This window comes from Flavobacterium oreochromis, from assembly GCF_019565455.1.
Lineage (GTDB): Bacteria > Bacteroidota > Bacteroidia > Flavobacteriales > Flavobacteriaceae > Flavobacterium > Flavobacterium oreochromis.
This window is the reverse complement of sequence record NZ_CP067377.1, coordinates 1,680,001-1,737,671: the sequence shown is the minus strand read 5'-3', so window position 1 is coordinate 1,737,671 and position 57,671 is coordinate 1,680,001. Positions and strand designations below refer to the sequence as shown.

The following is a 57,671-nucleotide window of genomic DNA, read 5'->3' as shown; positions in this document are numbered from 1 at the left end:
GCTACCATCTTTATCATTTATTTCAAAATAGCGTTTGTAAAAAACTATTCTTATTTAATCGAGGAATTATTTGTTCTTTTTATAAATTCTTCTTTAGTAGAAATTCTAATTCTTTTATTTTGTGGCAATGTTTCCGTTGCAAAACCACTCTTATATTCTTCAAATAAAATCTCTCCAGTATTTCCATTTATTACAATTGCTTTTGCTCCGCCTCCATCTTGTATGTAAAGATTTACTTCATAAATGTAAGGTGCAAATCCAGGGTAAAATTCAATTTTACTTCTATTAACGTAATATTGAATGCCTCTTTCAATATTTGAGTTAGATGGAACCATTAAATCAATATCATAATCTGTCTTTATAAGTCTGCAAAGATCTTCAATACTGAATTTATAATTCTTCTCATAATCAGTTTCTTTGATTAGATTACCTGATTGATCAAATTCTTTTTGAATATTAGATGGTATATTATAGAAAAGACTACCTATTGCCTTAATTCTACTGTTACCATAATAGACAAAGTAATCAATGAATGGTGAATTTTTTTTATGAATATCTAAAATAGTTTCTTTTGTAGGTTCTATAAATTCATTGATTACGACATGATCTCCATTAGGTAATACTTTCATATTTACGCTCGGATCAATTTTTAAATTGGCGTAATACTCTTTATTGAAATATTCCATACTATCTTTTTTTATAATTAATTTTTCTTTTTTATCTTGTGATTTACATGATATTATACTAAAAAATAATATTCCTAATATTAATACTCGTGTCATAAATGTTTTTTTAACTGTTGCCATTTCCAAGTTGCACGACGCAAATCTGAATAGTCTATAATATTTTCAGTCAATTTGTATTTGAAAGTAAATTTACCATTTTTATCAAAGGAATGATATAAACCTAAACTATGCAAAAGTTAGTGAACAAGACAGGTAGAACATGAACAACAAATATCTACCCATTTTTATTTTCTATTTTTTTCAAACTCTTCTTTCGAAAGAATTTTAATTCTTTTATTTTTTGGCAATGCTTCAATTCCAAATCCACCTCTTTGGGTTTCAAAAAGAATTTCACCTGTATTGCCATCTATAACTAACATTTTATCTCCGCCACCATCTTGGATGTAAAATTGTACTGTGTAACAATTTGCTACAAAACCTTTAGCAAACTCTGATTTACCTCTGCCTACATTATATTGTACAGCCCTTGAATCATTTGAATTAGGTTTAATCATTAAATCAATATCATATTCTGATTTTATAAGTTTGCACAAATCTTCAATACTGAATTTAAAATCTTTGTCATAATCAATTTCTTTAATCAATTTACCTGATTCGTCGTATTCCTTTAAAATTCCTATTGGAAAACCATAAAAATCTTGGCTTTCAATATGAATAGTTTTAGTCTTAATATAATAAATCTTAACATAAGTTACTGGGAATATTTTATCTTTTATCCTAAAAATATAATTTATTTTATCACCAGCATCAAAATATTGTGCATTATTGCCATTTGATAACGTAACAAAATCTCCAGTTTGCTTTCCTATTAAATCTCTTAAAATTCTCTCATCATTAATTTCCATATTATTAGCTTTTATAATTTGTAATTGCTTCTTTTCTTGACTTTTACAACCAATTGCATTAATTAATAGTACTATTACTAAATATCGTATCATACATGTTTTTTTAATATTTCCCATTGCCATTTCCAAGTTGTTTTTCTCAATGAGCCATTATAACTCATAAAATTATCTGTGCCATGTGCAGAATCGTACCATGCATGCTTATACACATATTTTTGTGTTTTTGGATGATCATAATTGCAATAATGAACTGATAACACATAACGACCAGTGGGTACATTGTAATTCCAAGTGGAATTATCTGTACCTACATACAAATTGTTTTTATTATTTTTTAATGCATTGTTGTTTACAGTTGCACGTCTATTATCTTTATCAAAAATGGTTGCTGTATTAGGGTCAGTAGTATCTATATATACATGAGTTAAATCCCTGTGAGTATGATACAATCCGAGACCATGCATTCCTTCATGTGGAAGTGTTTTTGAGTTTCTAGCATTAAACAAAGCCACCGCTTTTTTCTCTATATCTTCGGCAAAACCATTAAGATTATCACAAGGTTCGTCAAAAGAAAATACCATAAAATCATTTTGATAGGCGTTTGAGGTTGCCGTATTTAACAAAGTTCGCAATACTGGTATTAGAGTATTACTGTATTTTAATTCATCTACACTACTTTTTATAAATGTAGAACCTAGTCGAGCACCCGAACTGTTGTATTGTTGCTTAAACCGAGTATCAGCAGTCACATCCAAAATAATATCTGTAATTGTCCCTGCACTGTTGGTTCTTTGATCAGTAATATTAGCTTTAATCAAGCTTTGATATAAACCATTAACTAAATCTTTTTTCTCGCCTGACGCATTTGTAGTTCCAGTATCGAATGCACCAGTTCTTATATTTGATAATCCACCTAAAATATTTGTCCTTACTTTTACCAAAACAACATTCAATTCCTTAATATTCTTCACTGCATTTTGCCCGGTTGTATTTTTATTAGGTAGTACAATAATCTTTCCAGCAAGTTTACGTTCCATAAGTGTTCGGCTATTGATTTTGCCAAAGACCCCTTAGGATAGACATATACATTAATTTCTTGTTTGTTTTCAAATTCGCTTATGCATTTTATTTTAGTTGATTTATAATTGATTGTAATGTCAAACTACTTTTAAAAATAAGACTTTATTTGTTTTTTATTTTTAAATATTGATCCAATAAACTTCCTTGTTTACCTTCAATAAATCGTTCTCCTTCATAAATGGTTTCGCCTGTTGTTCCGTTTATTATATAACAAGTCAATTTTAATGGATTTGTTTTATGATAACTCCACACTTCATATAAAGGAATTTTTAAATGTTTTTTTTCTTCATATCGTCTTATTGAATGAATTTGTTTTATATTATAAATATCAATTTGATATTGGTTATTCATTTTTGTAGCTAAATCTTCTATTGTGTATTTATATGGTAAATCGTAATTTGTTTCTTTTATCAAATTTCCTAGTTCGTCATATTCTTTAGCTATTCCAAAATGTATATTATGTAAAAAATTTACTGTTTTTTTAATACTCTTATTACTTGCGAAAAATTCCTTATATGTGCTAAGATTTGTATTGTTTTTAGTAATTCTTTCTGAATAATAATCTTTTCCACTTTCTACTCGAATTTTATCCCCGTTTTCTAAAATATAATTTCCATATCCAGAAACATTCATATCTTTTTTTAAGTTCTTGTATTTTTCAATATTAAATATTTCCATAGTATCTTTTTTTATGTTTGAAATGTCTTGTTTCTTTATTTGTGATTTACAATTTAATGCTAATAACAAAAGAAATGATGTAGCTATTTTTTTCATATTACAAATTTTTTCTAATGATGTTCCATTGCCATTTCCAAGTTGATTTCCTTAAAGATCCATTGTAACTCATAATATTATCAGTAGCATGTGTAGGATCTACGCGAGCGTCTTTATAAACAAATTTTCTATTAGGCTCCGTTATTACACCATCTCTGTGCGCATGATATAAGCTTAAGCCATGTAAGCCTTCATGACTTAGAGTTAAATCATTTCTACTATTAAATAAAACTAAATTTTTAACTCCAATATCTTGTATTTGCCCAGCTGCACTATCATAGACATTTTCTGCAATTACAAATACTGTGAAATAATCATTATACTTATTATTTCCTGGTAGTGCTAAAAATTTACTACGCATATCTTTAAAAAAATGCGGTACTTTATCTGTTGCATTAATCCTATAATCTTCATTAAAAACTCCTCCAGAATCAAATTTACCACCAATACTGAAATCAACGTCTGAAGACAAATCTAAATAGTTAATATCATTGCCTAATAAATCTTTTAAAATATTACCACTTACATCTTTTGCAATATAATCTTCTATTTTTGGTAACACTAATGATTGGTATAAAGATCCAAATAAACGTTTTTTTTCAGAATTTGTAAATGCCCCAGTTACAGAAGTACCCGTTAAATTGGTTCTAACATTTACAAAAACCATTTTCAACTCTTTAATATTTTTCACCGCGTGTTGCCCAGTTGTATTTTTATTAGGTAAAACAATTATTCTACCAGCAAGTTTACGTTCCATAAGTTGCTCGGCTATAGATTTTGCTAAAGAACCCTTAGGATAGACATACACATTAATTTCTTGTTTGTTTTCAAATTCTGCTATACATTTTATCTTTAGGGTGTCTGCTGTAGCTTCACGTTTTACTCCTATGGCTTTATCGCTTATCAATACTGGATTAGCATCACTACCATCTTTGCCATTAATCTCAAAATAGTTTTTGTTAAAAACTACCCGTATTTGATCGGGTGCATCTGTACCACCCACCTCTACAAGTGTACGAAGCTCTGCTTCAAAAGGAGGTTTAGGCATTCCCGTAGGCACAACTGCTGCATCACTATAAGGCTTAGGGAATAAGGCTAAATAAGGCACAAAATAATCTTTCGTGAATGGTGCAACAGCAGGTTTTGGAACAATATCAACCTTTATTTTAGGATACTCTTTCTTTAAGGCTTTAAATGCCTCATCTTTAGATTCGTATTCGGTATTAGCGTCTCTGCGAGGTGCTTTACCGTTTGGTGCTTCATACCCATTTTCAATACAATCTTCATATTTAGCTTCGGTGGTTAATCCATTATCATCTACACGTAGCCAGTCAAATCCAAATTGTCCTGTGTAAGTTCCATCCTGTTTGGTGCGAAATTCTACAACACACTCGGTAGTCATTTTATCTAGCGTTGGTGGTTTTTTAGGATTTCCATAAGTAACACCATTTTCATTACCGTTTATGCTAATATGTTTTTGCGAATTTATTTCAATGTTTTCAGCGGAGTATATTTTATAATCACCTCCTACAATCTCAGTGATTTTACCGCCAACAATTCGTGTCCTACTCATATTAGTGGTTTTTAGTTTTTTCGGCACTATTAACGTTGACTCCTTTTTTAGCATTCTTATCAATACTTCCTTCAGAATTTATAACAATACCTTTTTCAGAATTAACTATATTTTTACCTCCTTTTGTTTCACTATGCACATCGCCTCCTATATATTCATCCAATTTACCTGTAATATGAGTAAGCATACTCAATCCTACCGTCAAGCTTTTTGCGCCTGTTACAGTTTCGCTTGATGTAGCCCCTACAGAAATGGTTTGATTCATTCCTACATTAGTCGATTTGTTTACTCCCACAGTAGTAGTGTAATTATTAGATACATTTACTTCCATATCTGTACAATTTACTGAAAAAGTTTTAGGCGCATTTACATTGATATTCCCTTGCCCGTCCATTGTCCAGGTATTGCCGCTTGGGTCTTCTATAAAAACGGAACCTTGGGCATCGTTTAGGATTATTTTTGTGCCAGATCGGGTATGAATGACTTTTTGATCATTTCCTGGGGTATGGTACCCGCTGGTTTCGCTTCCGTTGTAATGAGTCCCTAATACAAACGGTTTTTCGGCATTGCCGTTTTCAAATCCTACAAGGACTTCTTCGCCTATTTCAGGGATGAAATGAAAGCCTTTGCCAGCTCCTGAGTGGGGTTGTATCAAGCGAATCCACGGGGTTTTTTGATTCTTTTTTTCTTGCCAAGGAAATTGTACGCGTACTCTACCCATTCCCATAGGGTCGTTGTTATCTACTACGCGTGCGGTTTGTTCTTCGCAGTTAGAATGGATGTTGTCGTCAAAATAAGGTGGGGTCCACATATCAGGGATTCCTACAAATTCGTTGTAATAATCCTTTCCGTTATGAAAATGGTTGATTTCTATGATGCGGTAGGTTTCCATGGGTCTGTCGTTAATGTCAATCAGCTTGGTTAGAACGCCTTGTTTAAGTTCGGGATCTTTGCTTTTGCCTTTTACGATCATCAGGTTTTCTCTGTGTTCTTTTTGTTTTCGTACGGCCTCTTGTAGTTCTCTGTCTGTTTTATTATTAATACCCGTTGAGTTGTAGTGTTTATTGGGTTTTTTATGGAATACGTCTTTTGAGGCGTTTATTGCGGTTACTTGGTAGGGGTTGAATTTGTTTTGTAATTGGGCTGAGGCGCTATCTCTTTGTAGGGTGCTGCCTGATTCTACATCGTAGGAGGTGTAGGTAAATTGCTGGGGTTTTACAGATATTTCAAAGGATGCGTGTACTAGGTCTGCGCCTTCTTCTAGTTGGATGATTTTAGGACCTACTTTGTTGCCTAATACTAGGCTTTGTCCGTTGTAATAGAGGTATTCGCCATAGCGTATGGCCAGTTGTTTTAAAAATTGGTAATCTGTTTGATTGTATTGTACGGTGTAGGGCAACACGTGTTGGGTGTTGTTATTTTGGGTAATGAGGTTGAGTGTCTTGGGGTAATCTGTTGCTATTTGTTGGGCTATTTCTCCTAGGGTTTTGTTTTCAAAGCTTTGGGATTCAAGGCCTTGTTCTAGCATAATCGTTGGGGCGTGTCCTGTTATGTAAAGTCTGCCGTAACCGTCTTTTTTTAAGAGGTTTAGGTGGGTTATAATCCCTGTAAAGGTTTGTTTTATTTCCCCAAATCGGTGTAAGTGGATCTGTAGGGTTTTGCCTAGATAGCTTTTAGAATTTTCCATGATGTACGCCTCTTCGTTGTCTAGAGAATCGGCACGGGTATCTAGGGTAAAGCTGTCGTGGTCGTTAGTCTTTTGATGGAATGCTAGGTTAAAATGGGATTTTTCTAAAAAGTCTTTGCCTTCTATACTTAGGGTGCAGTACACTAAGAAATCAGATTTGTCTGTTAGGTAGTCTTTAAAGGTGCGTAATTTAGCGTATTTGGCTAGGTCATCTGGGTGGTTGAGCCTTCCATAATCACTATTGTAGTTTTCCATAGTTTGTTTATTTTTTTAGTTCTTTTTTTTTATTTAAAAATAGCATTTATTATAACAAAACGCATTGTTTTATTTTACGATGACTTAAAAATACAATATTTTGTATTAAAACCAAGATTAGTTAATGGGTTTGTTTAGGGGTTTAATAAAATTAATTCAAAACGTTAAACCTCACATATAAGTGTTGGAAATTTATTATTGTTAAAAGGGCTTTGAATCGAAAAAAAACACTCCATTTTTTGTCTTCAATGGAGTAAAACTAGAACTACGGGAAAAATTGCAGTTCATATTCCTCTTTTGTTCTGCATTGCAAAGTCTGTTGTCTAATTTGGGTTCAGTCTATTGATGAGGCAATGTTTTTGTATGCTTACTGAATTTTTTTTGTGTGGAAATTTTTTTCACAAAAAAAAACTACACAAAGTTGTGTGGAAAAAAATTTTTTAAAAAAAACTACACAACTTTGTGCGGAAAAAATATTTTAAAAAAAATCCACACAGATTATACGGAGTGTTAATCTATTTAATTATAAAGATTGTGTCTTGTATTTTCCAAGAGGGGGATTATGAAAAGGGATAGGAAAATAATGTGAGCTCCTGCTTTTCTTGTTTGTGTTTTTAAAATGAGGGCTAAGGGGTTGACAAGAGTTGATTTAAAAAAAGTGTGTCCCAAAAGTAAAAAATCAAGGTTGTATGAGTGTATTTAATAATCAGTATTATGTGATTTTTATCTCTCAATAGGATTGTTTGTAGTCTTTTGGGACACACTTTTATAAAAAATTAAAGTCAAAGCTCAGTTTTGAGCTATTTTTTTATCCTATAAGTTGGGTAAAAAGGTCATTATTTTCATTTAAATACCTATATTGAAAATGATTAATTTCCATTTTATTTTTAATAGCGTCTATGTCTTCTGGTTTTTTTAGTTCTAATCCTACAATTACGGGTCCTGTTTCTCTATTATTTTTTTTAGTAAATTGAAAATAGGTTATATCATCTTCATTTCCTAATATTTCATTTACAAACTCTTTTAAGGCACCTGGACGTTGTGGAAATTGAATCATAAAATAATGTTTAAACCCTTCGTATAATAAGGAGCGTTCTTTTATTTCTTCTGTTCTTTCTATATCATTATTACTACCGCTTATGATGCAAACTACATTTTTATTTTTTATTTTTTGGCTATAAAAATCTAAGGCTGCAATAGATAATGCTCCAGCAGGCTCTACCACTAGTGCTTCTTCATTATAAAGTCTTAATATTGTGGTACAAACTTTTCCTTCGGGAACTAATACGATATCATCTAATGTGTCTTTACAAATTTGATAAGTAAGATTTCCTACTTGTTTAACGGCAGCTCCATCTACAAATTTATCAATTGATTCTAACATAACGTTACTTCCTTTCTCAAGTGCAACTTTCATAGAAGGAGCTCCTAAAGGTTCTACTCCTATTATTTTTGTTTCAGGACTGAGTTTTTTAAAAACGTTTATAATTCCTGAAGCAAATCCTCCTCCTCCTATAGGAACAAAAACATAATCTATTTTTGTTGTTGATTGTTCTAAAATTTCTAGGGCAACGGTTCCTTGACCTGCTATAACTTTTAAATCATCAAAGGGATGAACAAAGGTCTTATTGTTTTTGTTAGCATCTTCAATTGCTTTTTGGTAAGCATCATCAAAAGTATCGCCTATGAGTTGAATTTCTACATATGATTTACCAAATAATTGTACTTGTTTTACTTTTTGTTTTGGCGTTGTTTTAGGCATGTATATTTTGCCATAAATCTTTAGGTGATTACAAGAAAAAGCAACTCCTTGTGCATGATTACCAGCACTTGCACAGACAATTCCTTTTTGACGTTCTTCTGTATTTAATGAACTTATTTTATTATAAGCTCCTCTTATTTTAAAAGAACGAACAACTTGTAAATCTTCTCTTTTTAAAAAGATGTTTGCTTTATATTGTTCTGATATATTTACATTTTGAAATAATGGAGTAGTATTTACTACTCCACTTAATTGATTCTTAGCTAAGATTGTTTCTTCATATAAGTTCATATTGAAGTTCTTTTTTGAATTAGAATTATCAGTTACTATCGTTTTCATCTCGGTCATAGCAGAGCGTAATTTAGCTCCACAAATTTCAATAGAATGATTTCTAATTGCTGCATTGATGGTAACTAATTCAAAATTATCTATACTTTTACTCGTTTGATTGTTATATTTTTCGCCTATTAAATAGGATTCTATTTTTTCCATAAAATTAGCTAACAGGGGCTTACAAGCATGATCAAATAAATAACAGCCATATTCTGCTGTATCAGAAATTACTCGATTCATTTCAAATAATTTTTTTCTAGCAATGGTATTAGCTATTAACGGTGCTTCATGTAAGGATTCGTAATAAGCGGATTCTTCTTTTATTCCTGCTGCTACCATAGTTTCGTATGCTAACTCTACTCCTGCTTTTACAAAAGCAACCAGAAGGGTACCATGATCAAAATAGTCTTGTTCTGTAATTTCTTGACTTGTAGCGGTTGTTTTTTCAAAAGCAGTTTCTGCTGTAGCGGCTCTCCATGATAATAAGTTTTTATCTCCTGCTGCCCAATCTTCCATCATTGTTTTAGAAAACTTACCTGACAAAATATCATCCATATGTTTGTTAAACAAAGGAGTCATAATTTTTTTTAATTCTTCAGAAAGTTTAAAAGCTTCTATTTTAGCGGTATTCGAAAGACGGTCCATCATGTTTGTTATCCCTCCTATTTTCAAGGCTTCTGTAATTACTTCCCATCCGTACTGAACTAGTTTAGCGGCATATTCAGCGTCTATTCCTTTTTCAATCATCTTATCAAAACATAAAATAGATCCTGTTTGAAGTAAACCGCAAAGAATGGTTTGTTCTCCCATTAAATCTGATTTTACTTCTGCTACGAATGACGATTTTAAAACTCCTGCTCGATGCCCTCCTGTACCTACACAATATGCTTTGGCTATTTCTAATCCGTCTTGATTAGGATCATTTTCTGTATGAACGGCTATTAATGTAGGAACTCCAAAACCTCTTAAATATTCATTCCGTAATTCAGATCCTGGTGATTTAGGTGCAATCATAACGACCGTAATATCTTCTCTAATCTTAACTCCTTCTTCTACAATATTAAATCCGTGAGAATAGGAAAGACAAGCTCCTTTTTTCATCAAGGGAATTATTTTCTTTACAACATTTGTATGTTGCTTGTCTGGTGTTAGGTTAGATACAAGATCAGCTGTTGGTATTAATTCTTCAAAGGTCCCTACTTCAAATCCATTAGAAGTTGCTTTTACATAAGATTCTCTTTTATTTTCTATAGCTTCTTTACGAAGGGCATAGGCTACATTAAGTCCACTATCTCTTAAATTTTGCCCTTGTGCTAAACCTTGTGCTCCACAACCTATAATGATAATTTTTTTATTTAAAAGTTTATTTACTCCATTTACAAATTCATTTTTATCCATGAATTCGCACTTGGCTAATTCCTGTACCTTTAATCTGTGTGGTAAAGTGTTAAAATAATTTTCCATAATATTTTATTTTTTATTGTGTTGTTTATAATCCAAAGCTTGTTACAAATGGTTCATTTGTACTCTGTGAAATTAAAGTTGAATTCTTTTTTTCTAATTCGGTTACTTTTTGATGAATTCCTTTACTATCTTTAATGATGGCTATACGTGAACTTCTAACAAATTCGATAAGTTGATATTCTTCTAATTTTTTTAGCAATTTTTCTATTTCATCTTGTTGACCTGTGGTTTCAAAAACGGTATAATCTTCTCTAATAACTACTGCTCTAGCGCCATATTCACGTAATAATCGTTCTACTCTTACTTCTTTCATTGTAACTGAGGTAGGAACTTTGTATAAAGCCATTTGTTGCCAAATAATTTCATCATTAGTATTGTAAAAAACTTTTAAAACATCTATTAATTTTTCTAATTGTCTAGCTAAATTTTTAATCTTTTCTTCTGTTTCATTTATTACTAATGTGAATCTATAAATGTTTGGAATTTCACTAGGTGATGTATTTAAACTTTCGATATTAATTTTCCTTCTTGAAAAAAGAATCGAAATTTTTGTAATCAATCCTATATGATTTTCAGTATAAATCGTTAATGTATATTCTTTTTCATAATCTAATTTTTATATTTCTTCTTTAGATAAAACGATTTGCGCAACTCCTCTTCCTTGTGGTACCATAGGAAATACATTGTCTTCTTTTGCTACTTTTATTTCTAATAAATAGGCTTTTTCATATACTAAAAATTCTTGTAATGCTTGTTTTAAAAGCCTTCTTTCTGCTACTTGTGCTCCTTTTATCCTATAGCCTTTTGCGACTTGGACAAAATCAGGACTTTGAATATCTGTAAATGAATATCTTTTTTCGTGAAATAATTCTTGCCATTGGCGAACCATTCCTAAAAAACTATTATTCAGAATCAGTATTTTTACATTGGGTTGATATTGCATTATAGTTCCTAATTCTTGAATGTTCATTTGAGCTCCTCCATCTCCCATAATTGCAATAACTTGTCTTTTAGGTGCACCGTATTTAGCTCCTATTGCCGCTGGCAGAGCAAATCCCATAGTACCTAAACCACCGCTTGTAATGTTACTTCTAGTCTGATTTTGTGAAGCATATCTACAAGCTACCATTTGATGTTGTCCTACATCAGTTACTATAATTGCATTACCACTAGTTAATTCATTAAGTACTTGAATTACTTCTGCCATAGTAAGTTCTCCTTCAGTAGGAAAAAGTTCTTTTTGAATTAATAAGGTATTTTCTTTTTCTTTTTTTATTCTGAATTCTTTCATCCAGTCAGGATGTGTATTCTGGTTGAGTAATTCTGTTACTTGAACTAGTGTTTCTTTGCAATCTCCCCAGACAGGTACGGTTGTTTGAACGTTTTTATCAACCTCAGCAGGGTCTATATCAAAATGAATTATTTTAGCTTGTTTTGCATACATATCCAATCTACCGGTAACTCTATCATCAAACCGCATTCCCACAGCTATTAAAACATCACATTCATTGGTTAAATAATTAGGGGCATAATTTCCGTGCATACCTACCATTCCTACAGCTAATGGGTGACTGGTAGGTATTGCACTCATCCCCATTATGGTCCAAGCAGTAGGAAGTCCTGCTTTTTCAATAAATTTTAGAAATTCTTTTTCTGCATTGCCTAGGATTACTCCTTGCCCAAACACGACTAATGGCTTCTTGGCTTGATTGATTAATTGGGCTGCTTTTTCTATGTATTCTGGTCTTATGACGGGTTTTTCTCTATAACTTCTTACATAATGACATGGTTTATACCCTTTGTATTCAAAGAATTGAAGTTGCGCATTTTTAGTTATATCTATTAATACGGGACCTGGTCTTCCGGTACTTGCTAAATAAAAAGCTTTGGCTAGTACATCTGGAATTTCATTTGCATCTGTAATTTGATAATTCCATTTAGTTACTGGTGTTGAAATATTAACAATATCTGTTTCTTGAAAAGCATCTGTTCCTAACAAATGAGCAAAGACTTGACCTGTGATACATACAAGTGGTGTAGAATCTATCATAGCATCTGCTAAACCTGTTACTAAATTAGTAGCTCCTGGTCCACTGGTTGCAAATACGACCCCTGTTTTTCCACTAGCTCTTGAAAAACCTTGTGCTGCATGAATTGCTCCTTGCTCATGTCTTACTAAAATATGTTGTATCTGCTCGTTATAATCAAATAAGGCATCATAAATGGGCATAATAGCGCCACCTGGATAACCAAAAATAGTTGTAACCTGTTCTGAAAGTAGGGCATCTAATACGGCTATACTTCCAGAAGTTTGTATTGCCTCTCTTAAAGGCGGAGTAACTTGTTCTATTCTTTTTGTTTCCATAATTCTATTTTTTAGATAGTATGGGGTTATTAATTATTTTTAATCGGTAACACATCCTTGAGAGGCATCCGTAACTAATTTTGCATATTTATATAAAACACCTTGGTTAACTTTTAATTTCGGTTGCTGCCATTGTAATGTTCGTTTATGAAGTTCTTCTTTAGATATAGATAAATGGAGTTTATTATTTTTAGCATCTATTTCTATTATATCACCGTCTTTAACTAATGCTATAGTCCCACCATCAAAAGCTTCTGGTGTAATATGTCCTACTACAAAACCATGTGTCCCTCCACTAAATCTACCATCTGTAATAAGGGCTACGCTTTTACCTAATCCTGCCCCTATAATGGCGGATGTAGGCTTTAACATTTCAGGCATTCCTGGTCCTCCTTTAGGTCCTACATAGCGAATTACTACTACATCTCCAGCTTGAATTTTCTTATTTTCAATTCCTGCAATAAGTTCTTTTTCGCCATCAAATACTTTTGCTGGTCCTGAAAAATATTCACCTTCTTTACCTGTAATTTTTGCTACAGCTCCTTTTTCAGCAAGGTTCCCATATAAGATTTGTAAATGACCTGTATTTTTTAAAGGTGATTCAAGAGGTTTTATAATATTTTGATCGTCAAAATTAATTAATGGAATGTTTTTTAAATTTTCAGCTACTGTTTTTCCTGTTACAGTTATACAATGTCCATGAAGTTTTCCTTTTTCTAAAAGGTATTTTAAAACCATAGGAACTCCTCCTTTTTCATGTAAATTTTGCATTAAATAATTACCTCCTGGTTTAAAATCAGCAATTAAAGGTGTGGTATTACTTATTCTTTGAAAATCATCTTGAGTTATCACAACATTTACACTTTTTGCCATTGCTATAATGTGTAAAACAGCATTAGTACTACCTCCTAAGGCTATTAGCGTAGTGATAGCATTTTCAAAAGCTTCAAAAGTCATGATGTCTTTAGGACAAATGTTATGTTCTAATAATATTTTAATGTAATTTGCAGCGCTTTCGCATTCCTTAATTTTATTTACACTTATAGCAGGATTTGAACTTGAATAAGGTAAACTCATACCTAAAGCTTCTATTGCTATTGCCATCGTATTAGCGGTATACATCCCGCCACAAGCACCTGCTCCAGGGCAGGAATTTTTTATAATTCCTTTAAAGTCTTCTTCTGATATTGTTCCGGCAATTTTTTCTCCTAACGCTTCAAAGGCAGATACAATATTCAAATCTTTGCCTTGGTATTTTCCAGGTGCAATAGTTCCTCCATAAACCATGATAGCAGGTCTATTTAGCCTTCCCATAGCTATAATAGCTCCTGGCATATTTTTATCACAACCAGGAACTGCTATCACAGCATCATAATAATGCCCTGCAACAACACTTTCTATACTATCTGCTATAATTTCTCGGCTGACAAGAGAATAACGCATACCATCTGTTCCATTTGTTATTCCATCACTAATCCCTATTGTATTAAAGATTAGCCCTACCATATCCTCTTCATTTACAGATGCTTTTATATAACTGGCCAAGTGATTTAAATGCATGTTACAGGTATTGCCATCATATCCCATTGAGGCTATACCTACAAAAGGTTGCTTTAATTGATCATCGCTTAGGCCTATCCCGTATAACATAGCTTGAGCAGCTGGTTGTGTAGGATCTTGGGTAATCGTTTTGCTGTATTTATTTAATTCCATTATTAAAATTTTGCTTCTAGTGAGTGTGCTTTTTCGGTAACTAAATTTTTATAAGCTTGTTGAAGTTTTCTTCCTAGTGAATTTTCCCATTGAAGAGGAAATTTTTGATGATTTAATGAGTCAACTCCAATAATTTCAGCTGCTGTTCCGCAAAGGAAAGCGCTATCTGCTTTTTCTAATTCTTCTGGTAAATAAAGCCCTTCTATCACTTCTATTTTTAATTCTTTACACAACTGCATTACGGTAGCTCTTGTAATACCTGGTAAAATGTTTCCTAATTGAGGTGTGAATAACTTTCTATCTTTTTCAAAAAAATAAATTTGCTCCTGGTCCTTCAGCTAAAAAACCATCACTATCTAATAATAAAGCTTCATCAAATCCTTTAGCTTTAGCTTCTGAAGATGCTAATATTGAATTTACATAATGCCCACAAACTTTTGCTTCTATTTTTGTTGATCGTGGATGAGGTCTACAAAATGATGAAACTCCTAGATTTAATCTTTTTTCACCTAAATAAGCTCCCCACTCCCAAGCACATATCATTAATGAAACTTGATTAGGGGTACTTAATCCCATATTAGGACTACAAAAAACTAGAGGTCGTATATAAGCATCTGTAAAATTGTTACGTTCTAATAACTCATAAGTCTTTTGGGTTAATTCTTTACTATCAAATTCAAAAGGTATATTAATTAATTCACTAGATTTCTTAAGGCGTTCATAGTGTTCATCTGATTTAAAAATTTTTGTACCATTAGGAGTGTTGTAAGCTCTTATTCCTTCAAATACACCATAGCCATAGTGTAGAGTTTGACCATATAGATCTGAAAACGTTTTTTCTGACTTTAAGAATTCACCATTTAAATATAAAATATGGTTTTCATTGTAGTATAAGTTATTAGTTGGAGCAAAGGTTTCTGATGCTGTTGTCATAATATATAGAATTATTTTTTTAAATTGTTTTGTAATATTTTATTTCAATCACGAATGTATGGTTAGATGTTTTTTTATAAATGATGAAAAAATATTATTTACAATGCTTTAAAAAGGTATTACACGGGGTAATCTATTGTAAATAAAGGCTTTTCACTAATTATTTTTATGATGTTAAACTTTTTGTTTTTTTAAAACAAAAAACATTTTTACTATTTTTTTAACAAATAAAATACCGCCCCAATAGATTTATCTATCAGGTAAAAGAGATTTTATTAAAAATATTTAACTAAAAAGACTAGCTAATAATATAGATGTAGACTATTGAGAAAATAATAGAAGAAGTAGAAGAAGTGTAATGTATTATATGATTTAAAGATAAATCCCATTGTCGCATTTTCTGCTTATTAAAACCTGTTTTCATTTTTGTAATTTTTGTAATTTATAAATAAAAAAGCCTCCTTGTAAAAGGAGGCTTTTTGTTATATTTTTATATTTAAATTTTATTATAGATACATAACACCCCCTGTCCCTATTGTATAAATAATAGTGATAATAATGACAGTAATAATGTTATTAAAATTTTTCATTCTTTTCTTTGTTGCGCACAAATTTATAAAAAAATAAATACAATACAATATGTTATCTAAAAAACATTCAGAAAACTACTGAAAATCAAGAAGGTTATTTACCAATCGCCTCCTGCTCCGCCTCCTGAAAAACCGCCGCCTCCAAAGCCGCCTCCAAAGCCACCGCTATCTCCCCAACTAGTTTCTCCTGAAGACCAACTACTCCCACCGCGTCCCATACGGCTCAAAATAATGATATCTCCTAAATCTAATCCTCCACCTCCCCCGTGATTATTCCCATTTCCTTTACTTTTAGAAATGATAATAAGAAGTACGATTACAATAAATAAGAATAAGAGGACACCTTCTATATCAATTCCTTCTTCTTTCTTTTGTTCTGCTTTGAATTTACCTTTTAAAGCTTGAATAATAGCATCTGTCCCTTCATCAACTCCTGCATAATAATTACCTTTTTTAAATTGAGGTATTATGTAATTACGAACAATTTCACCTGTCACACCTGCTGTTAAACGATCTTCAACCCCATAACCTGGCGAAATCCAAATTTTTCGTTCTTTTTAGCGAGTAGCAAAATAACTCCATTATCTTTCTTCGCATCTCCAATTCCCCAAGTATGTGCCCATCGAGGTGCTAATAAACCTATATTTTCTCCTTTAAGTGTTTCAATAGAAATAAATATTATTTGAGTACTCGTAGAATCTGAATACTTAATTAATTTTTCTTCCACCTTTTTACTTTCGCTATTTGATAATATTTTAGCATAATCGTAAACACTGGTTTGATTTTTTGGTTTGGGAGGAATATCAAATTGTGCCCAAGAAAAGCTAACAAAATGTAGTAGGACAAATAGGAATAATCCTAGTGTATATTTTTTTATTTGAGGTTTGATATTTTTCATTTTAACCTTTAGATATAGTATCAGGTAATTCATTTTTATCTGTTTCAATCCACGGAAAATGTTTTTGTAACTGTATTCCTGCTTTCAAAATACCTTGAATCAATCCTTGCTTAAAATTTCCTTGTTTAAATTCTTGCAGGATTGTATCACGGGTACTTTCCCAAAAGTCTGCTGACACTGCATTATTTATACCTTGATCTCCATAAATAGCAAATGTTTTAGATTCTACTGCTATGTATAGTAGTACTCCGTTACGTAATTGGGTCTGATCCATTTTTAAAAAATAAAACACCTCTTTAGCGCGTTCTAAGGCTACTAAAGAAGTGTTTTTTTCTATATGTACCCGGATCTCACCAGAGGTTAATGATTCAGCTGATCGGATAGCTTCTACGATAGCTTCTTCATCTGTTTTTGACAAGAAATCTTCTACGGTTGACATTATTTTTTTCCGCTTTATCATCAAAATTAAAATCTACTTTTGGAGCATTTTGTGCTTGTGGTTCTGCATCAAAATACGGTTTTTCTTTAAAGCCAAACCAACCAGTAAAAATACTATTAGGAAATATACTTACGTGATTATTATAAGGTTTTATAGCTTCATTAAAACGAGTTCTTGCCGTTTGAATTGTATTTTCAGTACTGGTAAGCTCATCTTGTAATTTTAGGAAATTTTCATTTGCTTTTAATTGTGGGTACTGTTCTACTGTAACTAATAAACGAGATAATGCAGAAGAAACACCACTTTGCGCTTGATTAAACTGTGTTAACTGTTCAGGGGTAATATTTGTGGGATCAACCGTTATTTGTGTGGCTTTCGAACGAGCCTCCATAACTGCCGTTAAAGTTCCTTTTTCAAAATCAGCAGCTCCTTTTACGGTATTAACTAAATTACCAATCAAATCATTACGACGTTGATAAGAAGTTTGTACATTACCCCAAGCCTCTTTTACATTTTGATCTAACGCTACTGCTGTGTTGTTAATTCCTTTAAAATATGAGTATCCAATTAAAATTAATACTCCAATAATAATCCAAGGCAAAAATCTTCTCATAGTTGTTAAAATTTAATTTTTAGAATCTGGTTTTCGTTTTGTATAAAAAGGAAAAATAAACCTCCTACTAGAAATAATTTCCATACTAAATAAACATATTCGTTTGTTTTAAAATTGAAAATCATATATTCTGACGAACCTTGTGCTATTTTATTAATTAAACTAAACAACACAAGGACTGCTAACACTAGATAAATATAATATAGTTTTTTCATACGTAACTATTTTAAACAGTTAGTCGAAACAAAGCATTCGTTGTTACATCTTTTATCTAGTTTCAATTACAAAGCATTTTTTATACTTAATAATTGTTGTTTTATAGATTCTAATTTATGAATGATGGCTAATTTATCTAAAGCTGTTTTTTGTCCTTCTTTCAGATGAATTTTTGCTCCTTCTAAGGTAAAACCTCTTTCTTTTACTAAATGATAAATTAACTCTAGGTTTTTTATATCTTCAGGAGTAAACAACCTGTTCCCTTTAGCATTTTTCTTAGGTCTTAAGACATCAAATTCTTTATCCCAAAAACGAATAAGGGATTGATTTACGCCAAAAGCTGTAGCTACTTCACCCATAGTATAGTAACGTTTATTTTCAGGAAGGTTTATATTCATTTTTTCAATATTCTGTTAACTAAACGGTAAAAAATTAGTCAAATGACTGATTCTCTTGTGTTGCCATTTTAGCAATAGCGGTATACTCAACAGCCGAAATATTTCCGTAATAAAAGTTAATAGGATTTACTACACTTCCGTTTTTATGGACTTCATAATGTAAATGAGGCGCTTGACTACGTCCTGTACTTCCTACAAAACCAATTATATCGCCTCTTTTTACTCTTCTACCTGGTCTACAATTATAGCGACTCAAGTGTGCATATAAGGTTTCATATCCAAATCCATGATTAATAACAATATGATTTCCAAAACCAGAAGCTCCCGCATCAGCTCTACGTACTACTCCGTCTCCAGTAGCAAATACAGGGGTCCCTGTTGGAGCCGTAAAGTCCATTCCTTTGTGCATTTTTCTTGCTTTTGTAAAGGGGTCACTTCGGTAACCAAAACCAGAAGCCATACGTTTTAACTGCTCATTTTTAACAGGTTGTATAGCAGGAATTGATCCTAGAAAACGATCTTTAGATTTAGCTAAAGACAAAATTTTATCTAACGATTTTGATTGATCAACTAAACTTTTTGAAAGACCGGAAAGCCTTGTTTCTGTACTTACTATTAATTGTTCATTGTTCATAGCAAGTAAATTCTTGAAACGCACTTTGGAGATAATTTTCTTATCCTCATTTGTTTCACCAGGACTTGCCATATTAAAATAAACCTTATATATATTATTATCCCGTTCTTCTATACTAGCTAGTACTTCATTTAGCTGATCAATTTTTTTATTAAGGATAACATAGTTTAACTTTAAATTTTCTAACTCTCTAGCCTGCATTTTGTCTTTAGGTGTACTAAAATATCCTAAATCTGATATTAAAAAGAAAAACAAAAATCCAAAAAGCATAGAAGCAAATAAAAATAATATTCCAACTCCTACTTTTCTTCCTTTTTTTGGTTTTATTTTTCTGTAAGCTAGACTCTCTGTGTCGTAGTAATACTTAACTTTTTTCGACATAATTTTAATTAAAAATCCTATTTTTGCACTCGTTATGACAAAGTAACAATTATTATACGAATAATCTAGAAAAAATGTTTCAAAAATTAATATAAACAGATCCTTTTTTTGAAGTATTATTATTTCAGTCTTTCGTATCATTTATTCCGCTGTCGTTAGCTACTTCTTGAAGGAAGTTATAAGAAGAACGTCATCAGGACTAAAAAGAAAAATAGAAATTTTTAAAGATATTTTTTTAGTTTAAACAAGATTTAGAGTAAACACTTTAAACTTTTAAACTTTAAACTTTTAAACAAAAGATTAATGAAATCACAAGACATTCGCAAAGCGTATTTAGATTTTTTTAAAAGCAAAGATCATTTAATTGTGCCTTCTGCACCAATCGTGTTAAAAGATGACCCTACCTTGATGTTTAATAATTCAGGAATGGCACAGTTTAAAGAATTTTTCTTAGGTAATGGAACGCCTAAAAGTCCTCGTATAGCCGATACACAAAAATGTCTTCGTGTTTCTGGAAAACACAATGATTTAGAAGATGTTGGTTTTGACACTTACCACCATACAATGTTTGAAATGTTAGGGAACTGGTCATTTGGTGATTATTTTAAGAAAGAAGCACTAGCTTGGGCTTGGGAATTCTTAACTGAAGTTTTAAAATTAGACAAAGACCGCTTATATGTTTCTGTTTTTGAAGGTAATCCTGAAGAAAATGTACCTTTTGATCAAGAAGCATTTGATATTTGGAAACAATATGTAGCCGAAGACCGAATTATTTTAGGAAACAAGAAAGATAATTTTTGGGAAATGGGGGATCAAGGTCCTTGCGGTCCTTGCTCTGAAATTCATATAGATTTACGTAGTGATGAAGAACGATCTAAAGTTTCTGGTAGAGATCTAGTAAATCAAGATGATCCACAAGTAGTAGAAATTTGGAATAATGTATTCATGGAATTCAACCGTAAAGCGGATAAAAGCTTGGAAAAATTACCTGCACAACACGTAGATACGGGAATGGGATTTGAACGTTTATGTATGGCTATGCAAGGCGTAACATCTAATTATGACACAGATGTTTTTACTCCATTAATTGAAAAAGTAAGTCTAATTACGGGTTTAAAATATACTAATAACGAAATTAAAGATATTACAGAGGAGCAAAACAAAATTAATATTGCTATTCGTGTAATTGTAGACCACGTTCGTGCAGTAGCATTTGCTATTGCAGATGGTCAGTTACCATCTAATACGGGAGCTGGTTATGTAATCCGTCGTATTTTACGTCGTGCTATTCGTTACGGTTTTACTTTCTTAAACAAAAAAGAACCATTTATTAATGAATTAGTAGGGGTTTTAGCTAATCAGATGGGGGAATTTTTCCCAGAAATAAAAGCGCAACAAAATTTAGTAACACAAGTAATCCGTGAAGAAGAAGCTTCTTTCTTACGCACATTAGAACAAGGATTACAATTATTAGAAAAGGTGGTTACTGAAACAGCTGGAAATGAAGTAAAAGGCGAAAAAGTATTTGAATTATATGATACTTTTGGATTCCCTAAAGATTTAACCGCTTTAATTTTAAAAGAAAAAGGATATTCATACAATGAAGAGGAATTTGAAGCAGAATTAGAAAAACAAAAAGCACGTTCACGTGCTGCTTCTGAAATTTCAACAGAGGACTGGAATGTTTTAGTTGATGGAAATGTGGAAACATTTGTTGGTTATGATCAAACGGAAAACGAAGTAAAAATTACCCGTATCCGCAAAGTAGATTCTAAGAAAGATGGTATTTTATACCAAATTGTTTTAGACAATACCCCTTTTTACCCTGAAGGAGGTGGACAAGTAGGTGATAAAGGAACTTTAATTTCAGCTAACGAGTCTATTGAAATCATTGATACTAAAAAGAAAATAACTTAATTTTACATTTTGCAAAACGTTTACCCGAAAATATAAATGCTACTTTCCAAGCAAAAGTAAATACAGATTTACGTGATTTGTGCGCAAGCAACCACTCAGCTACACACTTGCTACATCAGGCGTTACGCAGTGTTTTAGGAACACATGTAGAGCAAAAAGGGTCATTAGTATCACCTAATTATTTACGTTTTGACTTTTCACATTTCTCTAAAGTAACAGATGAAGAGTTAAAACAAGTAGAAGATTTTGTAAATGCGCGTATTCAAGAACAATTACCTTTAATTGAAAGAAGAAGTATTCCTTTTACACAAGCAATTGAAGAAGGTGCTATGGCATTATTTGGCGAAAAGTATGGAGATAACGTTCGCGCTATCAAATTTGGTCAAAGCATGGAATTATGCGGAGGAATTCACGTAAAAAACACAGCAGATATTTGGTATTTTAAAATTGTTTCTGAAAGTGCTGTAGCAGCAGGTATTCGTCGTGTGGAGGCGATTACAAATAATGCAGTGAAAGCTTTTTTTGCTAAACAAGAAAATGTAATGACAGAGGTAAAAGAGTTATTAAAAAACCCACAAGATATAATTAAATCAGTAGTTTCATTACAAGATGAAAACACTAAATTAAAAAAACAAATAGAACAATTATTAAAAGAAAAAACCAAAAATCTAAAAGCAGAATTAGCTTCTCAAATACAAACGATCAATGAAATTGATTTCTTAGCTTCTCAAGTTGATTTAGATGCAAATGGGGCGAAAGATTTAGCTTACGAATTAGGACAAAATAAAAATAATTTATTCGTTGTATTAGCTACTGTTAACGAAGACAAACCTATGTTAACTTGCTACATTTCTAAAGAATTAGTAGAAACTAAAAATTTAAATGCCAGCCAGGTCGTTCGCGAATTAGGAAAACATATTCAAGGCGGCGGCGGCGGACAGCCTTTCTTTGCTACTGCTGGAGGAAAATATGTAGCTGGAATTAAAGAGGCCTTAGAAAAGGCAGTAGAGTTTATAGATAAATAAGGTATAAAAATCTGTACGATTATATAATTATTAACAAATAGAGGGGCTTTTAAAGCCCCTCTATTTATTAATAATACACCAGTACTATATATGAATTTATTTCACAATTAATTTAAAGGTCTGTTGATATTTTTGACTGTGTATAATTCCTAAATAGAGTCCTTGAGGAATATTTAGTAAAATTTTATTTTCATTTAAATTCAACTCTGAATCAATAATTTTAGCACCATTCATTTCATATATACTAAAAGAAACTTTTTCTTTTAAATCAGTTGGCAACACTAGATTTAATATTTGACCTATCTTGATTGGATTGGGGTAAATACTTATATTTTTAATTAAGGATACTTCATCCGCTTTTAAAGCGGTATCACTACCTATTACAAATTGACTAAAACTAGTTATATTTAATCCTGAATCAAATTTTAATTTTGTATCTAATCCTGAACCTGAAATACTGTCTGCAATATCTATATGACTTCCCCACGTATTTCCAAAATCATTACTTCCTCGTTTAAAAAGTTTATAATTCATTGGATTCATATCCTGAGTAAAACTATTTATTCCGTAAAATGATATTGATTTAAGAGGAGTAAACACGGTATTTATCCCATAATTATTTACAATTGTATAAAAGTTATAATTTGTACCAATAGAAGGCAATTCATCTGGATTAATATTTCCTTTTGAAACCCAAACATCTCCATTAGGATAAGTTCCTGAAGCAAATTCAAGTGTTAATCCTGTAGAGGTAAAATCTTTAATTCCTGCTGAATTTACATTTATTTTTTCACTAACTCCCTCAAATATTGAAGCTTTAGAGATAGATCGTGAATAACCACTCCCTTTATAAGTAGCATATTTATTTGAATTATTTTTATTAAGTGTAATATTTCCTACAGATTCATTAAACTGATAATAAGCTACTAATCCTGTAAGAATTGGATCTCCCGAAATACTTTTAGTTAAATGCCTCCATTTACGAATTTCATCTATAGTTAAAGCCCTATTCCAAATACAAACTTCATCCATTTCCATATTTGTATAACGATCAGATCTTCCTCTTCCGTACGTTCCTAAAAATAATTGAGTAAAGTTTTCTAAAGACATAGCTGTATTTACCACACTTTCTTTTCCATTAACATAAATCTTTACATTGGTACCATTACTAACTAATGCTACATAAGACCATTGTCCGGCAGGAGCTTGTAAACCTGAGTTCCAACTCCAGGTAGGATGAAATCCTATTGAGTTATTTCCTCCTAAAAAGTTTAATCCAAAGGCATTTGGATCATTTTGTGACATAAAAATAGCGCTATAATCAGGTTGAATACCATTAGGTTTTATCCAACAAGAAAAAGTAAAAGCGTTTTTATTAAGATTTAAATTATCAACTAAAACGTAATCAGCATTTGTATTTCCAGTTAGATTAACTGAATTTCCTGGAATTTTATCAGGATTTGATGTCCCACAAACATTATTAACTTCAATAAAGTTAGGCAAAGTTTGTGTACTGGTTCCGTAAGCATCTGTGATAGTTAATGTAACATTATAAAACCCGTTAGGTGCTCCTGCATAAGAAACAACTGGGTTTTCTTCATTAGACGTTGACGGTGTACCTCCAGGAAAGTTCCATTGCCAAGTTGCAGAAGCATTTCTTATAACGGAATAGTCTTTGAATTTGAGAGTTTCTACTGCTCCACAACTTATTTTATTTGTATTAACTGAAATTAAGGCGTTTGGAGGACTTATTTCATATAAATCATGTTCAAAAGCACCGCGTGATGTACCTATTTTCAGTTTATTTTCATTATAGTTAATGTGCATAAAACGAATTTCACACGTTGGCAATCCGTTTCCTAAGATGGCCCAATTAGACATTGTATTATTGCGATAAAAAACACCTGCTTTATTAGCCACATATACTCCTCCATTTGAACCTCTTTGATAAATGATCTTAGTAATTGGCGAACTTGTTAAAATAGAGTTTGTTAAATTCATCCAAGTAACACCTCCATCTATTGATTTTACAATTTTGCAAGCAGTTTGTACTCCACTGTACGTAACCCAAATTTCATTTGGATTTTCGTCACCTATAGCAATATCTGAAATATTGGTTTGATTTATAGTAGCAGTTAAGCTAGGTGTAATATTAGTCCATGTTAAACCATCATCCGTTGTTTTCCATAATTTATTATTAGACAATCCTTCTACTACAATCATTGTATTAGAGTTTTTAACTGATATTTTTTCTCTAAAAACCTGATTAGTAAAAGTCTTAATTATCCTTACACTTGCTCCATTATCTTCTGTTTTTATTAAAGAATTTTTCCATGTTGCTAAATTAGGGTTTCCATTAGGATACTGTCCTGCATGATGGGTTATAAGTGTATAATACTTATTAGGATGAAATTCCATTTGATTAAAATAACTATAGATTCCACCGTTATCTAGGTAATTAGATTCATTAATTAAAGTATGAGGTCCTGTTCTAAAATATCTATAATTACTATATCCATTACTATAAATATACCTATCATCTAATGGATTTACATCTGTATTTCCTTGGTCTGCTCCTGAACCATTGTACCAATCAAATCCATTGTACGTTTCTTTAATCATTACAGGACCATGATTATTACCTGATGCTACTAAATTACTCTTAAAAGCACTGCCAAATCCCCATAATTCATGATTACTGATACTATTAGTAACAGTTCTTAATGTAGTTCCAAAATCAGTTGATGTTACAGCTTCACCATCGCTACCAAGTAATATGATTCCATTCACAAAATCCGTAGCCCTTAAATCAGTGTGTGTAGCTCCATTTTGTACGGTAAAACTTACTCCATTATCATTAGAATAATGAATTTTATTATTTCCATAACTGCCATAAATAATTTTATTCTCATCCGTTCTATCCATTTGAATATCTCCATGATGTAAAACGGGAGCATGGGCATAAGGATCTCCTACACCTGTAGCAATATTAATACGTGATAATTCAATAACTCCTGTAGTTTTATTAATTTTATATAAATGAACAGCATTATGAGCATAAGCAGAATTACCTGTTCCTACAGCAACATAAATTGAATTTAAATTGTTTTTAGGTGTAAAAATCTTACACCAACCAATAACTTGTCCATTAGCTGATGAATCTAAAGTAATATTTTGTAAAACAGAAAAATTTGCTCCTTGATTAGTAGAACGATAAAGAGAAAAATTATTTCCGTTTGAAAGATTTACAAAATATACATTATTAGGATTATTTGAATCCCATTCTAACATTTCACCATGAATTGAACAATCCCAAATAGAATAATTAGAGAGACCTGTTTGTACAGAATTCCATGTAGTACCTCCATCTATAGTCCTATAAAGAGAGGTCCCCCATCTTGTTATTACGATATCTGGATTTGTTGTAGAAGCTGCAATATCATAAGATGTCCCTGAATAATTAGCAGAAGTCATAGTAGTGGAAGTCCAATTTAATCCACCGTCAACTGATTTTAGTAATCGTTTTGAATTTAAGGCATAAACACGTTGTGAAGAAGCATTACAGACATCAATATCGTTATAAGCAACATCTTCAAAACTACTATCTGTTAATGTCCAATTAATACCTCCATCATTGGTTACCCATAGCCCCCCCTGTAACAAAGGAAACAAACATTTTTTGAGAATTTGTAGGATCTATTCTATTTAAGTAAACATATCCCCCGTGATTTCCTCTTCCTGAATATCCTGTAGTTGCACTATTGACAGGGCCTATTAATTTCCAAGTTCCTACTTGATTAGTTGATGAAATTGCAAAATTAGTACTAATAATAGGTAATTTATTTAAAATAGGCTCTGGCTGAACTATTCCATTATTATCAAGGTAATACAATTTTGATTTTAACCAATCTTCACCAATATTTCGTGTCTTACTTTCTTCCCATTTATGTTTACCAAAATATTTATCATAATTTTGTTTCACATCAAAATAGTTACTTCCTTCTTTTAACTGAGAAAACCAAAACTGTTTCTTATGCTTTACTTCATATTCAAAATCTTCATTTTCTTCATTCTTTTTGTTTAATTTTTGAGTTTGCTGGGCAAAAACAACATAACAACTAAGTAATACACTTAGCAATAAGTACTTTTTGTTCATAAATATAGATTATTCATCATTTGTAGTTGCTACCAAATGTATAAAAAAATCCTCTAGATTTCTGACAACTAACTCTTTATCATACTTAAAATATAGTTTTTCAAGCTCTAAATATTCTTTTTTAATCTTTTTACAGATATTTCCTGCAAAATTTCTAAAAGTTCATTTTCATCATTATAAAATAAGTTATGCCAATCCATTTTGGGATAACTTTTGGGAAATAGTCCTATTTTTCCATTATAAATACAATCTGCTTCAGCACCACTTACTTTTGTTTGACCATATACCTCATCAACCCAATAAAAAGAGGTAGCTTGTTTTATGGGACAAAGTAATATATGTGCCTTTGAAATAACTCGGCTATATTCTTCCCAAGGAATAAACTGATGATAATGTGTAATTGATATATTAGAATGTGAATCTTTTTTTAAAGTTTGTAATTCTTTTAAAACTATATTATTTTCTGGTTTACCTAAAAAGGTAAAATGAAGTTTTGATTTAGGTTGTAATTTTCTAAGTATCCTAAAAATCATATCTACATCTTTACGTTTATTAGATACATTTCCTGGCATTACAATTTGAATAACTTCTTCTTTTGGAAGTATAAATTCTTTACAATAATTTAATTGAATTAACTCTGCTTTATCTAAAAATAATCCTTGTTCTTTTATAGTTTTTAAAGCAGAACTAGAAATTACACCTAACTTTTTAGCTTTAGTAATGATTTTTCGCTTAGTAGCTATCTTTTCTTTCCAATATAGTTTTAAAAAGTAGGTTAGTTTTTCTTTGTCTTTATAAATATTTTTCCAAGAGATGTTTCTAAAAAAAAGACTAAAATTGATATTATGAACTAAACATAAAACTGTTTTTTCTTCAAAAAGTTTTTTATAATCATCATAATTTCGATGCATAGTATTAACCACTACCCCGTCATAAGAATAAAAATTTGTTTGAGCAACAGAATTAATTATTGTCAAATATTGTTCTGGAATAGCTGTTAATTTGTCATATACTTTTTTACAAACAAAAAAATGAAAATCTATATGTTTCATTTCTGTAACTAACAAGTACCATTGTTCAAGCAAAGCTGAATGGGTTTCCATTTCTATAAAAGCAATTTTCTTTTTCAAATCTATTCTGTAGGGTTAAACAAAGTTTTAAGGTTCTTTCGATTTAAAGAGTGTATAGAGCCACTTAAAAGTCGGATAAAGTTGTTCATATTTATCACAAAAATAAAGATATTTGCATACTATTTATAAAAAATGAAATATTACATTGTCATACCTGCCCATAACGAAGAAAAGTTCATTAGTTTAACTTTAGAATCACTCGTTAATCAAACAATATTGCCTAAAAAAGTAGTAATAGTTAATGATAACTCTACTGACAAAACGGGAGAAATTGTTCTTTCTTATATTCAAAAACACCCTTGGATCTCCTTAGTTGAAAAAAAATCAGACGCTATTCATTTACCTGGAAGCAAAGTAATTCAAGCGTTTCAAACAGGATTGAATACGTTAGATGAGGAATACGATATTATGGTAAAAGGTGATTCAGATTTAATTTTTCCTACTAATTATTTCGAAACTATACTCAATCATTTTAAAAGTGATCCTGAGATAGGTATGGCTGGAGGATTTGCCTACATAGAGAAAAATGGTGATTGGATTTTAGAAAATTTAACAGATAAAGACCATATACGTGGTGCTTTTAAAGCTTATAGAAAAGAAACTTTTAAACAAATAGGCGGATTAAAACCGGCTATGGGTTGGGATACTGTAGATGAATTACTTTGTAAGTTCTATAATTGGAAAGTAGTAACTGATGAATCACTACATGTCAAACATTTAAAGCCCACGGGGGCTAATTATAATAAGGCATCACGCTATAAACAAGGGGAGGCTTTTTACAGTTTAGGCTATGGTTTTTTAATCACGGCAATTGCCTCTTTAAAGTTAGCCACGCGCAAAGGTAAAGCTCTTTTGTTTTTAGATTATATTAAAGGTTTTTGGAAAGCTAAAATAGAAAAGAAACCTATGCTGGTAACTTCTGAACAAGCCCAATTTGTAAGGGCTTATCGTTGGAAAAAAATGAAAGAAAAACTTTTTAAATAGTTTAAGTAAACAGTAATTAACGATTGTTCTTAAAAAGAATGATTAAAAAATATTATTTTTACCCCTTCGTTTACTTAACCAAATGCTAAAACTGTAAACTGAGCACTACTTTATGATGTTAGTAAGATACTTATCTCAAATAGGAAGATACTTCTTAATGCTACGAGAGATCTTCAAAAAACCTACCAAATGGTCGGTTATGGAAAATTTAATTTTTAAAGAAATAGATGATTTAATATTTGATTCTTTGGGAATCGTATCTTTCATCTCATTTTTCGTAGGAGGAGTGGTTTCTATCCAGACTGCTTTAAATCTTACAAACCCATTAATTCCTAAATATTTAATTGGTTTTGCTACAAGACAATCCGTTATTCTTGAATTTGCACCTACTTTTATCTCTATCATTATGGCTGGTAAAATGGGATCTTTTATTACCTCTAGTATTGGTACGATGCGTGTTACGGAACAAATTGATGCGTTAGAAGTAATGGGCGTTAATTCTTTAAACTACTTAGTTTTCCCAAAGCTAATAGCTTTATTGCTATACCCTTTTGTTATTGGCTTAAGTATGTTTTTAGGAATATTTGGAGGATGGCTTGCTGCTGTGTACGGAGGATTTGCGACAGCAGATGAATTCATGTCTGGTTTACAGGCTGAATTTATATCTTTTCATGTAGTATATGCTTTCATTAAAACCTTTGTTTTTGCTTTTTTATTAGCTACCATACCTTCATTTCATGGTTACTATATGAAAGGAGGTGCTCTAGAAGTAGGTAAAGCAAGTACTGTATCTTTTGTATGGACTTCTGTAGTCATTATTTTATGTAATTATATTTTAACTCAACTTCTTTTAACGAACTAATCATGATAGAAGTCAATAATGTTAAGAAATCATTTGGTGATCAAATGGTCTTAAAAGGAATCAGTACAACACTAGAAGCAGGGAAGACAAATTTAATTATTGGTCAGTCTGGATCAGGAAAAACAGTATTTCTTAAATCGCTTTTAGGAATCCATAAAGTAGACAGTGGAACAATTTCTTTTGATGGTCGTATTTATGAGGAAATGAGTGATAATGATCGTCGGGATTTACGTACCGAGATTGGGATGGTTTTTCAAGGAAGTGCTTTGTTTGACTCCATGACTGTCGAAGAAAACATAGGGTTCCCACTTAAAATGTTTTCAAATAAATCAAAAAAAGAAATTAAAGAACGGGTAGATTTTGTAATAGAGCGTGTAAAACTTGTGAATGCTCACCATAAAAAACCAAGTGAAATATCAGGAGGTATGCAAAAACGTGTTGCTATTGCTCGTGCTATCGTTAACAACCCTAAATATTTATTTTGTGATGAGCCTAATTCTGGACTTGATCCTAAAACAGCTATTGTAATCGATAATCTTATTCAAGAAATCACAAAAGAATATAATATTACAACTGTTATTAACACCCATGATATGAACTCTGTAATGGAAATAGGAGATAAAATTGTATTCCTTAAAAATGGTCTAAAAGCATGGGAAGGAGATAAAACTCAAATTTTTAAAACAGATAATGAAGCCGTTACTGATTTTGTTTATTCTTCTGAATTATTTAAAAAAGTTAGAGAAGCTGTATTAAAAGAAGAGCTTTAAAATAGGAAAAAGGGGTCCGAAAAGTATAATTTTATTTTTGAGTTTAATCGATAAAGGAAAATTAAATAATTTAGCTCAAAAGAATAGTTATTATTAAAACCACTTAAAATTTAAAAGATGGTTATAAACTTTTCGGACAGCCTCTTTCTCTAAACACACAACGATAAGAAATTAATAGGTAAATATAAATCTTGTATATACGGGATCATGATCTGAAATATCTCCTCCAAAATATTGAGCATTAAAACGACTGGTTGGTGTTATATAATCAGGTTGTTTATGGTTTTTGTCTAATAGTATGTAATCTAATGTATTGTTATAATCTTTAAATCCTTGGTATCTTACTACTGTATTTTGGTTAGAATAGGTACCTCTATCTGTTAGTGGATTAAAAGAATAATTATTTATACCATTTAAGATTGCCTTCATCTTTTGATACTCATCAGTCAAGGTATATTCTACATTCATATCTCCTGCATAAATAACAGGTTCTGAATTAGGAATTTTAAAAGATTCTTTAAAATCTTTCATTTCTTCAAATTGCTTTTCACGTGTTAGTCTACCAGGAAAACCAGGTTGTTCAGAAGCAGTATGAGTTCCCATTATATGATATTTTTTTCCATTTTTTTGAACTATAGCATATACTACCCCTCTATTGGTTAATCCTTCTGGTGAATTAATTCTATTTTTAAATACTAATTGATATTTTTTTAGAATAGGATATTTACTTAGGATAATAACTCCTCCATTAATATGAAAAAGCGTATTACCACAATCCCCATAATAACCATCCCAATCATTAGGATATAAAAGAGTTCCTTTACTACTTGTACAATAAAGACCTAATAAAGAAGTCATATAGGGATAAACCGTTTTTATTTTAGCTAAAAAATCATCGCTAAAACGAGCATTAAAACCTTCTTGAATGACTAAAACATCAGGAGTTTCATTTCCTAAATTTGAGATATACTTTTGTAATTCAATGGCTCTCTCTTTACTCTTATATTGAGCTAAAACACTGGGTATTTGATACACATTATAACTCATTACAGAAAATGTTTCAGAAGAGCTAATAAGCCTTTGGGCTGGCATTTCAGAGTTTTCAAGTAAAAATACATTTTCATCTGAGCAAGATACGATGCCTAGAAGACCTAATAAAAATAATAGTTTTTTCATGTTTTAATTTTTGAACAAAACTATATGACTTAGATTAGGAAATTCTTAATTTAAATTTATCTATTATTATATAAATGTTTAAATAATTTATTCACATATTAAGTAAACAATAACATTTTAAGAAAAGGTAAGTGTTTTTTATAAAGGAATTTTATAAAATATAAAAAATAAAGAAGGCTGTCTAAAAATACAAAACCATACGGTGTAGTCCATCAAAGATTAAGACCAACTTTTAATTTTTCAGACAACCTCTTTATAAATAAGTATGTTTTTTAAGAAGGTAAATTTGCTACTACAGTTTTTATATCCTGCTCTTTATTTTTAGGATATATTAATAACACATCATCTTTGTCTACTACTATATAATCTTTTAATCCGTCTATTACTACCAGTTTTTTTCCTTCTGTACGAATAATATTATTATTTGCATTTTCTAGATATACAGTAGCATTTACAACTGCATTATCTTGTTCATCTTTAGGAAGTTTATCATATAATGATCCCCAAGTTCCTAAATCATTCCAATCAAAAGTGGCAGGTAAAACAAATACATTTTGTGCTTTTTCTAAAATAGCATAATCTACAGAAATATTTTGAGCTAATGGATAATTATTCAAAATAAAAGCTGCTTCTTTTTCAGTATTATACATTTCATATCCATTCATAAAATGGGTGTACATAGTAGGTTGAAATTCTTCAAATGCTTTTAAAACACTTTTTACGCTCCAGACAAAAATACCTGCATTCCATAAGAAATTTCTACTTTGTATAAACTTACGAGCTGTTGCATAATCTGGTTTTTCTCTAAATTGCTTAACCTTTTTTATCGGTCGTGAATCTAATTTATCATACTCAATATACCCATAACCTGTATTAGGGAATGTAGGTAAAATACCTAAAGTCATTAAGTTTTCATCACGTTCACAAAAATCAAAGGCATGTTGTAAATTAGCACAGAATTGAACTTCATCTTCAATCCAATGATCAGATGGTGCTACAACAACTACTGCATTAGGATTTTCTTTTTTTATTTTAAGAGTCGCATATAAAATACAAGGTGCTGTATTACGCATGGCAGGCTCTAAAACAACTTGCTCCTGCTTAACTCCAGGTAATTGTTCTAAAACTATGTCATTATAACTTTCATTAGTTAGTATCAAAATATTTTCCTTAGGTATAATTTGTGAAAGCCTTGAAAACGTTTTTTGAATAAGAGTTTCACCTGTTCCTAACATATCATGAAACTGTTTAGGAAATTCTACAGTAGATACAGGCCAAAAACGAGAACCAACTCCACCAGCCATTATAATTGCGTAATAATTTTTGTTCATAGGTTTTAAAAGTAACAAAGTGCGAAGTTACAAAGATTAAAATTAATTTGGCAACAACTCCACTTCAGCATTGGGGTTAAACAAATAAGTTTTTCCAGTACTTAACTCTAAGCATTCAAAGCGTTTTGTACGAAGGGCTATTTTTTTAAAAATTTTACCATTATGAATTCTAAACAGACTTCCAAAAGGAATTTCAAACACATAATGTTTATCATTTTCTGGATCAAATTGTTTGAGCGCTAAAGCTAGGGTAGCATCAGTATCGCTACTGGCTTTTGGATTACGAAAATGCCTTGCTATTAATGATAATAATGAAGGAGGAAATATTTCTGGACGAATAAAAGGAACCATCAATTTTTGAAATGTATGCTTCCACTCTTCTCCATGAGGTTTTATATTTCGCCCATATTTTTCAAATGCAACTAAATGGGCTATCTCATGAATAAGTGTAATTAGAAAACGATATTCATTTTGAGAATAATTAACTGTTATAATATGTCTACCATTACTTTCTCGTCTATAATCTCCATGACGGGTTACCCTTTCATTTACAATTTTTAAATGTACATGATTCGTTTTGATTAATTCAAAACATAAAGGAACAGAATGTTCAGGCAAGTATTTATAGAGAACTTCTTGCATTACTTATCATTCTTGCTTTTTAGATTAAAATTTAATTTTACTATAACTTTCATATAAATTTTATAATCCGAACTCTACTCTTTCAGTTATTAAATTCTTTCAAACAACTGATTTTTTTCTGTTATTAACTTCTCTTTTTAATTATGTTCTATCTTGTTAAAGACTCGTTTTCGTTAAAACTTTATTAGGTTCACAATAAAGATCATCTCCTCTTTTATATTCTTTTTAAGGTGTAGTAGATGACACTTGTAAAACTTTTCCATTATAATATTTATTTCCATTTAAAGAAAAATCAAAAATATAGTTTGCCATTTCAGATGCATTAATAGGAGCTTGGTAACCAGGGAAAGCTTCTTGTAACATTTCAGTTTGTACCGCTCCTAAAGCAAGAACATTAAAAGCAATTCCTTTTTCTTTGTATTCTTCTGCTAATAATTCAGACAAAGTGATAACTGCTCCTTTACTTGAACTATAGGCTGAAAGTCCTGGAAATTTCAGACTTCCTTGTATTCCTCCCATAGAACTAATGGTTATAACATGGCTTCCTTTTTTAAGATAAGGAATACAAATACGAGTTAATGCAGCAACTCCAAAAACGTTTACTTTGTAAACATTTTCAAATTGAGCTGAAGTAATTTGTTCAAAGGGTTTATGTAATAAACTTCCTGCATTATGAATTATGATATCTACTTGTTTCCATGATTTTTCTAAAAAATTTTCAACTTGTCTTAATTCTTCTTCAACAGCTAAATCAAGGGCTAAACAGGTAATGTTTTTATTATCTATTAAAGTCTGCTGTGTTTTACGTGAAATAGCTAATACTTGGTGTCCCGCATTAGCAAATTGCAATGCTAACTCATAGCCTATTCCCCTAGAAGTTCCTGTTATTATAATATTTTTATTTTTCATCTAACTTAATTTCTTTTGTAGCTGCATTAATCATTTTTTCAAGTATAATTTTAGTCTTTTCGGTTACTTTTTGAATATGAGGTATATCCATTTTTTCAAATTCATCTTTTACATGATGGTAAAATTTATAGTTTTCAAAATCAAAAGTAGAGATGGTATGTGCTGGAATATGATACTCTTCGTAAAAAGGATAATTATCTGATGCTTTAAAAAGTTGATATCTACTTTCAACAGGAAGATAACCTACCCATTTTTCACCAGCATATTCATTCATTTTTTTAGCCATATTTGATTTCGTAATACCAGTCATATAAACTAACATTTCTTTCTTATTCATAGGAACTCCTATCATTTCAAAATTGAACATAAAATAAATATCAATTCCTGCATTTTTCATTTTTTTGCTAAATGACGTGATCCTAACAATCCTTTTTCTTCTGCTGTAAACAAAGCAAAAATAATAGATCGTTTGTTATTTTTTTTTCTGAAAAATAGTTTATCATTTCTAACACGGCTGTAGTACCAACTGCATTATCATTCGCTCCATTAGCTATTATATCACCTTCTACTTCTGTAGCATTACCTATATGATCATAATGAGCACCAATAACTACATATTCATTTTTCAAAATAGAATCATTTCCTTGTACAACTCCAACGATATTATAAGCTGGCTTATGATAATCAGACAATCTATCTCTATAGGTCTTATAGAATGGTTTTACTTGATTCTCTTTAAATTGATTTTCTAAAAACATCATTACTCTTTCCATTTCAGGAGTACCTGGTTCTCGTCCTTTATTTACATCTGAAGTTAAAAATTGTAATGTTCTTTCAATTCTTCTATTTTTTTGACTTTCTGTTTGTTGAGCACTCAGATTAATAAAGGAGCTAACTAACAATATGGCTATTAATTTATATACATTCATATTATCCAATTATTTTAAAACTTGTCCTTCTTTATTTGCAATCCATTGTAATTCTACATCTAAATGATTCTGATAGTCTTCTTTTTAGGACTTAAAATAATTTCAGGCATCACACCTCTTCCTTTTATAGGCGATTTTTTAATTACTCCTATTTCCATCATACCTACTCTAAATTTTAACTTAGAATAGGGCAATGTTAAAACAGGGAGTGTTCCTGCTACTGTACTATTAAAAGCCCCTCCTGTTTCTTCTCCTACAAATATGCCTCTTTTTATGTTTTGTAAATTGGCTGAAAGAACACTAGATGCCGAAAAACTTCCTCCATCTATAAGTACATATAATTTCCCTTGATAATTATTATCCTTTGGTTGTAATCTATTAGTTAATTTTGATTTTTGATAATAAAACCCTCTGGGTGATTTTTTTATCGAAAATAAATTTCTAATAGCATATGGAACTATTATAGGTCCTAATGAAATAAGAATTCCTTTTGGAACGTTACGAAACATATTGGTTGTCAAACTTGTTCGATTTGTCACTTTTAGTGTATCGACAAAATTCACAAAATCGGGACTAATATACGTAAATAAATTCTGAATTTCTTCTATGCTTCCCCCTCCATTATTCCGTAAATCAAGTACTAAGGTATTTATTTTTTTAGTATTAATTTCCTTAAATAGAATTTGATAAGCCTTTAACTGTTTCCCTCCAACAAACTTTTTTATACGTAATACGGCAAATGAAGAGTCTTTTGCTGGATAAAGTAATTGTCTTGTAAATTCTTTTTTATTTCATCATATCCAAAAATTGTTTTTTTTATCTCCAATTGCCTTTCTTTTAACAACTTAGCCTCTTTTTGTCTTTTAGAAACTTTTTTTATCGAATCTATAGGCTTTTTTGCAATTTCTTTTTTAAATCCCTTTGTTAATGCAACTCTTGTTAAGAGTTTTTTATATACACTGTCTTTATATAAAAGATCTACTTGTATACTATCTGTAACTATCTTTTCTAATTTAAAATAATGAACAACTTTATTAGCAAAGGCTCGATTATAATACGTCTGATTATAACCATCAGAAGCTTCAGTTCCTGCATATTTGGTAAATAAAAATTGAGGTGTTATTCCTTGAATGCTTTTAACAACAGTTCCTACTTTTATAGTAGGATCTTTAGAATAATTTTGTGTAATAATTAATTCATTATTTATATAAGAAAAACTAAATAACGATAATGGATAAACTCCTCTCTTTTTTAAGACTTTTAATTTATTTGAGTCAATTTGTTTATATAAAGGTTGTATAATTGTATGACCTTGTCTTACACTTGCTACCACTTTACTAATTCCTAAATAAAATTCATTAGGCTTTAAAGGTTCTTTAATAGAACGTTTTAAACTATCAAATTTAAATTTCAAATCTTTTGAGGAAATATACAAATCTAAAGATGGATGAAGTTTAAATAATTTATACTGTACAAAATCTATATCCTTATGTATTTTTTTTACAGACAAAGGCGTATCTATATGTTGATTTATTTTTTGTACAGATTGACAATTTTGAAATAATATAAATATTAATCCTAAAATTAGATTTTTTATCTTTTTAACCATTTTATAGCAGTATTATTTACAGTGAATTATGATACAATCTATTTCTTTTTTGAATACCTTTTTATAGGTTATATCTTTAAATAAAAAAATCCCGAATGTTTTTCAACTCTCGGGATTTTAATTTATTATTATTTATAATTCTTAAGCTAACATCGTCACTGGATTTTCCATATAAGCTTTGAAAGTCTGTAAAAACTGAGCTCCTGTAGCACCATCTACTGTTCTATGATCACATGCTAAAGTAACTGTCATAGTATTACCTATTACAATTTGTCCATTTTTAACAACTGGTTTTTCAATAATAGCTCCAACTGATAAAATGGCTGAATTAGGTTGATTAATAATAGAAGTAAAAGATTGAATACCAAACATACCTAAGTTAGAAATAGTGAAAGTACTTCCTTCCATTTCACTAGGCAATATTTTTTTACTTTTGCTCTTCCTGCCATATCTTTTACTGATGTTCCTATTTGAGATAAAGTCATCTGATCAGCAAATTTCAAGACTGGAACTACTAAACCATCTTCTACAGCTACTGCAACACCAATATTCACATGATGATTTAAGATCATAGCCTCTTCTCTCCATTGTGAATTTACCTGTGGGTGTTTTTTTAATGCCATAGCTGAAGCTTTAATTACCATATCATTAAATGAAACTTTGGTATTAGGCAAATTATTAATCATGGATCTAGATGCCATTGCATTATCCATATCCAATTCGATTGTTAAATAATAATGAGGTGCCGTAAATTTAGATTCTGATAAACGTTTTGCAATTACTTTACGCATTTGCGAGTTTTTCACTTCTTCTTGATATACTTCGCCTGCTGGTACAAAAGGTTTTACTGCTGCTACAGCTGTTACAGCTTCAACTACTGGGTCAGCTACATTAGTAGTAGTAACTACAGGAACTTGATCTACTAAAGGATTATATCTTTCAACATCTGCTTTAGTAATACGTCCATTTTCTCCTGTACCTTTTACATTAGTTAAATTAATTCCTTTTTCTTGTGCTATTTTTTTAGCTAAAGGAGAAGCAAAAATCCTTCCAATTGTGTTTAAAATTTCTACTTGAGTACTTAATGAAACAGGTTCTACTTTTGATTCAACAATTACCTCTGTTTTAGGAGCGTCAACTGTACCTTCAACTGAGAAATTAGCCAGAACGGCTGAAACATCTGTTCCTGCTGGACCTAAAATTGCTAAAATACTATCCACTGGAGCTGAATCTCCCGCTTTAAGACCTATGTATAATAAAGTACCTGAATTGAATGATTCAAATTCCATAGTAGCTTTATCCGTTTCTATTTCAGCTAAAATATCTCCTTCTTTTACGGTATCTCCAACATTCTTTAACCAACTTGCTACCGTACCTGTTGTCATGGTATCACTTAAACGAGGCATAGTAACCACTTTTACTCCTGCTGGTATTTCAGCCGCAACATTTACTACAGGTGATTCTACTTTCACTTCTGTAGTTGTTGGTATTTCATTATTAGAAATACTTCCATTTAATAAGGCAGAAATATCTTCCCCTTCTTGACCGATAATTGCTAATAATGAATCTATGGGAGCTGTTTGACCTGCTTCAATTCCTATATGTAATAATACCCCTGAATTAAAAGATTCAAACTCCATAGTGGCTTTATCTGTTTCAATTTCAGCCAATATATCTCCTTCTTTAATTTTATCTCCCACTTTTTTAAGCCATGTTGCCACAGTCCCTTCGGTCATGGTATCGCTCAAACGAGGCATGGTAACTACTATCGCCATATTTCTTTATAATTTATGAGGTAAAAATGGATAATTTTCTTGTTCGTATACTACATCGTATAACTGTTCAACTGTTGGGAATGGTGATTCTTCTGCAAATTTTTCGCACTCAGCAACTAAATCTGCTACACGTTGATCAATCACTTCAATTTCGGCTTCTGTAGCATATCCTTCTGCCTTAATTATATCTAAAACTTGAATAATAGGGTCTATCTTTTTATATTCTTCTACTTCTTCTTTTGTTCTATACAATTGTGCATCAGACATTGAATGTCCTCTATAACGATATGTTTTCATTTCTAAGAAAGTAGGTCCATCTCCACGACGTGCTCTATCAATTGCTTCGTGCATAGCTTCTGCTACTTTCACAGGATTCATACCATCTACTGGACCACAAGGCATTTCATATCCTAATCCTAATTTCCAAATATCTGTATGATTTGCAGTTCTTTCCACAGACGTTCCCATAGCATACCCATTGTTTTCAACAATAAAAACTACTGGTAATTTCCAATTCATTGCCATATTAAAGGCTTCATGCAAAGATCCTTGACGTGCTGCTCCATCACCAAAATAAGTTAATGTAACTCCATCACGTCCAAAATACTTATCTGCAAAAGCAATACCTGCACCTACTGGTATTTGAGCTCCCACAATACCGTGACCTCCATAAAAGCCATGTTCCTTATCAAAAATGTGCATAGAGCCTCCCATCCCTTTAGATGTTCCAGTCACTTTTCCTAATAACTCAGCCATTACTTTACGAGGATCTGTACCCATACCTATTGGCTGTGCATGATTACGATATGCTGTAATCATTTTATCTTTAGACAAATCCATAGCATGCAAAGCGCCTGCTAATACTGCTTCTTGTCCATTATATAAATGCAAAAATCCTCTAACTTTTTGTTGAATATACAAGGCAGCAAGTTTATCTTCAAACTTTCTCCAGAACTGCATGTCTTCGTACCACTTAAGGTAGACTTCTTTTGTAATTGGTTTCATATCTAGCTTCTATTTGCTTTATAATTATACATTCATTAGCCTAATAAGCTAATAACTAAAGCATATTTTTTTCTAATTAGTACACAAATTGATTTTAAAATCATTTTATGCACTGCAAAAGTATAACTTTCCTAGTAAGTACTAAAATTTAATAGGTAATTTTTAAATCATAAGAATTTTTTATCAAAAGTAAGTGGTAATAGATTTTGTATAGAATCTGATTTATACACTTCTCCTGTTTCACCCATAAAATAAATTTCAATAGATTCTTCTTGTTTATACTCATATTCAAAAATAGATTGTCTACAAGCTCCACACGGAGGTATAGGTTTATCTGTCACTGATAAAGTAGAACCTGCTGTAATAGCCATTTTTAAAATTTTAGCATTCGGATACTGAGCACCCGCATAAAAAATAGCAACCCTTTCAGCACATAAACCAGAAGGATAAGCTGCATTTTCTTGGTTAGATCCTGTTATAATTTGTCCATTATCTAATAAAAGAGCAGCTCCAACATTAAATTTAGAATAAGGGGCATATGCCTGTATTCGAGCTTCAATGGCTTTTTGCATTAATGTTTTCACTTCCTCCGATAACTCAGCCACTGAATTATAAATACTCAGTTTTGTGTCAATTTTAATTTCTCTCATCATAAATGTTAAGGGAAAAAAATCCAAATTTCATTTTACTGAAATTTGGATTCATAATTAATAATTTATTTTTTTAATATTTATCGTAATCATCACCAAAATTAATAGTCAATGAAAAACGCAATGTGTTTTCTAATGGATTTTTACGTTAGACATTGAGAATAAATAGGAAACATCAACTTTTAACGACGAATATTTGAAACCTGCTCCTATTGTAGCAAATTTTCTAGCTCCTTTTATAGCACTTTCATTAAAGTACCCCCCTCTAAAAGCAAAAGAGTCTTGATACCAATATTCTAATCCTGCTGCCCAAGTAGTTTCTTTAAGTTCTTCGCTAAAACCTCCTGGTGCATCACCAAAAGATTTAAACATACCTGAAACCCAACCAGTACTATTATATTGATTAACAGCATCACGATAAGTTTGTTGCTCTGAAGGATCTAAAATTCCATTTCCATTACCATCAATAGCCGTTTTAGGTGTTGGCACTAATAATTTATTAAATTCTAAAGTAGTAGTTAACTTATTATAGTCATCAAAAATAAAATCAAACCCTCCTCCTAAACGTAAATTAGCTGGTAAAAAGTTAGAACTACGTTCTACATCTGAATCATATGAAATCTTAGGTCCCATATTCTGGATATTAAAACCAGCTCTCCATCTACCATTAAATTTATCATAAGCAATTTCAGATGATTCATAGTATCCTGCCACATCTACTGCAAAAGTTTGTGCTGATTTAGCATCATTTGTACTTGTAGGAATTTTTAGATTAGAGCGAATATATCTTCCTGCAACACCCATTGAAAACCTATCACTCAATTGTAATGAATAAGATCCATCTAACGCTAACTCATTAGGATTAACGCTTCCTGTTTGAACTCCTATCTCATTTCTTAATTCAATTTGACCTAATCCAAAATAACGAAATCCAACACCAAAAGCACTTCTTTCATTAAATCTATTAAAATAAGTAAGTTGCCCTAAAGACATATCATTCACTAACTCAGTCAAATAAGGTGTATAACTTAAAGAGACTCCTTGCTTTTTTAACGAAAAAGCATACTTAGCAGGATTATATTGTTGTGAAAAAGCATCAGGTGAAGTTGCTACCCCCATATCTCCCATAGATGCGGCTCTCGCATCAGCAGCTATCTGCAAAAATGGCACTGCAGTAGTTATCACTCTGTTATCACTCTGAAACTGAGCAAATGCACTCACTCCAGTAAAAATCCCGATTAATATTAAACTAACTTTCTTCATTGGAACAAATAAAATGTTTACAAATATAATTTCTTTTATCAAAGAATCACTAATTTTTCAATTTTTTCCACTTTTTTATTTGATAAAATTGATCTAACACTTAATCGATACAAATAGACTCCTTTCCCAATTTTATCTCCAAAATCATCTTTACCATCCCATGCTAAGTCTCTTGATAAAAACCCTGTTGTTGATACAGTTTGATTTTTTGTCCAGACAATTCTACCTGTTATTGTCATAATTTGAACTTGAACTTCTAAAGGCTCAAAAGGTTTGTTATGAGTAAACCAAAACTCAGTGTAATTAACAAATGGATTAGGATAATTTAAAACATTTGTCAATTCCAACTCTGAATCATCTATTACAACAAATTTAAGTTCAGAACTTACCATATTATTATAAACATCCCAAGCTTTAACCGTTAACGTATGCACGCCTGGTGATAGTTTTGAAAATTGATAATTTACAATTCCTCTTGTATAATCATCCTTTACAGAATTATAAAAATCATTTAAAATAATAGGCTTCGTCTCATCACCATCTAAATAAGCCACTATATCATGACCAATTCCTCCTGCTGTATTAATTCCGTTTTCATCCTGTAATTCCACAACTAATATCGGCTTCTGATTTACAATACCTCCTGCAACAAAAGTTTTATCATTTATATACAACTGCATCTTAGGCGGAATGTTATCTTGAACCGCATTTGAGTTAACACCCCCAACTTTCACTCTTAAATCATAACCTGTTTTATCCTTAAGACCTGTATTTTCAGCAGCATAAAAACTCACTTTTCCCATTCCAACTGGAATCGCTATATCTTTAGGAACCACAAAGTTAAATTCAAACTTTCCTTCTTTAACATTAGCATTACCTCTAAAAATAGTTTCTCCCATTGATTTAAATGACAGCTTAGGTAAAACACCATCATTTGCTAAAGTTGTTTTATCTATAAATTTATCAAAAATACTCACAAATAATTCGCCTCCAAAATCATTCTGAGTCTGGTCTTTATCATCTTGTATTTCCCCTGAAATTTTCACTTTTGACAATGCGGACAAACTCCCCGTATAACCCGTTATTGGCTCATCATTTATATGAGTTATTACAACTTTTGGATCTGGTATCGCTAATTTCATAGCTGGATCTCCAATAAATGAAATAACATGATTCCCTAAATCTAACGCATCTTTTTTGCCAAACGTACAGCCTCCGCTATTGATACTTTTCCTCTATCAGAATACCCAAATAAATATGGAGCAATTAATAAATTATAACGTTCACCTACGACCTGATAAATAAGTCTTGAAGTAGAGATCAAAGCTATAGGACCACCATATGGATTCTGAAAAGCAACCTCTCCTCCCGTATCTTTTAATGGATTATCATAACGTGTAAACTCACAAGTTACTGTCATAAAAAGAGGAAACTTATAAGGATTAGCCAGAGCTTTTACATCTGCTAATTCAAACAAACGTTCACTTGCTAAGCCGCTTTCACCCCCATGACCTATATATACCATTGCCAAAGTCCCTTGTGAAAAAGAGTTTAAAAACTCCTCCTTTGCTTTCGGATATTTCTGCCCCCCAGAAGTAATAACTTGTTCATAAGCATCCGTAAAAATCTTTCTTGCATTAAACGAAGGACGATTAGCAAGTATGGCATCCGCCATATTATTCAAGTTTACCTGCAAACTTGAATCCGAAGTTTTATCAACATCATCTGATAAAAAGACTAAATTATTACGCCATTTACCAATTGATTTTTTGTCATGATACTGAATAATTTTATCAACCATTTGTTGTGCTTGCAAAATATCCTTTGCTAGAATTCTTCCTACAGCTATATCACAACCTTCTATCCCCGTCATACGTCCCTCAAAAAGATCCATCATTCCAAAAAACTCATCTGAAACAAATGAATCTGACAGAGCAAGACTCCCTAAAGATTGCAAGTTAGGCACTAAATTTGTGTTATTTTTAACCCTATCCTTATAATCAAAAGAAGCATCTCCAAAAAGACACAAATAACTTATTTTTTTACCTCCTGGAGCCGTTTCATATACATACCTCACTAAATTACGAATAGCCCCTATATCCTGTTTTCCTGTTGAAAATTCATTATATATATCATCTAATAAAACAACCTTTACATTTAATTTAGAATAATTTCTATGAAAATCAGCTAAACGATCAGCCTGAGATTTTAAAATTCTAGGTGTTACAATCAAGTAATCCAATGGCTTAATTTGATTATTTTCATCCAAAAAAATCGTTCCTTTTAAATCTTGATTAAAAACATTAGAATTTTCATCTGATTTAGGATAATAATAATCATTAGGTTCAACTAAAACATACTCATGCACCTTATCATCTACAAAACCTAAAAAGAAAAATCAACTTCAGAACCTTTACTTATTTTAGAAATAGCTTCATAACTAGTCACATCCCAAATTTGACGAACCTCTCCTATATTTTTAAAATTATATTGACCTACTAAAGAATTATTTTCAATTCTGTTAATCCTAAAAGGAAACTGTTTACCATAACCCATTAAACTTGATTTAGCAGCAATAGTTAAAAAATCTAAATATGATTTTGCTGAAGGAATACCATTATTATTATAAGACAAAGCAACTGATATAGTATTAGAGGTACGTTCATTATACCTCGAAACAAAAACAGACTCTTCACCTTTTACTGTATTTAAATCCAAAACACCTTGAAATTCAACTTTCTTATCACTAATTCCATTTATAGAAACATTTATACTCGAAGACTTAATACTTGTTGAAACAGAAGAAAACCTAACAATAACTTCAGCTCCCAAAACAATATTAGGAACTAAAAAATCAAAAGTATAATTTGGTTTCAAATGCAATTCCTCTCCAAACCAACGTCTTCCAAATTCACCAACATTGTTCTTATCAACTTCATGATAAGCGTAAAAATCATATTCATTAAAATTCAAATGAACGGAACCAACTGGCTGAACCTTTTCTTCAATCCTTTTCCCTCTATCTCCCCCACTAGTTATATAATAATAAGATTTATCAGCATATAAATTATTATGAGTCATATTTTCCTCACTCCATTTATCCATACCTAAACCATAAAACAAAACATAATCAGATTCATCAAAAACACCATCTTCCTCTCCCACTACTTGAATTGCATTCTCTTGTAAATCTAAAGTAGAATTTTCAGCATTAAGTAAAGGAATCATCTTCCCTCCATTACCATAAATTTTCAAAGTGCGAGGATCTACATTAACATTAACACCTAAACTAGATAAAAAAGCTTTAGTTATCTTATAGACCCCTGACTTTTCAATAAAAAACTTCTTCCACACTCCATTCCTTAATACAGAATTCTGTAAACCTCCAATATTATATCTTGCAAGTATTTTTTTATTTAAAGTCTCATTAAAAGAATAACTAAAAGAAATGACTTTCTTATAAACATTCCCCTCCTTATAAATTGGATTAAAACTTAAAACAACCGAAGTTTCATCTCTAAAGCTAACATTACTTATTTTAAAACCTATTGTATTGGTAATCTTTTTCAAATCTAAAATACCTAATGAAGATTCTTCAATCTCTTCCGTTATTATATTAAAGCTATTAAAAGAAGCTTCATCTGCAACAATATCCTGTGCAATCTTCCTTGAAAACAATAAAGTTTTATTCTCAAAACTAAAAACAAGCCCTTCCGCTTGAAAATTAGGAATTACAACAACTCTCTCTTCATCATACCTCAAAGGCTTTGAAGTCCAACCCAAATCAATACTACCTAATGATTGAGCATTTAAATAAAAACAATTTAAAAAACCAAAAAATACCAAATACCACTTCATATACCCATAAACGAAAATTACTTTACTATATTATTTGTAAAAATAAACTTTAATAAACAATAAAATACATTTTTACACGTTAAACATATATTATTTATCGAATAATTCTGTACTAAAAAAATATTTTAACAACTCTTATTGCTAATTACTCGTTAATTATTATATTGCATCACTTTAAATAATTACCTACTGAAAGTATGAAAGTAAACAAAACGATGACAGTAAGAGCACTTTTATCTGCTATGGTGCTTTTAAGTTTTACTACCAGTTGTAGTAAAAAGTCTAGTACTAAAGACACTTCAGCTGCAACAGGCTGGAAAATTAATGATCCTAATGGAGGTTTCCAGTACAACTCTAATTTCACCAAACAAGAAACAGGTCCTGGTCTAGTTTTAGTTGAAGGAGGAACGTTTACGATGGGAAAAATTCAAGATGACGTTATGCACGATTGGAATAATACTCCTTCCCAACAACATGTTCAGTCTTTTTACATGGATGAAACAGAAGTAACGAACATAATGTATATGGAGTACTTAGATTGGATTAAAAGAGTTTTCCCTCCAACAGAAGAAAATTACAAACACATATACAATGGAGCATTACCTGATACTCTAGTTTGGAGAAATCGTTTAGGTTATAACGAAACAATGACCAACAACTATCTACGTCATCCTGCTTATTCTCAATATCCAGTAGTAGGAGTAAACTGGCTACAGGCTACTGAATTCGCAAAATGGAGAACTAATCGAGTAAACGAAGCTCTTCTAGAAAGAGAAGGCTACATGAAAAAGGAGCTAAATTAGTAGATGCTGACGCAAATAATAATTTTGATACAGAAGCTTATTTAGTATCGCCTTCAACCTCTTTTGGAGGAAACGAAGAAATCATACTTCAAAAACAACGCGGTAGATCTAGCTCTAAATCAGCCAAAAAATCAACTGATCAGACAGGAACTAATGCAACAGCTACCAATGATGGTCCTAAAAATGTGTACGCACAAAAACTTCAGGTCTATTATTACCTGAGTATAGACTTCCTACTGAAGCTGAATGGGAATATGCAGCAGCTTCAGACGTAGGTACTCGTGAGTATAACACATATAGAGGACAAAAGAAATATCCTTGGAAAGGACAGTATACTCGTTCAGGAAGTCGAGTAACTCGCGGTGATCAATTAGCCAACTTCAAACAAGGAAAAGGAGATTACGGAGGAATTGCAGGTTGGTCTGATGACAATGCAGATATTACAGCACCTGTAAAATCATACAAACCAAATGATTTCGGTCTTTACGATATGGGGGGTAACGTAGCTGAGTGGGTACAAGACGTTTACCGCCCTATAGTAGACGATGAAGCAAACGATTTCAACTATTTCCGCGGAAACGTTTATACTAAAAACAAAATAGACAAAGAAGGTAAAATAGTTTTCGTAACATCTGAAACTATAAAATACGACACATTAAGTAATGGTAAAGTAATCGCTAGAAGCAAACCAGGAGAAATCGCACAAGTGCCAGTTGATGAAAATGAAACATATTTAAGACAAAACTTCTCAAGAAGTAACAATATTGGTTTCAGAGATGGAGATAAACAATCTTCTAGATTATACAACCTAAATGACGAATCTACAACAGGAGAAGACTTAAAAGACAAAAAGAGAATGTACAATTCTCCTATACACAAAGTAGCTCCAGACAGCACAGGAAAGATAGATCGTAAATTTGATAAATCTGACAAAAGAACTACGTTAGTGGGTGATAATGTAAGAGTTTACAAAGGAGGTTCTTGGAAAGATAGAGCCTATTGGTTAGACCCTGCATCAAGAAGATACTTAAGCGAAGATTTAGCTACTGACTTCATCGGATTCAGATGCGCAATGTCTCGAGTAGGTCCAAAATCAGACTTCAAAAAAACACCAAGAAATAGAAAATAACATACTTTCGTTTAAAATAAAATCCCGCTTTTGCGGGATTTTATTTTTTTAGTACCTTAGCCATATGAGAATAGAAGAATTATACCAATGCTTTTTACAGTGCGACACTATTTGCACCGACACTCGTAAAATAACCCCTAATAGCCTTTTTATCGCACTAAAAGGAGATAATTTCAACGCTAACGAATTTGCACAAGAAGCATTAAACAAAGGTGCCCTTTTTGCCATTATAGACGATAAAAAATACCATACTGATCAAAATAAAATGCTCCTCGTTAATAATTCACTTCAAACCCTACAAGAATTAGCTCATTATCATAGAATACAACTAGGATTACCCATTATTTCCCTTACAGGAAGCAATGGAAAAACAACCACAAAAGAATTAATCAATTCCGTACTATCAAAAAAATATAAAACAGTAGCTACACAAGGCAACCTAAATAATCACATAGGGGTTCCTTTAACCCTACTTTCCATAAAAGAAGATACAGATATCGGAATAGTAGAAATGGGAGCGAATCATCAAAAAGAAATCGATTTACTTTGCAATATTGCCACCCCTGATTTTGGCTACATTACTAATTTTGGAAAAGCACATCTAGAAGGATTTGGAGGTATCGAAGGTGTTATTAAAGGTAAAAGTGAAATGTATAATTATCTAGAAACAAATCACAAAACTGTTTTTGTAAATCTAGACGATCCCATTCAAGAAGAAAAAACACAAAAAATCAATCGATACACCTTTTCAACTAATAGCAATAAAACCCCTAACGTTACCATAACCGAAATACAAGCAAACCCATTTGTAAAAATAAAATACAACAACATTGAAATTCAATCCAATCTTATTGGTATATACAACTCTAACAACATTAATGTAGCCATATCCATAGGTAAATATTTCAATGTCTCTGATCAAGATATAAAAGAGGCTATTCAAAATTACACACCTTCAAACAATCGCTCACAGCTAATTGAAAAAAACACAAACAAAATCATCCTTGATGCCTACAACGCCAACCCAAGCAGTATGTTAGCAGCTTTAAACAACTTAAAGCAACTAGAAGGGAAAAAAACAGCCATTTTAGGCGATATGTTCGAACTTGGAGAAGAAAGTCTAATAGAACACACAAAAATAATAGAATCTGTTTTAAACGACACATCCATTCATTATCATTTCATCGGAAAAGATTTTTACACTTCAAAAATAACAAAAGAACACATTCATTACTATACATCATTTGAAGATTTTGTTCAAAACAAACCCACAAAAATAGAAAACAATACAATCTTAATAAAAGGATCAAGAGGAATGGCACTAGAACGAACCCTTGAAATTATTTAACAAAAAACAAACAAATTATAACCACGTGTCCATAAGCGTGGTTTTTTGTTTTTATAACGTGCCCCACCACAACCAATAATCAAGAGCCTTTGACAGAAACACTTTAATATGTGTCGGGTCGCTTGCTACTCGCTACATGGTAGCTTGCTACGCCCGATCACGCAAGCAATAACATCAATCAAATTCTTGCTAAAACAAAAAACCCTATTCTTTACAGAATAGGGTTTTTAAAGAAAGGCAGCGATCTACTCTCCCACATAATTGCAGTACCATCGACGCTGGCGGGCTTAACTTCTCTGTTCGAAATGGGAAGAGGTGAGCCCCGCCGCAATAACCACCTTAAGGTTGTAAGTGATAAATGATTAGCTCATAGTGATAAGTCTTTGACTTTTCACTTTTTACTAGTTACTTTTCACTGTAGCTTATAGCTAGCAATATTTTAACATATTGAGATAAATATTCATTTAAAGAAAGAATCTGCTTCCCCCCTCCTTTACAGGGCAAGGGGGAGGCTTACAATAAGCTTACGGGTTATTAGTACTACTCGGCTATGACATTACTGCCTTTACACCTATAGCCTATCAACGTGGTGATCTTCCACGACCCTTAAAAGAAATCTCATCTTGTGGTGGGTTTCGCGCTTATATGCTTTCAGCGCTTATCCCTTCCCAACGTAGCTACTCTGCGATGCTCCTGGCGGAACAACAGATACACCAGCGGTTAGTCCAACTCGGTCCTCTCGTACTAGAGTCAGATCCACTCAAATTTCTAACGCCCACAGTAGATAGAGACCGAACTGTCTCACGACGTTCTGAACCCAGCTCGCGTGCCACTTTAATGGGCGAACAGCCCAACCCTTGGGACCTTCTCCAGCCCCAGGATGTGACGAGCCGACATCGAGGTGCCAAACCCCCCCGTCGATGTGAGCTCTTGGGGGAGATCAGCCTGTTATCCCCGGCGTACCTTTTATCCTTTGAGCGATGGCCCTTCCATGCGGAACCACCGGATCACTATGCTCTACTTTCGTACCTGATCGACCTGTATGTCTCTCAGTCAAGCTCCCTTTTGCCATTGCACTCTACGCACGGTTACCAAGCGTGCTGAGGGAACCTTTAGAAGCCTCCGTTACTCTTTTGGAGGCGACCACCCCAGTCAAACTACCCACCAAGCAATGTCCTCTCTTTTGAGAGTTAGGCCTCAGATAAGCAAAGGGTGGTATTTCAACAATGACTCCACAACGCCTAGCGACGCCATTTCACAGTCTCCCACCTATCCTACACATCACTTATCCAAGGTCAATACTAAGCTATAGTAAAGGTGCACAGGGTCTTTTCGTCCCACTGCGGGTAATCGGCATCTTCACCGATACTACAATTTCACCGAGCTCATGGCTGAGACAGTGTCCAGATCGTTACACCATTCGTGCAGGTCGGAACTTACCCGACAAGGAATTTCGCTACCTTAGGACCGTTATAGTTACGGCCGCCGTTTACTGGGGCTTCAATTCAATGCTTCTGATTGCTCATAACATCTCCTCTTAACCTTCCAGCACCGGGCAGGTGTCAGGCCCTATACGTCATCTTACGATTTTGCAGAGCCCTGTGTTTTTGATAAACAGTCGCCTGGACCTCTTCACTGCGGCCAGCTTGCGCTGGCGACCTTTCTCCCGAAGTTACAGGTCTATTTTGCCTAATTCCTTAGCCATGAATCTCTCGAGCACCTTAGGATTCTCTCCTCAACTACCTGTGTCGGTTTACGGTACGGGTACTTATAATCTAAGTTTAGAAGGTTTTCTTGGCAGCCCTTAGGTACTCTATCCCATCATCCGAAGATTCCGAGTACTATCGTATTTCACCAAAACCTACGGATTTGCCTATAGGTCTTATAGTTACGTACTTTAACGAACTATTCCGTCAGTTCGCGGTACTTTCATCACTGCGTCACTCCATCACAATTATAAGTAGTACGGGAATATTAACCCGTTGGCCATCGACTGCGCCTTTCGGCTTTGCCTTAGGACCCGACTAACCCGCAGCTGATTAGCATAGCTGCGGAAACCTTAGTTTTTCGGTGTGGGTGTTTCTCGCACCCATTATCGTTACTTATGCCTACATTTTCTTTTCTAACCTCTCCAGCATCCCTCACGAAAAACCTTCTACGATGTTAGAATGCTCCCCTACCACAGTATATTCTGTCCATAGCTTCGGTAGTATGCTTATGCCCGATTATTATCCATGCTCGATCGCTCGACTAGTGAGCTGTTACGCACTCTTTAAATGAATGGCTGCTTCCAAGCCAACATCCTAGCTGTCGATGCAATCAAACCGCGTTTGTTCAACTTAGCATACATTTGGGGACCTTAGCTGATGGTCTGGGTTCTTTCCCTCTCGGACTTGGACCTTAGCACCCAAGCCCTCACTGCTGTGTATATTATATAGCATTCGGAGTTTGTCAGGAATTGGTAGGCGGTGAAGCCCCCGCATCCAATCAGTAGCTCTACCTCTATATAACTAGACCACAGCGCTGCACCTAAATGCATTTCGGGGAGTACGAGCTATTTCCGAGTTTGATTGGCCTTTCACCCCTACCCACAGATCATCCCAAGACTTTTCAACGTCAACGGGTTCGGACCTCCACTATGTGTTACCACAGCTTCATCCTGTCCATGGGTAGATCACACGGTTTCGCGTCTAACACTACTGACTAAAGCGCCCTATTCAGACTCGCTTTCGCTACGGATCCGCACCTGAAGTGCTTAACCTTGCCAGCAACGTTAACTCGTAGGCTCATTATGCAAAAGGCACGCCGTCACATCTTAATGATGCTCCGACCGCTTGTAAGCGTATGGTTTCAGGTTCTATTTCACTCCGTTATTCACGGTTCTTTTCACCTTTCCTTCACAGTACTGGTTCACTATCGGTCTCTCAGGAGTATTTAGCCTTAGCGGATGGTCCCGCCAGATTCAGACAGGGTTTCACGTGCCCCGCCCTACTCAGGATACCACTATTCTTTATATCCCTTACTTATACGGGACTATCACCCTCTTTGGTTAACCTTTCCAGGTTATTCTAATTCAGTTTACAAGAAATATTGTGGTCCTACAACCCCAATATTGCCGTAACAACATTGGTTTGGGCTAATGCGCTTTCGCTCGCCACTACTCACGCAATCACTTTTGTTTTCTTCTCCTCCGCCTACTTAGATGTTTCAGTTCAGCGGGTTCGCCTCCTATCGGATACTATGTCTTCAACATAGTGGGTTGCCCCATTGGGATATCTGCGGATCTATTCGTATGTGCCAATCCCCGCAGCTTTTCGCAGCTTATCACGTCCTTCTTCGCCTCTGAGAGCCTAGGCATCCCCCATACGCCCTTATTTTGCTTATTGTTTCTTTTTAATTATAAATGTTAATTTATAAATGATGAATCAATTCATAATTCACAATTTAAAATTCACATTTTTTTGTGTTCTTTCTACTTGTTTGTATGTTTATCTCAATATGTCAATGAACTTTAATCAATTAACAATTATCAATTGATAATTATCATTTTTTTCGTGGAGAATATCGGAGTCGAACCGATGACCTCCTGCGTGCAAGGCAGGCGCTCTAGCCAGCTGAGCTAATCCCCCGTTTTTAATTTCAAAATTTAAATCTCAAATTTCAAAATTCAAGGACTCAACTTCTAAAATTTCCTTTTCTCTTAAAATACTTGTTAAAAGTAGTCCCGGGCAGACTCGAACTGCCGACCCCTACATTATCAGTGTAGTACTCTAACCAGCTGAGCTACGAGACTCTGTATTTTAAGTCTTTTTTTTTGAACTAACAGCGAGAGTAAGACCCTAGGTCTTTTTTATGTCTCTAGAAAGGAGGTGTTCCAGCCGCACCTTCCGGTACGGCTACCTTGTTACGACTTAGCCCTAGTTACCAGTTTTACCCTAGGCAGCTCCTTGCGGTCACCGACTTCAGGTACCCCCAGCTTCCATGGCTTGACGGGCGGTGTGTACAAGGCCCGGGAACGTATTCACCGCAGCATGGCTGATCTGCGATTACTAGCGAATCCAGCTTCACGGAGTCGAGTTGCAGACTCCGATCCGAACTGAGAACGGTTTTATAGATTCGCGCCCACTTGCGTGGTGGCTGCTCTCTGTACCGTCCATTGTAGCACGTGTGTAGCCCAAGGCGTAAGGGCCGTGATGATTTGACGTCATCCCCACCTTCCTCACGGTTTGCACCGGCAGTCTTGTTAGAGTTCCCGACTTGACTCGATGGCAACTAACAACAGGGGTTGCGCTCGTTATAGGACTTAACCTGACACCTCACGGCACGAGCTGACGACAACCATGCAGCACCTTGAAAGACGTCCGAAGAAGGATCTATTTCTAAATCTGTCGTCTCCCATTTAAGCCTTGGTAAGGTTCCTCGCGTATCATCGAATTAAACCACATGCTCCTCCGCTTGTGCGGGCCCCCGTCAATTCCTTTGAGTTTCACTCTTGCGAGCGTACTCCCCAGGTGGGATACTTATCACTTTCGCTTAGCCACTCAGATTGCTCCAAACAGCTAGTATCCATCGTTTACGGCGTGGACTACCAGGGTATCTAATCCTGTTCGCTCCCCACGCTTTCGTCCATCAGCGTCAATTAACTCGTAGTAACCTGCCTTCGCAATGGGTATTCCATGTAATCTCTAAGCATTTCACCGCTACACTACATATTCTAGTTACTTCCAAGTAATTCAAGTTCTACAGTATCAATGGCCGTTTGATCGTTGAGCGACCAGATTTCACCACTGACTTATAAAACCGCCTACGGACCCTTTAAACCCAATGATTCCGGATAACGCTTGGATCCTCCGTATTACCGCGGCTGCTGGCACGGAGTTAGCCGATCCTTATTCTTACAGTACCGTCAAGCTCCCTCACAAGGGAGTGTTTCTTCCTGTACAAAAGCAGTTTACAATCCATAGGACCGTCATCCTGCACGCGGCATGGCTGGTTCAGGCTTGCGCCCATTGACCAATATTCCTCACTGCTGCCTCCCGTAGGAGTCTGGTCCGTGTCTCAGTACCAGTGTGGGGGATCTCCCTCTCAGGACCCCTACCCATCGTCGCCTTGGTATGCCGTTACCACACCAACTAGCTAATGGGACGCATGCTCATCTTGTACCGTTGGAACTTTAATAATTAAATGATGCCATTTAAAAATACCATGGGGTATTAATCCAAATTTCTCTGGGCTATCCCCCTGTACAAGGTAGATTGCATACGCGTTACGCACCCGTGCGCCGGTCTCAAAGGAGCAAGCTCCTTCTACCCCTCGACTTGCATGTGTTAAGCCTGCCGCTAGCGTTCATCCTGAGCCAGGATCAAACTCTTCATCGTATTTTTTTGAGCTTACGCTCTAGTTTTTTGACAAAGTCGCTAGTTTTCTTACTCTCTTAAATTTTGTTTGTCTTAATATCTCTATTAAAACGTGCTGTCAATCCAATATGTCTATGAACTTTTTCTTTACTTTTTTTCGCTTTTGACTTATCGTCTTAGCGGGTGCAAAGATAGTGTTTCTTTTAGCTTTTACAAGACTTTTTTACTTTTTTTTCAAAAATTTTTAAAAGCTTGTTTTCAATCTAATTAGGAACTTTTCTATTTTGCGAGGATAAAAAATCCCCTGCTTTTCAGGGGATTTTTATGTAAATTCTAATTACTAATCAGAATAAAGAAAGGCAGCGATCTACTCTCCCACATAATTGCAGTACCATCGACGCTGGCGGGCTTAACTTCTCTGTTCGAAATGGGAAGAGGTGAGCCCCGCCGCAATAACCACCTTAAGGTTGTAAGTGATAAATGATTAGCTCATAGTGATAAGTCTTTGACTTTTCACTTTTTACTAGTTACTTTTCACTGTAGCTTATAGCTAGCAATATTTTAACATATTGAGATAAATATTCATTTAAAGAAAGAATCTGCTTCCCCCCTCCTTTACAGGGCAAGGGGAGGCTTACAATAAGCTTACGGGTTATTAGTACTACTCGGCTATGACATTACTGCCTTTACACCTATAGCCTATCAACGTGGTGATCTTCCACGACCCTTAAAAGAAATCTCATCTTGTGGTGGGTTTCGCGCTTATATGCTTTCAGCGCTTATCCCTTCCCAACGTAGCTACTCTGCGATGCTCCTGGCGGAACAACAGATACACCAGCGGTTAGTCCAACTCGGTCCTCTCGTACTAGAGTCAGATCCACTCAAATTTCTAACGCCCACAGTAGATAGAGACCGAACTGTCTCACGACGTTCTGAACCCAGCTCGCGTGCCACTTTAATGGGCGAACAGCCCAACCCTTGGGACCTTCTCCAGCCCCAGGATGTGACGAGCCGACATCGAGGTGCCAACCCCCCGTCGATGTGAGCTCTTGGGGAGATCAGCCTGTTATCCCGGCGTACCTTTTATCCTTTGAGCGATGGCCCTTCCATGCGGAACCACCGGATCACTATGCTCTACTTTCGTACCTGATCGACCTGTATGTCTCTCAGTCAAGCTCCCTTTTGCCATTGCACTCTACGCACGGTTACCAAGCGTGCTGAGGGAACCTTTAGAAGCCTCCGTTACTCTTTTGGAGGCGACCACCCCAGTCAAACTACCCACCAAGCAATGTCCTCTCTTTTGAGAGTTAGGCCTCAGATAAGCAAAGGGTGGTATTTCAACAATGACTCCACAACGCCTAGCGACGCCATTTCACAGTCTCCCACCTATCCTACACATCACTTATCCAAGGTCAATACTAAGCTATAGTAAAGGTGCACAGGGTCTTTTCGTCCCACTGCGGGTAATCGGCATCTTCACCGATACTACAATTTCACCGAGCTCATGGCTGAGACAGTGTCCAGATCGTTACACCATTCGTGCAGGTCGGAACTTACCCGACAAGGAATTTCGCTACCTTAGGACCGTTATAGTTACGGCCGCCGTTTACTGGGGCTTCAATTCAATGCTTCTGATTGCTCATAACATCTCCTCTTAACCTTCCAGCACCGGGCAGGTGTCAGGCCCTATACGTCATCTTACGATTTTGCAGAGCCCTGTGTTTTTGATAAACAGTCGCCTGGACCTCTTCACTGCGGCCAGCTTGCGCTGGCGACCTTTCTCCCGAAGTTACAGGTCTATTTTGCCTAATTCCTTAGCCATGAATCTCTCGAGCACCTTAGGATTCTCTCCTCAACTACCTGTGTCGGTTTACGGTACGGGTACTTATAATCTAAGTTTAGAAGGTTTTCTTGGCAGCCCTTAGGTACTCTATCCCATCATCCGAAGATTCCGAGTACTATCGTATTTCACCAAAACCTACGGATTTGCCTATAGGTCTTATAGTTACGTACTTTAACGAACTATTCCGTCAGTTCGCGGTACTTTCATCACTGCGTCACTCCATCACAATTATAAGTAGTACGGGAATATTAACCCGTTGGCCATCGACTGCGCCTTTCGGCTTTGCCTTAGGACCCGACTAACCCGCAGCTGATTAGCATAGCTGCGGAAACCTTAGTTTTTCGGTGTGGGTGTTTCTCGCACCCATTATCGTTACTTATGCCTACATTTTCTTTTCTAACCTCTCCAGCATCCCTCACGAAAAACCTTCTACGATGTTAGAATGCTCCCCTACCACAGTATATTCTGTCCATAGCTTCGGTAGTATGCTTATGCCCGATTATTATCCATGCTCGATCGCTCGACTAGTGAGCTGTTACGCACTCTTTAAATGAATGGCTGCTTCCAAGCCAACATCCTAGCTGTCGATGCAATCAAACCGCGTTTGTTCAACTTAGCATACATTTGGGGACCTTAGCTGATGGTCTGGGTTCTTTCCCTCTCGGACTTGGACCTTAGCACCCAAGCCCTCACTGCTGTGTATATTATATAGCATTCGGAGTTTGTCAGGAATTGGTAGGCGGTGAAGCCCCCGCATCCAATCAGTAGCTCTACCTCTATATAACTAGACCACAGCGCTGCACCTAAATGCATTTCGGGGAGTACGAGCTATTTCCGAGTTTGATTGGCCTTTCACCCCTACCCACAGATCATCCCAAGACTTTTCAACGTCAACGGGTTCGGACCTCCACTATGTGTTACCACAGCTTCATCCTGTCCATGGGTAGATCACACGGTTTCGCGTCTAACACTACTGACTAAAGCGCCCTATTCAGACTCGCTTTCGCTACGGATCCGCACCTGAAGTGCTTAACCTTGCCAGCAACGTTAACTCGTAGGCTCATTATGCAAAAGGCACGCCGTCACATCTTAATGATGCTCCGACCGCTTGTAAGCGTATGGTTTCAGGTTCTATTTCACTCCGTTATTCACGGTTCTTTTCACCTTTCCTTCACAGTACTGGTTCACTATCGGTCTCTCAGGAGTATTTAGCCTTAGCGGATGGTCCCGCCAGATTCAGACAGGGTTTCACGTGCCCCGCCCTACTCAGGATACCACTATTCTTTATATCCCTTACTTATACGGGACTATCACCCTCTTTGGTTAACCTTTCCAGGTTATTCTAATTCAGTTTACAAGAAATATTGTGGTCCTACAACCCCAATATTGCCGTAACAACATTGGTTTGGGCTAATGCGCTTTCGCTCGCCACTACTCACGCAATCACTTTTGTTTTCTTCTCCTCCGCCTACTTAGATGTTTCAGTTCAGCGGGTTCGCCT

At 33.6% G+C, this 57,671-nt stretch carries 37 protein-coding genes, 2 tRNA genes, 5 rRNA genes and 7 pseudogenes (1 of these 51 running past the window's edge); 6 read left to right on the top strand and 45 right to left on the bottom strand.

Annotated elements, in window-relative coordinates; genetic code table 11:
• Nucleotides 1-50: 50 nt before the first annotated feature.
• The 19 genes and pseudogenes from JJC03_RS08280 to JJC03_RS08195 form a co-directional block, all read right to left on the bottom strand.
• Nucleotides 51-782 (bottom strand): hypothetical protein, encoded by a 732-nt coding sequence (locus tag JJC03_RS08280; RefSeq protein WP_235874305.1) that lies wholly within the window; start codon nucleotides 780-782, stop codon nucleotides 51-53.
• Between the two features lie 188 nt (nucleotides 783-970).
• Entirely contained in the window at nucleotides 971-1,684 is a 714-nt protein-coding gene (locus tag JJC03_RS08275; protein WP_145902555.1) for a hypothetical protein, read from the bottom strand.
• Complete coding sequence (locus tag JJC03_RS08270) at nucleotides 1,681-2,628, bottom strand: hypothetical protein (RefSeq protein ID WP_165624372.1); 948 nt, start codon at nucleotides 2,626-2,628, stop codon at nucleotides 1,681-1,683. Before JJC03_RS08270 ends, JJC03_RS08275 begins: the two co-directional genes overlap by 4 nt.
• Nucleotides 2,629-2,773: 145 nt before the next feature.
• The gene (locus JJC03_RS08265) at nucleotides 2,774-3,445 is read right to left on the bottom strand and encodes a hypothetical protein (protein ID WP_165624371.1); all 672 of its coding nucleotides are present in this window, start codon (nucleotides 3,443-3,445) and stop codon (nucleotides 2,774-2,776) included.
• Between the two features lies 1 nt (nucleotide 3,446).
• On the bottom strand, nucleotides 3,447-5,018 hold the full coding sequence (locus tag JJC03_RS08260; protein ID WP_165624369.1) for a hypothetical protein: 1,572 nt from the start codon (nucleotides 5,016-5,018) through the stop codon (nucleotides 3,447-3,449).
• 1 nt (nucleotide 5,019) lies between these two features.
• On the bottom strand, nucleotides 5,020-6,960 hold the full coding sequence (locus tag JJC03_RS08255) for a type VI secretion system Vgr family protein (RefSeq protein ID WP_235874304.1): 1,941 nt from the start codon (nucleotides 6,958-6,960) through the stop codon (nucleotides 5,020-5,022).
• Nucleotides 6,961-7,768: 808 nt separating this feature from the next.
• Nucleotides 7,769-9,013 carry a threonine ammonia-lyase IlvA gene (gene ilvA, locus JJC03_RS08250; protein ID WP_088399375.1) on the bottom strand — a complete coding sequence of 415 codons (1,245 nt, stop codon included), beginning with the start codon at nucleotides 9,011-9,013 and terminating at the stop codon, nucleotides 7,769-7,771.
• A gap of 33 nt (nucleotides 9,014-9,046) precedes the next feature.
• Nucleotides 9,047-10,519 (bottom strand): annotated as a pseudogene (gene ilvC / locus JJC03_RS08245) (ketol-acid reductoisomerase); the annotation flags it as partial.
• A 25-nt stretch (nucleotides 10,520-10,544) separates the two neighbouring features.
• The gene (gene ilvN / locus JJC03_RS08240) at nucleotides 10,545-11,078 is read right to left on the bottom strand and encodes an acetolactate synthase small subunit (RefSeq protein ID WP_374226251.1); all 534 of its coding nucleotides are present in this window, start codon (nucleotides 11,076-11,078) and stop codon (nucleotides 10,545-10,547) included.
• Nucleotides 11,079-11,135: 57 nt separating this feature from the next.
• Nucleotides 11,136-12,884 (bottom strand): biosynthetic-type acetolactate synthase large subunit, encoded by a 1,749-nt coding sequence (gene ilvB, locus JJC03_RS08235; RefSeq protein ID WP_235874303.1) that lies wholly within the window; start codon nucleotides 12,882-12,884, stop codon nucleotides 11,136-11,138.
• Between the two features lie 39 nt (nucleotides 12,885-12,923).
• Entirely contained in the window at nucleotides 12,924-14,597 is a 1,674-nt protein-coding gene (gene ilvD / locus JJC03_RS08230) for a dihydroxy-acid dehydratase (RefSeq protein ID WP_060382991.1), read from the bottom strand.
• A gap of 2 nt (nucleotides 14,598-14,599) precedes the next feature.
• Nucleotides 14,600-14,854, bottom strand: coding sequence for an aminotransferase class IV (locus tag JJC03_RS18760; RefSeq protein ID WP_309597792.1), 255 nt, complete (start codon nucleotides 14,852-14,854; stop codon nucleotides 14,600-14,602).
• A gap of 49 nt (nucleotides 14,855-14,903) precedes the next feature.
• Nucleotides 14,904-15,530: an aminotransferase class IV gene (locus JJC03_RS08225; RefSeq protein WP_309597771.1), complete on the bottom strand. Its 627-nt coding sequence runs from the start codon at nucleotides 15,528-15,530 to the stop codon at nucleotides 14,904-14,906.
• Nucleotides 15,531-16,218: 688 nt separating this feature from the next.
• A pseudogene (locus JJC03_RS08220) lies at nucleotides 16,219-17,018 on the bottom strand (TPM domain-containing protein).
• A 1-nt stretch (nucleotide 17,019) separates the two neighbouring features.
• Complete coding sequence (locus tag JJC03_RS08215; RefSeq protein ID WP_060382993.1) at nucleotides 17,020-17,457, bottom strand: TPM domain-containing protein; 438 nt, start codon at nucleotides 17,455-17,457, stop codon at nucleotides 17,020-17,022.
• Entirely contained in the window at nucleotides 17,420-18,070 is a 651-nt protein-coding gene (locus JJC03_RS08210; protein ID WP_235874302.1) for a LemA family protein, read from the bottom strand. The genes JJC03_RS08215 and JJC03_RS08210 overlap by 38 nt, the downstream gene beginning before the upstream one ends.
• Nucleotides 18,071-18,075: 5 nt before the next feature.
• Nucleotides 18,076-18,285 carry a hypothetical protein gene (locus JJC03_RS08205; protein WP_235874301.1) on the bottom strand — a complete coding sequence of 70 codons (210 nt, stop codon included), beginning with the start codon at nucleotides 18,283-18,285 and terminating at the stop codon, nucleotides 18,076-18,078.
• 66 nt (nucleotides 18,286-18,351) lie between these two features.
• The gene (locus tag JJC03_RS08200; protein WP_060382996.1) at nucleotides 18,352-18,684 is read right to left on the bottom strand and encodes a MerR family transcriptional regulator; all 333 of its coding nucleotides are present in this window, start codon (nucleotides 18,682-18,684) and stop codon (nucleotides 18,352-18,354) included.
• A gap of 34 nt (nucleotides 18,685-18,718) precedes the next feature.
• Entirely contained in the window at nucleotides 18,719-19,699 is a 981-nt protein-coding gene (locus JJC03_RS08195; protein ID WP_060382997.1) for a M23 family metallopeptidase, read from the bottom strand.
• A gap of 303 nt (nucleotides 19,700-20,002) precedes the next feature.
• Between JJC03_RS08195 and alaS the strand changes: the two are divergent.
• Nucleotides 20,003-22,641 (top strand): annotated as a pseudogene (gene alaS / locus JJC03_RS08190) (alanine--tRNA ligase).
• Between the two features lie 96 nt (nucleotides 22,642-22,737).
• Here the strand turns inward: alaS and JJC03_RS08185 are convergent.
• The 3 genes from JJC03_RS08185 to JJC03_RS08175 all read right to left on the bottom strand — a co-directional run bounded on the left by JJC03_RS08185 (nucleotide 22,738) and on the right by JJC03_RS08175 (nucleotide 27,927).
• A complete protein-coding gene (locus tag JJC03_RS08185) occupies nucleotides 22,738-26,304 on the bottom strand; it encodes a LamG-like jellyroll fold domain-containing protein (RefSeq protein WP_235874300.1) in 3,567 nt (1,188 codons plus the stop codon).
• Nucleotides 26,273-26,797, bottom strand: coding sequence for a hypothetical protein (locus JJC03_RS08180; protein WP_235874299.1), 525 nt, complete (start codon nucleotides 26,795-26,797; stop codon nucleotides 26,273-26,275). The genes JJC03_RS08185 and JJC03_RS08180 overlap by 32 nt, the downstream gene beginning before the upstream one ends.
• Nucleotides 26,798-26,904: 107 nt before the next feature.
• Entirely contained in the window at nucleotides 26,905-27,927 is a 1,023-nt protein-coding gene (locus JJC03_RS08175; protein WP_235874298.1) for a glycosyltransferase family protein, read from the bottom strand.
• Nucleotides 27,928-28,059: 132 nt separating this feature from the next.
• Here JJC03_RS08175 and JJC03_RS08170 point away from each other — a divergent pair, with 132 nt between their 5' ends.
• The 3 genes from JJC03_RS08170 (at nucleotide 28,060) to JJC03_RS08160 (ending at nucleotide 30,543) form a co-directional block, all read left to right on the top strand.
• A complete protein-coding gene (locus tag JJC03_RS08170) occupies nucleotides 28,060-28,911 on the top strand; it encodes a glycosyltransferase family 2 protein (protein ID WP_088445033.1) in 852 nt (283 codons plus the stop codon).
• A gap of 112 nt (nucleotides 28,912-29,023) precedes the next feature.
• Nucleotides 29,024-29,773 (top strand): MlaE family ABC transporter permease, encoded by a 750-nt coding sequence (locus JJC03_RS08165; RefSeq protein ID WP_060383002.1) that lies wholly within the window; start codon nucleotides 29,024-29,026, stop codon nucleotides 29,771-29,773.
• A 2-nt stretch (nucleotides 29,774-29,775) separates the two neighbouring features.
• On the top strand, nucleotides 29,776-30,543 hold the full coding sequence (locus JJC03_RS08160) for an ABC transporter ATP-binding protein (RefSeq protein ID WP_060383003.1): 768 nt from the start codon (nucleotides 29,776-29,778) through the stop codon (nucleotides 30,541-30,543).
• A 171-nt stretch (nucleotides 30,544-30,714) separates the two neighbouring features.
• Here JJC03_RS08160 and JJC03_RS08155 read toward each other — a convergent pair whose 3' ends face one another.
• The 16 genes and pseudogenes from JJC03_RS08155 to porU (JJC03_RS08090) all read right to left on the bottom strand — a co-directional run bounded on the left by JJC03_RS08155 (nucleotide 30,715) and on the right by porU (JJC03_RS08090) (nucleotide 45,690).
• Nucleotides 30,715-31,719, bottom strand: coding sequence for a sphingomyelin phosphodiesterase (locus JJC03_RS08155; RefSeq protein WP_088399395.1), 1,005 nt, complete (start codon nucleotides 31,717-31,719; stop codon nucleotides 30,715-30,717).
• 272 nt (nucleotides 31,720-31,991) lie between these two features.
• A complete protein-coding gene (locus JJC03_RS08150) occupies nucleotides 31,992-33,050 on the bottom strand; it encodes a mannose-1-phosphate guanylyltransferase (protein ID WP_060383005.1) in 1,059 nt (352 codons plus the stop codon).
• A gap of 42 nt (nucleotides 33,051-33,092) precedes the next feature.
• Complete coding sequence (locus JJC03_RS08145; RefSeq protein ID WP_060383006.1) at nucleotides 33,093-33,692, bottom strand: SprT-like domain-containing protein; 600 nt, start codon at nucleotides 33,690-33,692, stop codon at nucleotides 33,093-33,095.
• Between the two features lie 225 nt (nucleotides 33,693-33,917).
• Nucleotides 33,918-34,601, bottom strand: a complete 684-nt coding sequence (locus JJC03_RS08140) for an SDR family NAD(P)-dependent oxidoreductase (protein ID WP_088399397.1) — start codon at nucleotides 34,599-34,601, stop codon at nucleotides 33,918-33,920.
• Entirely contained in the window at nucleotides 34,591-34,998 is a 408-nt protein-coding gene (locus JJC03_RS17650) for a M28 family metallopeptidase (protein ID WP_258932559.1), read from the bottom strand. Before JJC03_RS17650 ends, JJC03_RS08140 begins: the two co-directional genes overlap by 11 nt.
• Nucleotides 34,995-35,051 carry a hypothetical protein gene (locus JJC03_RS17645; RefSeq protein ID WP_258932600.1) on the bottom strand — a complete coding sequence of 19 codons (57 nt, stop codon included), beginning with the start codon at nucleotides 35,049-35,051 and terminating at the stop codon, nucleotides 34,995-34,997. The genes JJC03_RS17650 and JJC03_RS17645 overlap by 4 nt, the downstream gene beginning before the upstream one ends.
• A 122-nt stretch (nucleotides 35,052-35,173) precedes the next feature.
• A pseudogene (locus tag JJC03_RS17640) lies at nucleotides 35,174-35,359 on the bottom strand (peptidase M28); the annotation flags it as partial.
• Nucleotides 35,360-35,589: 230 nt separating this feature from the next.
• Nucleotides 35,590-36,213, bottom strand: coding sequence for a S41 family peptidase (locus JJC03_RS08130; RefSeq protein ID WP_258932599.1), 624 nt, complete (start codon nucleotides 36,211-36,213; stop codon nucleotides 35,590-35,592).
• Between the two features lie 38 nt (nucleotides 36,214-36,251).
• Entirely contained in the window at nucleotides 36,252-37,139 is an 888-nt protein-coding gene (locus tag JJC03_RS08125; RefSeq protein ID WP_235874297.1) for a hypothetical protein, read from the bottom strand.
• 141 nt (nucleotides 37,140-37,280) lie between these two features.
• Nucleotides 37,281-38,914: pseudogene (locus tag JJC03_RS08120) on the bottom strand (dihydrolipoyl dehydrogenase family protein).
• A 6-nt stretch (nucleotides 38,915-38,920) separates the two neighbouring features.
• Nucleotides 38,921-39,919, bottom strand: a complete 999-nt coding sequence (pdhA, locus tag JJC03_RS08115; RefSeq protein ID WP_088399405.1) for a pyruvate dehydrogenase (acetyl-transferring) E1 component subunit alpha — start codon at nucleotides 39,917-39,919, stop codon at nucleotides 38,921-38,923.
• A gap of 167 nt (nucleotides 39,920-40,086) precedes the next feature.
• Nucleotides 40,087-40,569, bottom strand: a complete 483-nt coding sequence (gene cdd, locus JJC03_RS08110; protein ID WP_088399417.1) for a cytidine deaminase — start codon at nucleotides 40,567-40,569, stop codon at nucleotides 40,087-40,089.
• Nucleotides 40,570-40,642: 73 nt separating this feature from the next.
• A pseudogene (gene porV / locus JJC03_RS08105) lies at nucleotides 40,643-41,832 on the bottom strand (type IX secretion system outer membrane channel protein PorV).
• Nucleotides 41,833-41,870: 38 nt separating this feature from the next.
• A complete protein-coding gene (gene porU, locus JJC03_RS08100; protein ID WP_235874360.1) occupies nucleotides 41,871-42,974 on the bottom strand; it encodes a type IX secretion system sortase PorU in 1,104 nt (367 codons plus the stop codon).
• A 41-nt stretch (nucleotides 42,975-43,015) separates the two neighbouring features.
• Nucleotides 43,016-44,200, bottom strand: a complete 1,185-nt coding sequence (gene porU / locus JJC03_RS08095; RefSeq protein WP_235874296.1) for a type IX secretion system sortase PorU — start codon at nucleotides 44,198-44,200, stop codon at nucleotides 43,016-43,018.
• Between the two features lie 17 nt (nucleotides 44,201-44,217).
• Nucleotides 44,218-45,690, bottom strand: coding sequence for a type IX secretion system sortase PorU, long form (gene porU / locus JJC03_RS08090; RefSeq protein ID WP_235874295.1), 1,473 nt, complete (start codon nucleotides 45,688-45,690; stop codon nucleotides 44,218-44,220).
• 197 nt (nucleotides 45,691-45,887) lie between these two features.
• Here porU (JJC03_RS08090) and gldJ point away from each other — a divergent pair.
• Nucleotides 45,888-47,622 (top strand): annotated as a pseudogene (gene gldJ / locus JJC03_RS08085) (gliding motility lipoprotein GldJ).
• A gap of 64 nt (nucleotides 47,623-47,686) precedes the next feature.
• On the top strand, nucleotides 47,687-48,970 hold the full coding sequence (locus JJC03_RS08080; RefSeq protein WP_103715072.1) for a UDP-N-acetylmuramoyl-tripeptide--D-alanyl-D-alanine ligase: 1,284 nt from the start codon (nucleotides 47,687-47,689) through the stop codon (nucleotides 48,968-48,970).
• A 232-nt stretch (nucleotides 48,971-49,202) separates the two neighbouring features.
• Here the strand turns inward: JJC03_RS08080 and rrf (JJC03_RS08075) are convergent.
• From rrf (JJC03_RS08075) to JJC03_RS08045, 7 genes are all read right to left on the bottom strand, one after another.
• A 5S ribosomal RNA gene (rrf, locus tag JJC03_RS08075) occupies nucleotides 49,203-49,312 on the bottom strand.
• A gap of 172 nt (nucleotides 49,313-49,484) precedes the next feature.
• Nucleotides 49,485-52,356: ribosomal RNA gene (locus JJC03_RS08070) — 23S ribosomal RNA — on the bottom strand.
• A 169-nt stretch (nucleotides 52,357-52,525) separates the two neighbouring features.
• Nucleotides 52,526-52,599 (bottom strand) — tRNA-Ala (locus tag JJC03_RS08065).
• A 90-nt stretch (nucleotides 52,600-52,689) separates the two neighbouring features.
• A tRNA-Ile gene (locus JJC03_RS08060) sits at nucleotides 52,690-52,763 on the bottom strand.
• Between the two features lie 69 nt (nucleotides 52,764-52,832).
• A 16S ribosomal RNA gene (locus JJC03_RS08055) occupies nucleotides 52,833-54,348 on the bottom strand.
• 333 nt (nucleotides 54,349-54,681) lie between these two features.
• A 5S ribosomal RNA gene (rrf, locus tag JJC03_RS08050) occupies nucleotides 54,682-54,791 on the bottom strand.
• Nucleotides 54,792-54,962: 171 nt separating this feature from the next.
• Nucleotides 54,963-57,671 (bottom strand): 23S ribosomal RNA (locus tag JJC03_RS08045); it runs 159 nt beyond the window's last position.
• The 16S, 23S and 5S rRNA genes sit together here with 2 tRNA genes alongside, the layout of an rRNA operon.

What these genes read in the sequence shown, in the direction of transcription:
- JJC03_RS08280 (WP_235874305.1), bottom strand. Translation starts at nt 782, where the DNA reads ATGACACGAGTATTAATATTAGGAATATTATTTTTTAGTATAATATCA.
- JJC03_RS08275 (WP_145902555.1), bottom strand. Translation starts at nt 1,684, where the DNA reads ATGATACGATATTTAGTAATAGTACTATTAATTAATGCAATTGGTTGT.
- JJC03_RS08270 (WP_165624372.1), bottom strand. Translation starts at nt 2,628, where the DNA reads ATGGAACGTAAACTTGCTGGAAAGATTATTGTACTACCTAATAAAAAT.
- JJC03_RS08265 (WP_165624371.1), bottom strand. Translation starts at nt 3,445, where the DNA reads ATGAAAAAAATAGCTACATCATTTCTTTTGTTATTAGCATTAAATTGT.
- JJC03_RS08260 (WP_165624369.1), bottom strand. Translation starts at nt 5,018, where the DNA reads ATGAGTAGGACACGAATTGTTGGCGGTAAAATCACTGAGATTGTAGGA.
- JJC03_RS08255 (WP_235874304.1), bottom strand. Translation starts at nt 6,960, where the DNA reads ATGGAAAACTACAATAGTGATTATGGAAGGCTCAACCACCCAGATGAC.
- ilvA (WP_088399375.1), bottom strand. Translation starts at nt 9,013, where the DNA reads ATGAACTTATATGAAGAAACAATCTTAGCTAAGAATCAATTAAGTGGA.
- ilvB (WP_235874303.1), bottom strand. Translation starts at nt 12,884, where the DNA reads ATGGAAACAAAAAGAATAGAACAAGTTACTCCGCCTTTAAGAGAGGCA.
- ilvD (WP_060382991.1), bottom strand. Translation starts at nt 14,597, where the DNA reads ATGGAATTAAATAAATACAGCAAAACGATTACCCAAGATCCTACACAA.
- JJC03_RS08225 (WP_309597771.1), bottom strand. Translation starts at nt 15,530, where the DNA reads ATGACAACAGCATCAGAAACCTTTGCTCCAACTAATAACTTATACTAC.
- JJC03_RS08215 (WP_060382993.1), bottom strand. Translation starts at nt 17,457, where the DNA reads ATGTCAACCGTAGAAGATTTCTTGTCAAAAACAGATGAAGAAGCTATC.
- JJC03_RS08210 (WP_235874302.1), bottom strand. Translation starts at nt 18,070, where the DNA reads ATGAGAAGATTTTTGCCTTGGATTATTATTGGAGTATTAATTTTAATT.
- JJC03_RS08205 (WP_235874301.1), bottom strand. Translation starts at nt 18,285, where the DNA reads ATGAAAAAACTATATTATATTTATCTAGTGTTAGCAGTCCTTGTGTTG.
- JJC03_RS08200 (WP_060382996.1), bottom strand. Translation starts at nt 18,684, where the DNA reads ATGAATATAAACCTTCCTGAAAATAAACGTTACTATACTATGGGTGAA.
- JJC03_RS08195 (WP_060382997.1), bottom strand. Translation starts at nt 19,699, where the DNA reads ATGTCGAAAAAAGTTAAGTATTACTACGACACAGAGAGTCTAGCTTAC.
- JJC03_RS08180 (WP_235874299.1), bottom strand. Translation starts at nt 26,797, where the DNA reads ATGAACAAAAAGTACTTATTGCTAAGTGTATTACTTAGTTGTTATGTT.
- JJC03_RS08170 (WP_088445033.1), top strand. Translation starts at nt 28,060, where the DNA reads ATGAAATATTACATTGTCATACCTGCCCATAACGAAGAAAAGTTCATT.
- JJC03_RS08165 (WP_060383002.1), top strand. Translation starts at nt 29,024, where the DNA reads ATGATGTTAGTAAGATACTTATCTCAAATAGGAAGATACTTCTTAATG.
- JJC03_RS08160 (WP_060383003.1), top strand. Translation starts at nt 29,776, where the DNA reads ATGATAGAAGTCAATAATGTTAAGAAATCATTTGGTGATCAAATGGTC.
- JJC03_RS08155 (WP_088399395.1), bottom strand. Translation starts at nt 31,719, where the DNA reads ATGAAAAAACTATTATTTTTATTAGGTCTTCTAGGCATCGTATCTTGC.
- JJC03_RS08150 (WP_060383005.1), bottom strand. Translation starts at nt 33,050, where the DNA reads ATGAACAAAAATTATTACGCAATTATAATGGCTGGTGGAGTTGGTTCT.
- JJC03_RS08145 (WP_060383006.1), bottom strand. Translation starts at nt 33,692, where the DNA reads ATGCAAGAAGTTCTCTATAAATACTTGCCTGAACATTCTGTTCCTTTA.
- JJC03_RS08140 (WP_088399397.1), bottom strand. Translation starts at nt 34,601, where the DNA reads ATGAAAAATAAAAATATTATAATAACAGGAACTTCTAGGGGAATAGGC.
- JJC03_RS17650 (WP_258932559.1), bottom strand. Translation starts at nt 34,998, where the DNA reads ATGAAAAATGCAGGAATTGATATTTATTTTATGTTCAATTTTGAAATG.
- JJC03_RS08125 (WP_235874297.1), bottom strand. Translation starts at nt 37,139, where the DNA reads ATGGTTAAAAAGATAAAAAATCTAATTTTAGGATTAATATTTATATTA.
- pdhA (WP_088399405.1), bottom strand. Translation starts at nt 39,919, where the DNA reads ATGAAACCAATTACAAAAGAAGTCTACCTTAAGTGGTACGAAGACATG.
- cdd (WP_088399417.1), bottom strand. Translation starts at nt 40,569, where the DNA reads ATGAGAGAAATTAAAATTGACACAAAACTGAGTATTTATAATTCAGTG.
- porU (WP_235874360.1), bottom strand. Translation starts at nt 42,974, where the DNA reads ATGAAATTAGCGATACCAGATCCAAAAGTTGTAATAACTCATATAAAT.
- porU (WP_235874295.1), bottom strand. Translation starts at nt 45,690, where the DNA reads ATGAAGTGGTATTTGGTATTTTTTGGTTTTTTAAATTGTTTTTATTTA.
- JJC03_RS08080 (WP_103715072.1), top strand. Translation starts at nt 47,687, where the DNA reads ATGAGAATAGAAGAATTATACCAATGCTTTTTACAGTGCGACACTATT.